The sequence below is a fragment of the Candidatus Brocadiaceae bacterium genome, assembly GCA_012728835.1.
Taxonomy (GTDB): Bacteria; Planctomycetota; Brocadiia; order SM23-32; family SM23-32; genus JAAYEJ01.
Window position 1 is genome coordinate 1 of record JAAYEJ010000077.1, and the last position, 55,527, is coordinate 55,527.

Genomic DNA, 55,527 nt, shown 5'->3' on the forward strand with positions numbered 1-55,527 from the left:
GCCGGGAACCACCCCTCGGTCGTCTTCTACTCGACCAGCCACAACGCCACCGGGTACGTGGACGACATGAACCCGGAGATGATCGACGGCGTGCACAACCCCCGCGACGCCTGGGCGGCGCAGAACGCCGAACGCGCCCTGCACGCCGAGGCGATCATCCGCCGGCTCGACCCCGGCCGGATCGTCTACCATCACCACTCGGGCAACCTCGGCTCGATGCACACCGTCAACTTCTACGCGAACTGGACGCCGATCCAGGAGATGTCCGACTGGTTCGGGCATTGGGGAACCGAGGGGGTCAAGCCGCTCTTCACGTGCGAGTACAGCACGCCGTTCCTCTGGGACTGGTCGATGTACCGCGGCTGGTACAGGGGCAAGCGAGAGTACGGAAGCGCGCCGGTGCCCTGGGAGTTCTGCCTGGCCGAATGGAACGCGCAGTTCGACGACGGCGCCGCCTACGACATCACCCCCGAAGAGAAGCAGAACCTGCGCTGGGAGGCCGAGCAGTTCGGGGCGGGCCGCATCTGGCACCGCTGGGACTACCCGCACAAGCTCGGGGCGATCGTGTTCGACTCCCGCTACCCCATCATCGCCGCCTACATCTCCGAGAACTGGCCCGCCTTCCGCACCTGGGGCGTGTCCGCCAACTCCCCCTGGGAGTACGGCGCCTACTGGCGGCCCCGCAGGGGCCTGCGCCGCGCACGCCGCGAGCTGCCCGTGGACTGGGACAGCCTGCAGCGCCCCGGGCTGAGCCCGGACTACGTCCACGAGCGCTACGAGCAGATGAACACGGCGTTCGAGCCGCCCGACTGGGTGCCCACCCCGGCCGCCGACGCCGTGTGCCGCTACAACATGCCGCTGCTCGCCTGCATCGCCGGGCCCCGGGACGCCTTCACAACACGGGGCCACAACGTCCTCCCCGGCGAGGCGTTCAAGAAGCAGCTCATCGTCATCAACAACTCCCGCGAAACGGTCACGGCCGAGTGCCGCTGGTCGTTCGGGAAGGACTCCGGCCGCGCGACGATCACCCTGCCCACCGGCGAGCAGGAGCGCATTCCCCTGTCCCTGACCGTGCCCCGCACGGCCGCGCCCGGCCGGCGCGAGCTGACCGCCGCCGTCCGCTTCAGCACCGGCGAGACGCAGACCGACTCCTTCGCGGTCGACGTGATGGCGAAACCGCGCGCCGTGCGGCGCACGCGCCGGATCGCGCTGTTCGATCCCCGCGGCGAGACGGCCGCCCTCCTGCGCACCATGGGCGTGCGGTGCGACGCGGTGGAGGCGGACGCCGACGTCTCCGCATATGACCTCTGCATCATCGGCAAGAACTCCCTGACGCCGGACGGCCCGGCGCCGGACCTGGCCGCCGTGCGCTCGGGGCTCAGGGCCATCATCTTCGAGCAGGCGGGCGAGGTGCTCGAACGCCGCTTCGGCTTCCGCGTCGCCGAGTACGGCATGCGGCGCCTCTTCCGGCGCGTGCCCGACAGCCCCCTGCTGGCCGGCCTGGACGGCGTGCACCTGCGGGACTGGCGCGGCGAGGCGACGGTCCTGCCGCCCCGCCTGGACCTCGACGTCACCGAGACGGGCCACACCGTGCGGTGGTGCGACATCCCGGTGACGCGCGCATGGCGCTGCGGCAACCGCGGGAACGTCGCCTCCGCCACCATCGAGAAGCCCGCCTGCGGCGACTTCCTGCCCGTCCTCGACGGCGGCTATGCACTCCAATATGCCGCCCTGATGGAATACCGCGAGGGTGCGGGCATGGTGCTGTTCTGCCAGACCGACGTCACAGGCCGCACCGAAGGCGACCCGGCGGCCGAGACGCTCGCCCGCAACCTGATCGAGTATGCGGCCGGCTGGACGCCCTCGCCCCGGCGCACGGTCATCTACGCCGGCGACCCGGCGGGCCGCGCACACCTGGAGGCCTGCGGCCTGGCGCCGGCCGCCCCGGACGCTGAGCTTGCGGCGGACCGGGTGCTCGTCGTGGCCCCCGGCGCCGCCCGGCAGCTCGCCGGGCGGGCGGCGGCCATCGCGAAGTGGCTCAGAGCGGGCGGGCATGCCCTGGCCATCGGGCTCGACGCCCGGGAAGCCAATGCCATCCTGCGCACGAAGGTGGCCACGAGACGCGCCGAGCACATCGCCGCCTGCTTCGAGCCCTTCGGGGCGGACTCCCCCTTCGCCGGCGTCTCGCCGGCAGAGGTGCACAACCGCGACCCGCGCAGGATGCCGCTCGTCACAAAGGGCGCCGCAGTGGTCGGGGACGGCGTGCTGGCCCGCGTGCGCAGCCGGAACGTCGTCTTCTGCCAGCTCACGCCCTGGCAGTTCGACTACTCGCGCGAACGGATGAACGTCAAACGCACCTTCAGGAAGGCGTCGTGCCTGCTGGCGCGGCTGCTGGGCAATATGGGTGCCTCGGGCGCCACGCGCCTGCTCGAGCACGTCTCGACGCCGCTCGGCGCGGGCGAACGACGCTGGCTGGACGGCCTGTACCTGGACGTGCCCGAGGAGTGGGACGACCCCTACCGCTTCTTCCGGTGGTGACGGACGCGCCTCAGAACGGCAGCGTGTGCCGGGTCAGCCCGAGGTCTGCGCGCAGCGCGCGGAACTCGGCCCGGAGCGATTCGCCGAAGGGCACTCCCTTGTCCTTCCGTTCGAGCCAGGCGTCGTGTTCCTTCTCGCCCGGCGTCCAGATGCGCTCGGCGCCCGGCGCCTTGCGGCTGTGGCGTAGCGCTCGGCAGATGTCGCCCGTGGTCTGCCTGAAGGCGTCCAGGTCGGTGAACGCCTCGACGTCGACCGCCAGGAAGAAGTGTCCGAGAGGGTACGGGATGCGCTTGCCATCGGAGTCGACGCCGCTCAGCGCCTTCAGAAACGCCCCCTGCTGCAGCGCCGCCGAGAGCATCTCGACAACCATGGCATAGCCGTAGCCCTTGTAGCCGGCCGTCTCCTCACCGAGCCCGCCGAGCGGCGTAAGCGCCGCCTTGCCCTTCACAAGGTCCACCAGGATCTGTTCGGTGTCCGTGCGATAGCGGCCGTCCTCGCCGATGACCCAGCCTTCGGGCACGCGCTTGCCCGTGCGCGCGTAGACCTCGATCTTCCCGCGCTGCGTGACGGACGTCGCGCAGTCGATCACGAACGGGAACGGCTCATCGGTGGGCATGCCCCAGGTCATGGGGTTCGTGCCGAGCATGTTCTCCACGCCCCAGGTGGGCGCGATGGACGGGCGCGCGTTCGTGCCCGTCAGGCCGATCATGCCCGCTTCGATGGCCATCATCGGGTAGTAGCAGGCGGCGCCGTAGTGGGTGGAGTTGCGCACGGCCGTCATGCCCAGGCCGTATTCGCGGGCCTTGTCGATGGCCATCTGCATGGCGCGCTTCGCGATGACGTGCCCCATGCCGTTGTGGCCGTCGATCACCGCTGTGGTCGGCCCCTCGCGGACGACCTCGAACTCCGTGACCGGGCTCAGTATGCCCGCCTTGATGCGGTCGAGGTAGATGGGCTTGAACCGGCTGACGCCGTGCGAGTCGATCCCCCGCTTGTCGGCGGTTATGAGGACGTCGGCGCAGACGGCGGCATCCGCCTCGGGCACGCCCATCGCCACGAATCCATCCCGCATGAAGCCCTCGACCGCCTCGAATCCCCACCAGACGATGCCATCCATGTGGTCGTTCCTCAGAGGACGGGGCGCCCGCGCGAGCGCCCCGCCCGTTTCCAGTGCACGTGTCTACCAGCAGAAGAACCGGTACGGGAAGTCGTATTCCTCCGGCACGTCGAGGTAGAGGCCGTCCAGCCAACGCTGCTCGCCGTCCCCGACCGGCTGCGACACGTGCGAGAGCAGCGGCGTGCGGCCCGCGGCTCCCATGTTGGCCAGCAGCCGCGTGACCGTGTAGGAGGCCTTCCGGAAGGTCCGCTTGATGCTCCACTGCTCCCCGGCGGAGTAGTCGAGCTGCCAGGGCGGAAGCTGGAAGAACACGACGTTGTCCTCCAGATGCCCCAGCACACCGTTGCCGACCGGCGTCGCGCCGCCCGAGACGAGCGGAAGCTCGCGCGGATCGCGGTTGTGCACGTCCGCCGGCGAGACGCCTGCCAGCGGCGACCCCAGGGGGACCGTGTCGAAGTACGAGGCGATGTGTTCGCCCGGCGTCGTCGTGACGGCTGCGGGCAGGAACGCGCCGGCCTGCACGCCCGTCAGGCCGAGCACCAGGACGTGTCCGCCGTCCTGCACCCAGCCGCGCACGTCGGCCGCGTTCGCACCGAGTTCTTCGCCTGCGCCCGGCCCGAGCACCAGCACCTGGTCGTCCGTCAGGTCGCCGAGGAATGCCGCCGGCTCCAGGCCCGCCGCTTCCAGGTGTTTCCGCCCAGCGTCCTCACCGGCATAGACGACCGTGCGGCGTTCGGCCGGCTCCCAGGCCGAAGCGTAGCCGACGATGTTGCGTGCCAGCGCCTCGGCAGCCGGATCGCGCTCGGTGCGGCCCGTCACGTCCATCTGGCAGAACAGCACCATCCCCTGCCCCTCGCGGTACTCCAGCAGCGGCGCGTATTGCAGCGCGTAGCCGCAGTCGAGGACCGGGAGGAAATCGCCCGCCGCCGGCTTCTCGATCAGCACAGAGGCCACACTGCCCCGGTTGCCGCAACGCCAGCGCTCGGTGATCGTGATGCCGCACCACTTCGCCATCGGGGAGTGGTAGCTGTACTCGTAGGTGCCGCGCGGCGGCAGCAGGGTGGCGTCGCCGCGCCAGTTCCACAGGTTCTCGTCGGCAAGGCCCTCGAGCAGCGGATGCTCGGGCACGCGCGGGAACACCCAGCGCATGGCATCCCGCGCGATGCGGAAGCCGAAGCGCTTCTCCAGCACTTCGTCCGTCTGCTCGAAGATGACGACCCTCAGCCCGTCGCGTACGCGCGCGATGTCCGGCGCGGGGCCGTCCGGCGTCAGGGAGTCCTTCCCGATGATCAGGACGTCATAGCCGGCCGGATCGTCGCCGGCCCCGACGGCGTCAAACGCAACCCCCAGTTCAGTCAGCAGTTGCGCCGTCTCCCCCTTCGGGTCGAACACTGCGATCCGCTCGGCGGCCTCCACCGGCTGCGGCATGGGCAGCACGTCGATGGGCAGGACGTCGTCCTGCCGTTCGCCATTGCTGAACTCGACCGTCGCCCGCAGGGCGTACTGGCCCGGCGGCAGATCCGCCGGCAGATCGAACGCCAGCGGGATGCGCTCCTGCTCGCCGGTGGGCAGGGTGATCGTCCGCCGTCCGACTCGGGCCGCGGGCAGGTCGAGCGACCACTCGCATTCGGCGGTCACGGTCTCGCGGCAGTTGTTGATGATGATGAGCTGCTTCTCGAACGCCTCGCCCGGAAGGAAGTTGTGGTCCTTGGTGGTGAAAGCGCCCGGCCGCCCGGCGATGTAGGCCAGCAGCGGCATGTTGTTGCGGAGGATGGCGTCCGGGGTGTGGTTGAGGAAATCGGACGGATCGTTCGACGAGAGTCCCCAGGTGCGGAACGCACGCCAGTTGTTCGTGAAGTACATCGAGTAGACGCCTTCGCGCTCCTCGTACGGATGGTTGAAGTCGTACGGGTAGTTCCAGCGCTGCCAGAAACCGTCCCCGCGGAACCGCGCGGCCTCCCAGCGCAGGTTCCGGGCCTCTTCCTCGCTGATCCGGTAGGCGGTCGGGCCGTAGAACTGCGCGTTCCACTCAGCGAGGCTCATCTCCCACGGGACGATGGCGCTGCCGAACACGCGCGTGCCCTTGTACCAGCCACGGTACATGCTCCAGTCCCAGGGGTACGGCACGCCGTACTCGTTCAGGTGCAGGGGCTTGACGCCCTCCGTCCCCCAGTGCTCGAACCAGTCGTCCATCTCCTGGATCGGCGCGAAGTTCGCATAGAAGTTGTTCGTGTGCATGACGCCCAGGTTGCCGGCGGCGTGGTGGTAGAGGATGCGCGTGGGGTCCAGGCCGTTGACAAGCGCCTGCGCCCTCAGCGCGTTGGCTGCGTTCTGCGCTCCGCTGCCCGAGCGCCGTTCGTGGATCCCGTCGATCATGTCGGGGTCCATACTGCCCATGTATCCAACCGAGTTGTGGCTGGTGGCGTAGAAGACGACCGACGGGTGATTGCCCGCCACGTGGGTGTAGAACTCCGCGTGCTCGGCGTAGCCGTTGGTGCGCTCGGCGTCTTCGGCGTCCCAGTCATACTGGCGGAAATGCGGCTGGGTGAGCGCCATGAGCACGCCCACGTCGTCGGCAGCCCGCAGAACGCCCTCGAAGCTCACGTGGTCGCCCGGGGCGGCGCCGAATCCGCCGCACGCCCCGAAGTTGAGCCCCATGTCCTTCCTCTCCTCCAGTCGCGCCCGGCTGTCCTCGTAGTCCGATCCCGGCTGGCTGCGCGTGAACGAGAGGAAGATCCGCGTGCCGTTCAGGTAGAAGTCCCGCCCGTCAATCCAGAACTCGCGGAAGCCGAACCGCTCCGGCAGCGCCTCGTCCAGCACGTTGCCGGCGCCGTCCCGAAGCGAGAGCGTCACGTCATACTGATTCTGCGGCGTATGGATGTCCCAGAGCCTCTCGGGATGCCAGTCGCAGGTGAACGGCAGGTGCCCGTCGACGACGTCCGCCCCGCCGAACGGGTCGCTGGTGAACTCCGTGACCGCCCCGTCCGGGTCGCTGACGCGCGCATGCAGGACGTAGGTCTGCTCGGGGTCGACGTCGTCCAGGGCCGTGTTGAAGGTGACCTGCCAGTTGCGCACCGACGTCTCCACGCGCAGGCGGCGGATGCGCCCGCCGCGCGGCGCGCCCACCAGGCTCACGTCCCCGCAGAGGCCGCGGCGGTTCACCTGCCCCGGCACCTCCCGCGACCCCATGGTGTCGTTGAAGGACATCATGACGGCGCGGAGCGGCAGCGCCAGGACGAGCATGCTCAAGACGTGCGTCCCGCCGGGCCGGCACACCTCTGTCAGGTCCACCTCTCCCGAAGGCCAGCGCATGTCGGCCACCTTGCGGCCGTCCACGTAGACGCTGGCGAAGGAGTGCAGGTACTCGGTCGTCAGGGCGATGTGGCGCCCCTCCCATTCGGCCGGAACGGTCAGGTCGACCTGGTACCAGGCGGCCTTCACGTCCCGCAGGTGCTCGGCGGACCAGGCCGGGTTGCGCACGAACCCCTCCGTGCCGCCCCGCTGCCCGCGGCCCGATGGCCAGGGCGCCGGAACCGCCTGATAGCCCCAGCCGTCCGCCGGGACCGTGTCCACCGAATCCCCCGCCGGCTGCCACCGCCACAGGCCGGCCAGCGATATGCGTTCGCACGTAGGCGTCGCCTCGCGCTCGGCCTCATCCAGCGTCCACATCGCCCGACCCTCCGGTAGAACGGCCACCTGGGCTGCCGCCCGGTGCGCCGCAGTGCAGACCAGAGCCCCAAGCAAGCACACGACCAGACCGACCCTCGGTGACTTCCGATTCATGACGGCCACCTCCCCTGAACCGATCGCCCCCGGCCCCCGCCCGTCCGCCGGGCATCCTTGCCGGGGCGACCCGGCACGTCGAAGTGTACGGGAACGCGTGCGGCCGCGCAAGCCCTGCCGCAATGCCCGGCGGCACTGGCACGGCCGGCGCATCTCATGGTAGCGTGGAGTATGGAGAGCCCCGCGGGGGCCCGCGGGGCGGGGAGTCTCTTCGGAAAGGGGGCCGATGATGGTCCGCACTGCCGGTCTTGCCGTCGTCCTTGCCGTCGCCGTCACGTTCCTGTCCGGTGTGGCGTCCGCCGCCGAAACCCTGAAGCCGGGCGCCGAAGCGCCCGCCTTCGAGCTGTTCGGCGTGGACTACAGGTATCACAGTCTGGAGGGCGCCGCAGAGGCCAGAGCGCGCGTTCTGATCTTCACCTGCAACCACTGCCCCGTGGCCGTGAGCTACGAGGACACGCTGGTCGCCCTGGGCAACGAATACCAGCCGAAGGGCATCCAGTTCATCGCGATCAACACGAACCCGGCCGACATGGTGGCCGCCGACGGGTTCCCCCAGATGATCGAACGCGCCAAGGAGAAGAACCTGCCGTACCCATACCTCTACGACGAGACGCAGAAGGTGTCCAGGGCCTACGGCGCGACCGTCACGCCGCATATCTTCGTCGTCGGCCCCGAAGGCACCATCCTCTACGAGGGGGCCGCGGACAACCGCCGTCGCGAGCCGAACTACCTGGCCGACGCCCTGGACGCCATCCTGGCCGGCCGGCCGGTTCCGGACGCGTCCACGGCGGAGTTCGGCTGCACGGTGAAGTACCGCCCGGAGCCCAGGGAAGCGCAGGGGGAGTGAGCATGTATGCCGATCGACCGGGGGCGCTGGTCGTCGTGATCGGCGCCATGGTCCTCCTCTCGGCTGCAGGAGGATGTTCGCGCAGCGACGGGGATGCCGGGCAGGTCCCGACGGCCGCGCCCGAACGTCCCCGCGTGCACCGCATCGACGCGGCGGGCCTCCGCCGGGTCATCGAGGCCCACAGGGGCGACGTCGTCCTGGTGGACCTCTGGGCCACGTGGTGCGCCCCGTGCGTCGAGGCGTTCCCGGAGGTCATCCGCTGGCATGACGAGCACGCGCCCGCCGGGCTCCGGATCGTCAGCGTCAGCCTGGACTTCCCGGAGGACTACGACGGGCTGGTGGACTTCCTGGCCGAGATCCGGCCGCCCTTCCCGACCCATCATCTGGACGTGGAGGACTTCGACGCCTTCGTGAACTCCTTCGCCCCCGAGTGGAGCGGCGCCATGCCCGCCATGGTGTTCTTCGACAGGGACGGCGCCCGCCGGCATGTGCTGCAGGGCGCGGACGTGCAGGAGCGCGCCGAGGGCCTGTTGCGACAGATGCTCAACGCCGCCCCGTAGTGCGCATCGTCGCGCACCCGGGGCGTCAGAACACGAAAAGGCCCACCACGCCCGACCCGGCGATGACGGCCAGCGGGTGCACCTTGCCCTCGCACAGCGTCAGCAGCGCGAACGCCCCGGCGGCGATCGCGAACTCCATCGGGGCCGCGATGACGATCCGCCCGTACGACCAGACCGCGAACAGCAGCAGGCTGAGCACGCCGATGCGCAGCCCGCGCCGCAGGCGCAGGAAGTGGTCGTTCGGCCCGCTCCGCGTGCGCACGCTCTCCAGCAGTGTCAGCATCAGCAGGGCGGGCAGAACCACCACTGCCGTCGCCAGGAGCGCCCCGCCCAGGCCGGCGACACGGAAGCCGACGAACGTGGCGGCGTTGACGGCAATCGGCCCCGGCGTCATCTGCGCGACGGCCACGATCCGCGACATCTCCTGCTCCTGAAGGAACCCGCGGTTCTCCACCAGCTCGCGGCCCATCAGCGGCACGGTCACCAGCCCGCCCCCGTAGGCGCCGACGCCGATGATTGCGAAGCTCACTGTCAGCAGCCACAGCTTCTGCATAGGTCTACGCTCCGAACGTCAAAGCAGTTCCGCACACTCCCGCCGGGCCGTCACGACGAGGTTCCTGAGTCCCCGAACCCCGTCCGCCCGGAGCCACTGATCGAGGAACCCCTCCCGCGCCGCCATCTGCGCCAGCCCCGCGATGCAGGCCAGGTAACACTCGCGCATATCCAGCGACCCGACCAGCACGAAGACGATCCGGACCTGCGGCGCCTGCTCGGAGAAGAAGGCCCCGCCCCGGCATCGCACCAGCGCCATCTTCAGCACGTTCTGGCCGTCGACAACGACGTGCGGCAGCGCCACGGACGGACTGACCGCGGTGCTGCTGGCGGCCTCGCGATGCTTCAGCGCCGCCGCCAGCGCCGACCGCTCCGCCGGAGCCGGCCCGCCGAGTTCCTGCCCGACCAGCTCGAGCAGCTCATCGGAGGAGACCGCCCCCTTCAGGTCGAGCACCGGCGCCTTCTCCAGCAGTGCGCGCACCCGGCCGCGCAACCGGTCATGCGGGTAGTAGATGATCTCCCGCAGGTCCGCCCCGTAGTGCTCGCCGAGCAGTTCCTGCGCGGGGATGCCCTCGATGAGCTTCAGGAGCGCCAGCCCCTCCTCGGTCTCCTCACGCACCGCCATCCGCTCGCGCATCAGCAGGTAACCCAGCCCGGCGGCCACCAGGACCGCCCAGATGGGGTGCGGACCGAAGACGGCCACCGCCAGCCCCGCAGCGCCCACGAATGCGTTCTGCCACGTGCGCCGAAGCCTTCGCGCGAACGTCAGGGCGGAGAACGCAATCTGCCCCGCCACGGCGATGGCACAGCCCTTCAGGAAGGCGGCCACCGCAGGATGGTCGAAGTACGGCGCGCCGAATCGGACGATCAGCAGCATCACGAGAACCGACGGGCACACGGTGCCGGCGGCGGCCGTCGCGGCGCCGCGCATGCCCGCCAGACGCCGTCCCTCCACAAACGCCAGGTTGACGGCGATCGCGCCGGGAACGGCCGTCGCCCGCGACAGGACGTCCACGAACTCCCGATCGGTCAGCCACCGGCGCCTCAGGACCAGCTCGTGGCGCATGACGGCGGCCATGGCGAACCCGCCGCCGAAGGTCATCAGGCCGATGCGGAAGTACGTCCAGAAGAGCCTCAGGCACGACACCGAGGGCGCGTTCGCAAGGTCCTGGTTCACTGCACTCATCCGTCGTTCCGTCCACCTGCAGAGCACCGTGGGCCGCCAGGCGGGCCCATTCGCCCGACTGTAGGGCAGGAGGCCTCCGGTTTCAACGTGCGGGCGCGCGGGATCAGCGGGCCGCCGCCAGTTCGTGGAGCACGCGCTCGTGCAGGCGCCGGTCCTCTTCGCTGAAGAGCACGAAGCGGACGCAGCGCACGGACCTCAGCCTCGGCGCCGCCTCCAGCACGGTCGCGAACGCAACCCGCGCGGCGGCCTCCATCGGATAGCCGAACACCCCGGTCGAGATGGCCGGGAAGGCCACGGAGGCCAGCGTCTTCTCCTCGGCTCGCAGGAGCGCGTTCCGATAGCACGCGGCCAGAAGCCCGTCGGACGGAGTGTCGACCCCGTAGACCGGCCCCAGGCAGTGGATGACATGCGGGTTGGGCAGGTTGTGCCCGCCGGTGATCACCGCGTCGCCCGGTCGGATCGGCGCCAGCGGCCTGCACTCCGCCTCCAGGCCCGGGCCGGCCGCGCGGTGGATCGCCCCGGCCACGCCGCCGCCCGGCCGCAACTGTGCGTTGGCGGCGTTCACGATCGCATCCACGTCCGGCTGACGCGTGATGTCGCCCCGCACACACTCGATGGTCACGCCATGGACCTCGCGTATGGACATTGCCCGGTCTTCGCCTCCACAAAGGGAATCAGCACGTCCGCACCCGCGGGATGGGGTCGATCCCGTCCTGCTCGATGCCGCCGATCCGCTCGCGCAGCACATCGTTCGCCGGCATGACCCGCTCCAGTCTACCGCCCGTGGCGCTGCCGTGCCCACTGCAGCGGACAGCCCCCACGGGGGTCTCCCTGCACACGGCCCGCACGGCCCGCACGGCCCGACATTGGACCGCCGCGCCCCACAAGCGGTAGAATCGGCCGCTCGGCACACCGGCAACACTGCAGACAAGGGGTCGCACATGGCCGTATTCACAGTCACCGGCGGCGCAGGCTTCATCGGCTCCAACATCGTTCGGCGCCTCGTGGCCGACGGGCACGTGGTCCGCGTGGTCGACGACCTGAGCACCGGCCGCCGCGAGAACCTGGACGGGCTGGAGGGCCGCATCGCCGTGCACGAGGGCTCCATCCTGGATCCCGCGCTGCTTGCGGGGGCCTGCACGGGCGCCGACTGCGTGATCCACCAGGCCGCGCTGGCCAGCGTGGTGGGGTCGGTCCGGGACCCCGTCGCCACGAACGCAGTCAACGTCGACGGCACGCTGAACGTGCTCGTGGCCGCGCGCGACGCCGGCGTCCGGCGGGTCGTGTATGCCTCCAGCAGCGCGGTCTACGGCGACACGCCCCCCCTGCCGAAGGACGAGACCATGGCGCCCTGTCCCCAGAGCCCCTACGCCGTCAGCAAGCTGGCCGGCGAGCACTACTGCCGCGCCTTCACGCACGTGTACGGACTGGAGACGGTCTCGCTGCGCTACTTCAACGTCTACGGCCCCCGGCAGGATCCGTCCAGCCAGTACGCGGCCGTCATCCCGATCTTCATCCGCCGCCTCCTGGCGGGCGAGCCGGTGACCGTCTATGGCGACGGCGAGCAGTCGCGCGACTTCGTGTTCGTCGAGGATGTTGCGGCCGCCAACCTTGCGGCCGCGCAGGCCCCGGATGCGGCCGGGGCCGTGGTCAACATCGGCTCGGGCGAGCGCCGCACGCTCAACGACCTGATCGCCGTCCTCCACGATCTGACCGGCGAGCACACGCCGCCCCGCTACACCGCCGCGCAGCCGGGCGACGTGAAGCACTCCCAGGCCGACATCTCGCTGGCCCGTCGGATCATCGGCTACGAACCGCAGGTCGACTTCGCCGAGGGCATCCGCCGTACCTGCGAGTGGTACGGGAGCCGACGGAGCGGCTGAACCGCCGGCATCGAGCGCGCCTACCAGACGAAGAACCGATAGGGATCGTCCAGCTCCACCGGCGTGTCCATGTAGAGGGCGTCCAGCCACCGCGTCTCATCGCTCCGCACCGGCTCTGCGAAGCGCTCCGGCAGCGGCGTCCGACCGCGCACGCCCATGTTCGCCAGCACCCGGTTCACCAGGTAGCTCGCCCGCCGATAGGTCATCTTCCGGTTGAACTGCTCCTCGTAGTCGAACTGCCAGGGCACCAACTGGCAGAAGACGACGCCCGGCGCCAGGCCGAGCACGCCGTTGCCGACCGGGGTGGCCCCTGCGGTGACGAGGCTCAGCTCGCGCGGATCGCGGTTGTGCACGTCGGCCGGCCCCACGCCCGCCAGCGGCGAACCCAGAGGGGCCGCCGGGAGGACGGCGTTGATGTGTTCGGCCTGCCGCATCGCCACGCGCCCGGGCAACACGGCGTTCGCCTCGGCTTCGGTGAGCCCGACGGCCAGCACGCGCCCGCCCTCGCCGAGCCACGCGGCGATCTCGGCCCGGTGCGGCGCCAGTGGCCCCGCGGCGCCCGGGCCGATGGCCAGCACACGGTCCGCCGCCGGGCGGCCGCCTTCATAGTCCGCCGGGCTCAGGCCCGCCGCCTTCAGGTGCGCCCTGCCGGCCTGGTCGCCGGCGTAGAGCAGGCCGCGCGGCGCATCGGGCCGCCACCCGTCCGCATAGGCCAGCAGGTTGCGCACCAGCCGCCCGGCAGCCGGGTCGTCCTCGGTGCGGCCGGTCACGTCCATCTGGCAGAAGACCACCAGACCGTTGCCCTCGCGCCACTCCAGCAAGGGGCTGTACTGCAGCCCGAAGGCCCCGTCGACGATGGGCAGGAAGTCGCCGCAGGCGGGCTTCTCGATCAGGACCGATGCCACGCTGCCGCGCCGGCTCGACCGCCATCCGCGCGTGACGTCCAGGCCGCACCACTTCGTGAGGGGATACTGCCAGCGAACGAACTCGTACTCCAGGACCGGCGGGACGCTCGTCGCCTGGCCCCGCCAGTCGCGCAGATTGGCCGTCGCGAGGCCCGCCAGCACGGGGTGGTCCGGCACGCGCGGGAACACCCGCCGGAGCCCGTACTCCTGCACGCGAAAGCCCAGGCGCCTCTCCAGGACGTCCCGCGTCTGCTCGAACACGATCGCCCGGAGCCCGCCGCGCACGGGCGCCAGGTCGGGCGCCGGGCCGTCGGCCGTCAGGGCGTGCCTGCCGATGACCAGCAGGTCGAAGCCGGCCAGGTCGGCCCCGGCGTCGATGGCCGTGGCTTCGATCCCGAGGGACCGGAGCAGCGCGGCCGTCTCCCCCTTCGGGTCGAACAGCGCGACGCGGCCCCTGCACTCGAGCGCCGGCGCGGGCGCCAACACGTGCACGGCGAAGGCGTCGTCCTGCACCTCGCCCGTGTCGAACCGCGTGCGCATGGTCAGTGCATACTCGCCGGCCGGCAAGGCGTCCGGCAGCGCGATCTCGAGCGGAATGCGTGCCTGTTCGCCCGTCTCGACCGTCGCCTGCGCGGCGCCGCTCACCGGCGTCGGTGCGGCCAGGGTCCACGAGCAGTCCGCCGTGACCGTGCGCCGCGAGTTGTTGATGACGATGATCTGCTTGCGCACCGTCTCGCCGGGCAGCACGTTGTGGTCCTTGCCGGTGAACTCGCCCGGTCGGCCGGCGATGTAAGCGAGCAGCGGGCGGTTGTTGCGCAGGAACGCCTCGCCGGTCGCGGCCGGCTGCCAGTCCTCCCGGGCATAGGCCATCTCGAAGGACTCCTGGCGCCGGTCCACCAGGTCCGGGCTGAAGCCCGGCCGCTGCAGCGCGTCCCAGTCGGTCGGGAACTCCACGGCCCGGCGGTCCACCCCGTCCCGGAGCTTGAACAGGTTGTTGTGCGTCCAGATGTTGAAGGCCGTCACGCCCCAGGTGCGGTAGGCGCGCCAGTTGTCGGTGATGTAGGCCGCCCCGACGTCGGCCACATTCGGTATGCCGAGCGGGGACGCGGTGATCGGCGACGGGTAGTCCCAGCGCTTGAAGGGGCGGTTCTCCCGCCAGCGTCCCGCCTCGTAGCGCAGGTTGCGCCGCTCGGTCTCGGTCAGGTCGAACGCGGCATCGCCTCGGAACTGCGCGCCCCACTCGGCCGTGCAGAACTGCCAGAGCAGGCTGTCGTTTCCGTAGACCCAGCGCCCCTCCATCTTGCCGTTCGGATAGCCCCGGTGCATCGTCCAGCTCAATTCGCACGGAGCACCGTACTCCGTCAGTATCAGCGGCATCACGCCGGCGTTCGCCCAGTGCTCGAACCAGTCCGACCGCTCCTGGATGGGCACGAAGTTGATGTAGTGGTTCAGGGTGTGCATCTGCCCCAGGGTGCCCGCCGAATGGTGGTAGATGGGCCGGGTCGTGTCGAACCGCTGCACGACGGCCTCGGAGCGGAGGCCGATCAGGGCCCGCTCGTCGTCGCGGGGGCCCTTCTCGCCCATGCGGTCGTGCAGCCCGTCCATGTGGTGCGGGTTCACGCTGTCGGCATAACCCATGGTGTTGGCGTTCATGGCATACATGACCACGGACGGATGGTTCTGCGCCATGCGCACGTAGAACTCAGCCTGCTCGGCGAAGCCGTTCGTCTCCTCCGCGTCGGGCGCGTCCCATGGGAAGTCCATGGCGTGAGGCAAAAAGAGCGCCATCAGCATCCCCACGTCGTCGGCCGCCCGGAATATCTCCTCCAGACCCACGTGCACGCCCGGATGGCAGTTGTAGTTGTGCGTGTAGACCAGGTTCACGCCCACGTCCTTGAGGCGCCGGAAGGTCTCGCAGGCGCCCTCGTAGGTCGCGCCCGCCACGCCGGTCTTACCCGCCCGGTGGCTCTCCAGCGGCAGCACGAAGCACTGGATGCGGGAGCCGTTCAGGCGCAAGTCCCGCCCGTCCACCCGCAACTCGCGGAAGCCGAAGCGCACGGGCAGGAAGGCGTCAAGAACCCCGCCCGCGCCGTCCACAAGCGAGACCTCCGCAATGCACACGTTCTGCGGCGTGTGCGTGTCCCACAGCCGATCGGGACGCCAGGGCGCGCCGAACCGGAAGCGCCCTCCGGCCAGGGCGTCCGCCCCGAACGCCGGGCCCTCGACCTCCCGCACGGTCTCCCCGTCCTGCTTGAACACGGCGCGCAGGCCGTACTCACGGCCGGCCTCCAGGCCCTCCAGGGCGACGTCCAGCGACACGGTCCCGTCGCGCACCGAGGTGTCCACCTTGACGTCGGTGATGCGCGCGCCCGCCGGCGTGGCGGTCAGGAACACGTCACCGCACAGGCCGCGCCCGTCGACGGTCCCCTTCACCTCGCTCGACTGATTCGTCTGGCTGAACACGGTGACGACGTCCTTCAGCGGCACCGCCGCCACGAAGAGCGTCAGGACGTGGCTCGCGCCGGGCCGGCAGGCGGAGGTGATGTCCACCTCGCCCCAGGGGAAGCGGATCTCGCCCAGCCGCCGGCCGTCCACGTAGACGGCGGCGAACGAGTTCAAGTAGGCCGTGGAGACCGCGATACGCCGACCCGCCCAGTCCTGCGGGATGCCGATCGTGCGCTGGTGCCAGGCCTGGTTGACCTCCGACAGGCGGCGGTCCGCCCAGCTCGGGTGCGGGTAGAGCCGCTGGTTGTCGGACCGGTCGCCGCGCGGCCACGGCCCCGGCACCTTGATGTGGCCCCAGCCGCCGTCCGGCAGGGGCTCGTCCGCGCTGCGCGCCGGCCGGAACCTCCAGAGCCCGTTGATGCAGACGCGTTCCCGCGTCGTCGTCGCCTCCCGATGGGCCTTCGCGAGGTCCCAGACCGCACGCACGCCGGGCGGCAGAGGCGCGGCGGCATCCTCCGCGCCCCGGCCCGGGGACGCCGCACAGACCCACAGGCCCAGAAGAACCACCGTCCCGACGACCCGTCCCGCGACGCCACCGCGCACCATGCCGACGCCCTCCCTTCCCAGCTCTGTGCGGCCCGGCTGCCGCCGGCCCGAGCCTCTGCGGATGTTACCCGTCCGCCGCCCCACATGCCAGAGCAGGACCGAACCCGCCGCGTCACTCCGAGCCACTGCACAAGTGCCGCGGTGCCGGATGGTTGACGCAGGTCGTCAGAATCGCCATAATGCGGTCGTATCGTGCTCTGGGTGAGGCACAGACGATGGCAGCTACCAGGACGGCATGGCCCGACGTGAACCAGCATCTCGCTGCGGACCTGCGCGACGATCTGTACGTGCAGGACGAACTTCGTCAGGCCGATCCCTCCGATCCGCTCTACGTATCCGGGGGACAGGGGGCCCGCAACGCGCTCAGGATGTGGCTGCAGTATGACCCGCTCGACGTATGGATCGAGGCACAGGATGAGGACGCGCGGAGACTGCTGCGGCTTCTGCCGGCCGATCGCGACCTGCACGTGAAGGTCGCCTCGCCCTTCGGCCTCCAGATCGTTCAGGAAGAACTGCGCGGCACCGTCAGCGTGGGGCAGGTGTTCTGTTTCGTTGACCGGGCCAGGTTCAGGCCTTCGCTGGTCCATAGAACGATGCCGCTCTCCCGGAACGACGAGAAGGCCCTCGCGGAGTACCCCGAGCAGTGGCCCACCGACTGGGATCGCGAGCTGGAGGGGGTCGACGCAGGTTCCGATTGCATGTTCGGCTGCTGGGAAGACGGGCAGCTCGTGGGCTACGCCACGGCGTACTCGTACGACGGAGTCGGCCAAATCACCGCCGACGTCCGGCCCGAATGGCGGGGCAAGGGCTACGGCCGGAGCCTGCTCTCATCCGCCATCGAGGATCGCCTGCAACGCGACCGTTGCGTGCTTTGCTCCTGCTGCATGGAGAACATCGCGCACCTGCGGACCGCCGTCGCCCTCGGCTTCGCGCCGCTCCGTCAGACCTTCTACTTCCACGGACGACGCAGAGGCTGACGGCACCTCGCGGCCGACCATTAGTAACGCTCCCTTGACTAACGCCGCGCACAAGGTAAGATATCCTTACCAGGGAACCGCGTTGTCCAAGGGGGCTTGACCATGGCCCGGTCCGTCGGGACGTACCGCCAGATCCGCGTCGGCGGGGAGAACGTGCGCGCCTTCGTCCCCTACCCGCTCCCGCCCGAGAATCCGCCGCTGCGCATGGAGGGGCCGCTCGAGGCCCGGCACACGGCCGCCCTGGCCGCTCTGAGCCGCCTGAACGTCGCCGGCGCCATGGTGCCCAGCCCGGAGTGGTTCCTCTACGGCTTCGTGCGCAAGGAGGCCGTCATCTCCTCGCAGATAGAGGGCACCCAGGCCACGCTCATGGACGCCCTGACCTACGAGGCCACCCACGAGGCGGAACGCCCCGCCGAGGTCGCCGAGGTCTGCAACTACGTCGATGCCCTGGCCCACGCCCGCAGGGAACTGGCCCGGGCGAACGCGGTCCGGCTGGACACGCGCCTGCTCTGCGCCGCCCATGCGCGGCTGATGCGCGGCGCCCGGGGGCTCGCCGCGCGGCCCGGCAGCGTGCGAACCGCCCAGAACTGGGTGGGCGGCGCCACGCCGGCCCTCGCGAGCTTCGTCCCGCCGCCGCCCGAGCACGTGCCCGCCGCCCTCGCCCGGCTGGAGCGCTGGATCCACGCCGACGACCCGCTGCCGCCGCTCGTGCGCACCGGGCTGGCGCACGTGCAGTTCGAGACGATTCATCCGTTCCTCGACGGCAACGGCCGGATCGGCCGGCTCCTGATCGCGCTCCTGATGGAGCACTGGGGCCTGCTCTCGCTGCCGTTGCTCTACCTGAGCCTCGGCTTCCGGCGCCGCCGGCAGGAGTACTACGCGCGCCTCGCAGCCGTGCGGACCCACGGCGACTGGGAGGGCTGGACCGCGTTCTACCTGGAATGCGTGCGCGAGGCCGCCGACGACGGCCTGGATGCCGCCCAGAGGCTGTTCACCGTCATCGGCCGCGACCGCCGGACGCTCCTCGGCCGCCCGGACGCAACGGTCACCGCCCTGCGCCTCTGCGACCGCCTGCCGGAGCACCCCATCGTCACCCTCGCGGCGGCGACCCAACTGCTGGACACCACCAAGCCGACGGCCGCCAAGGCCATCGAGGTGCTCCGCCGCGCGGGCATCCTGCGCGAGACCACAGGCCGCCGGCGCAACCGCGCCTATGCCTACGACGCCTACCTGAAGGTGCTGTCCGAAGACACCGCCACCGGGCCGCACCACCCAACCAGCGGGTAAGCGTCGGGCGTCCTCGCCCGGGGGGCGGGGCCGGTGCGTGCGCGGACGGGCCGCCTCCCCGATGGGCGGCCGTTCAGCCCGCGGCAAGGTCGTGGAGTTCCTGCAGGCAGCGCACGCGGAACTCCCCCTCCTTGAGCGCCCGGATGGCCTCGGCGGCCGCCTGCGCCGCCGCAATGGTGGTGAGCAGCGGCAGGCCGTAGGTCACCGCCGCCGCGCGGATCGTCACCTCGTCCGCGCGGGGGATCGGGCCGCTGGGGGTGTTGACGAGCAACTGCACCTCGCCGCTCCTGATACGGTCCAGGATGCCGGGGCGGCGCTGCTCCGCCAGCTTGGGCACCACCTCCGCGGGCACGCCGGCCGCCTCCAGCCGGGCCGCGGTGCCCTCCGTGGCCAGCACCGCCAGCCCCGCCGAACGCAGAAGGCGTGCGACCGGGACGATGCGGTCCTTGTCGGCGTCCTTCACGCTGATGAAGACGTTTCCCGCATGCGGCAGCGGCTGGCCGGCGGCCATCTGCGACTTGGCGAACGCCAGGGGGAAGGACGTGTCGATGCCCATGACCTCGCCGGTCGACTTCATCTCGGGGCCCAGGATCGGGTCCACGGACGGGAACCGCGCGAAGGGCAGGACCGACTCCTTGACCGAGCGGCAGCGCGGCCGGGGGTCGGCCGTCACGCCCAGCTCGCGCAGGGTACGCCCGGCCATGACCTGCGTGGCGATGCGCGCAAGGGGCATGCCCGTCGCCTTCGAGACGAACGGCACCGTACGGGAGGCCCGGGGGTTGATCTCCAGGATGTGGACGATCCCTTTGCAGACGGCGTACTGCACGTTCATCAGGCCCACGACGTTGAGTTCGAGCGCGAGCCGGCGCGTCTGGTCCTTGATCTCGGCGACGATCCCGTCCGGCAGCGAGTGCGGGGGCAGCACCATGGCGCTGTCGCCGCTGTGGATGCCGGCGGCCTCGATGTGCTCCATGACGCCGGCCACGATCACGTCCGTGCCGTCCGCCACGGCGTCCACGTCGACCTCCGTGGCGTCGTCCAGGAACTTGTCGATCAGCACGGGGTGCCCGGGCGCCGCCGCCAGGGCGTCGGCCACGATCTTCTCGAGCTGCTCCTCCGCCCACGCGATGACCATGGCCCGCCCGCCCAGGACGTAGGACGGCCGCACGAGCACGGGGTAGCCGAGCCGGCGCGCGACGGCCAGCGCCTCCTCGTAGCCGGCCGCCATGTCGCTGGGCGGCTGGCGGAGGCCCAGTTTCCGGACCAGTTCCCGGAAGAGTTCCCGATCCTCCGCCCGGTCGATGGCCTCGTGCGATGTGCCCAGGATCCGCACGCCGGCCCGCGCCAGCGGAACGGCCAGGTTCAACGGCGTCTGACCGCCGAGCTGAACGATGACGCCCTGCGGCCGCTCGCGATCGACGATGTTCAGCAGGTCTTCCAGCGTCAGCGGCTCGAAGTAGAGGCGCGTGGCCGTGTCGTAGTCGGTGGAGACCGTCTCGGGGTTCGAGTTGACCATGACGGCGTCGTAGCCCAGGTCCCGCAGGGCCAGGGCGGCGTGGACGCAGCAGTAGTCGAACTCGATGCCCTGGCCGATGCGGTTGGGGCCGCCGCCGATGATCAGGACGGCCGGCCGGTCGCCGGGGCGGCTCTCGTCCTCGTCCTCGTAGGTCGAGTAGAAGTACGGCGTGCGGGCCTCGAACTCGGCGGCACAGGTATCCACCAGCTTGTAGACGGCCGCGAGGCCGTCGTCGAGCCGCCGGGCGCGCACGGCGGCCTCCTCGGAGTGAGTCAGCTCGGCGATGCGGCGGTCCGAGAACCCGTTGCGCTTGGCGCTCCGCAGCAGGGCGCGGTCCAGGCCGCCGACGGACCCGCATTCGGCCAGTTCACGCTCCTGGTCGACGATCCGGCGGACCTGGTGCAGGAACCACGGGTCGATCTGCGTCCGTTCCGCCGCCTCCTCGACGCCCATCCCCGCCCGGAAGGCATGGGCCAGGCAGAGGAGCCGCTTCGGGTTCGGGCGGACGAGTAAAGCGCGCAGTTGCTCGGGGTCGCTCGGGACCTCTCCGTCCGCGTGCAGGCCGGCCGCCCCTGTCTCCAGGGAGCGCAGCCCCTTCTGCAGGGCCTCGGTGAAGGTGCGGCCGATCGCCATCGCCTCGCCGACGCTCTTCATGGAGATGTGCAGGGTGTCGTCGGCCCCGGGGAACTTCTCGAACGCGAACCGCGGGATCTTCACGACGCAGTAGTCGATGCTCGGCTCGAAGCAGGCGGGCGTCTCGCGCGTGATGTCGTTGGGAATCTCGTCCAGCGTGTACCCGACGGCCAGTTTCGCGGCCAGCCGGGCGATCGGGAACCCGGTGGCCTTGCTGGCCAGCGCGGACGAACGCGAGACGCGGGGGTTCATCTCGATCGCCACCATGCGGCCGGTGCGGGGGTCGACGGCGAACTGCACGTTCGCGCCGCCGGTCTCGACTCCCACCTTGCGGATGATGGCGATGGCGGCGTTGCGCATCTCCTGATACTGGCGGTCGGTCAGGGTCTGGGCGGGGGCGACGGTGATCGAGTCGCCCGTGTGCACGCCCATCGGGTCGACGTTCTCGATCGAGCAGATGATGACCGCGTTGTCCCGGCGGTCGCGCATCACCTCCAGTTCGAACTCCTTCCAGCCGATGACGGACTCCTCGATGAGGACCTCCCCCACCATGCTGGCTTCGAGCCCGAACTCGGCGGCGCGTTTGAACTCCTCGTGGTTGTAGGCGATGCCGCCGCCGGTGCCGCCCAGCGTGAAGCTGGGCCGGACGACCAGCGGGAAGCCGATCCCGGCGGCCGCCTCCTGCGCCTCGGCCAGGCTGTAGACCGCCCGGCTCCGCGGCAGATCGATGCCGATCTCCTGCAGCGCGGTGCGGAACAGGTCGCGGTCCTCGGCCCGCTTGATCGCGTCGTAGTCCGCCCCGATCATCTCCACGCCGAACTCCTGCAGCACGCCGGCCTCCCATGCCTGCACGGCCGTGTTCAGCGCCGTCTGCCCGCCGAGCGTCGCCAGCAGCGCATCCGGCCGCTCCCGCTCGATGATGGCCCGGAGGGCCTGCACCGTGACGGGCTCGACGTAGGTGCGGTCGGCCACCGAGGGGTCGGTCATGATCGTGGCCGGGTTGGAGTTCAGCAGGACGATCTCGTAGCCCTCTTCGCGGATCGCCTTGCAGGCCTGCGTGCCCGAGTAGTCGAACTCGCACGCCTGCCCGATGACGATCGGGCCGGAGCCGATGATGAGTATCTTGCGGATGTCCGTTCGCTTCGGCATGGCGTTCCCGGCCGGCGGCCCGGCTACTCCCATTCGATCGTGCTGGGCGGCTTGGAGCTGACGTCGTACACGACGCGGTTGACGCCACGCACCTCGTTGATGATCCGCGTCGAGACGCGTTCGAGAACGTCATAGGGCACGCGCACCCAGTCCGACGTCATCCCGTCCAGGCTGCTGACCACGCGCAGCGCGACGACGTTCGCGTAGGTGCGTTCGTCGCCCATCACGCCCACCGTCTTCACCGGCAGCAGCACGGCGAAGGACTGCCAGACGTCCCCGTGGCCCGGCCAGCGCTCCAGTTCCTCCTGCACGCGCAGGTCGGCCTCGCGCAGTATCCGCAGGGCCTCCGGCGTGACCTCGCCCAGGACGCGCACCGCCAGGCCCGGCCCCGGGAACGGCTGCCGCGTGAGCACGGAGTCCGGCAGCCCGAGTTCGCGCCCCAGCAGGCGGACCTCGTCCTTGAACAGCTCGCGCAGCGGCTCGATCAGCTCGAAACCCAGCTCGGCCGGCAGGCCGCCGACGTTGTGGTGGCTCTTGATCGTCGCCGACAGGCCCCCGGACGCCGAGCAGCTCTCGATGACGTCCGGATACAGCGTCCCCTGGGCCAGGAAGCGAACCGGGCCGAGGCGGGCGGCCTCCCTCCGGAAGACGCGTATGAACCGGTCCCCGATGAGCTTGCGCTTCTCCTCGGGAGCCGTCACCCCCCGGAGGGCCTCCAGGAACTCGGCCGCCGCGTCCACCCGGCGGAAGTTGACCGGATGCTCCTCCCGGAAGAACCGGGAGATGGCATCGGCCTCCCCCTCGCGCAGCAGCCCGTTGTCGACGAACACGCAGACACAGCGCTCGCCCACGGCGCGGTCGAGCAGCGCGGCCACGACGGTGGAGTCCACCCCGCCGGAGAGCGCACAAAGCACGCGGTCGCCGCCGACCTGCCGCCGGATCGCGCCCACCGCTTCCTCGACGAACCCGGCCATCGTCCAGCCCCCGGTGCATCCGGCCACGCCGAACAGGAAGGCCCGAAACACCTCCGCGCCCTGCGGCGTGTGGACGACCTCCGGATGGAACTGGACGCCGAAGAGCCCGCGCGCCGGGTCCGCCATGGCGGCGATCCGGCAACTGTCGGTATGCGCGAGCGCACGGAAGCCGGCCGGCAGCGCGATCACCTGGTCGCCGTGGCTGGCCCAGACGTCCATGGCGGGCGGGCAGCCGGCCAGGTGCCCCTCGGCGGCGTCCACGCAGAGCCTCACGGGGCCGTATTCACAGGATGCCGCCCTCTGCACGCCGCCGCCCAGCAGCTTCGCCAGCAGTTGCATGCCGTAGCAGATGCCCAGCACCGGCACGCCCAGATCGAGCACGGTCTCGTCCAGGGACGGCGCCCCAACGTCCAGCACCGACGCGGGACCGCCCGACAGGATGACCGCCTGCGGGGCGCGCGCCGCCAGATCGGCGCCGGAGACCGAGTGGGGCAGTATCTCGCAGTAGACGCCCAGGCTGCGCACGCGGCGGGCGATCAGTTGCGTATACTGCGAGCCGAAGTCGATGATGGCGACGGCCTCACGCATGGGCGGCGCGGTTGCGTTCACTGCGCATCATCTCCTCGAATCGGCCGAACAGGTAGCGTGCATCGTGCGGACCGGCGGACGCCTCCGGGTGGTACTGCACGGAGGCGACCGGCAGGGAGCGGTGCCGCAGCCCGGCCGCCGTCATGTCGTTCAGGTTCAGGTGCGTGACCTCCACCTCGGCGTCGTCGAACGAGTCGGCCTCCAGGTTGAAGCCGTGGTTCTGACAGGTGATGCAGACCCGGCCGGTGGCCAGTTCCCGGACGGGGTGGTTGGCGCCGCGGTGGCCGAACTTGAGCTTGCGCATGACGCCGCCGAGTGCCAGGCCGATGAACTCGTGTCCCAGGCAGATGCCGAACAGCGGCGTGCGGCCGATGAGTTCGCGGGTCGTCCGGACGGCGTACGGGACGCCCTCCGGGTCGCCGGGGCCGTTGGACAGCAGCACGCCGTCCGGCCGCAGCGCCAGGACCTCTGCGGCCGTGGTGCGGGCGGGGACGACGGTGACCTTCATCCCCATGGCCGCCAGGCAGCGCAGGATGCTGCGCTTGACGCCGAAGTCCAGGACGACCGCGTGCAGGGCGTCCCCTCCGGGGTCGGCGTAGACGTAGGGCTCGGGGCACGTGACGTTGCGCACGAGGTCCACCCCGACCAGTCCCCGGCCGGCCCGCGCCCGTTCCACGAGCGCCTCGGGCGGGTGATCGTCGCCGGCCGCGATGACGGCCCGCATGGCGCCCCGGTCCCGCACGTGGCGGGTCAGGGCACGGGTGTCGACCTCGGTCACCGCGACCACGCCGTTCGCGGCCAGGTAGTCGGCCAGCGGCCATCGGGAGGCGAAGTTGGACGGGAACGGGCAGTACTGGCGCACCACGAAGCCCTCGACCTGCGGCCGGTCGGACTCGACGTCCTGCTCGTTGGTGCCATAGTTACCGATCAGGGGGTAGGTCATGGCGACGATCTGGCCGTTGTAGGACGGATCGGTCAGGACCTCCTGGTAGCCGGTCATGGTGGTGTTGAAGACGATCTCGCCCTCGCGCACACCGCCGGCGCCGAAGGCAACGCCCTCGAACACCCGCCCGTCTTCCAGCGCCAGCACGCCCTTCATCGACAGGCGCCCCCCGGATTGCGCGACGGCCCGGCGCACGCGGTGCGGCGGGCCGGCCGCCCGGCCGGGGCGGCGCCGGGCGGGCCGACACGCCATGCGGTCCGTTCGTCAGAGGATCGGCAGGTACTTCTGCTGCTCGAACCGGCTCACGTGGCTGCGGTAGCTGTCCCACTCGAGCTTCTTGTTGGCGATGAACTTCTCGAAGATGTGATCGCCCAGGGCCTGGCGGACCAGCTCGCTCTTCTCCGTCTCGGCGACGGCCTCGTCCAGGCTGCCGGGCAGCGACGAGATGCCGTTGGCGGTCCGGTCCTTCGGGGCCATCTCGAAGATGTCGTCCTCCACGGCGGGGGCCAGTTCGTAGCCCTCACGGATGCCCTTGAGCCCGGCGGCCAGCATGACCGAGAAGGCCAGGTAGGGATTGCAGGCGGGGTCGGGACAGCGGAACTCGGCCCGCATGGCCTGGGCCTTGCCCACCTTATACGTGGGCACCCGCACGAGCGCGGAGCGGTTCCGACGCGCCCAGGAGACGTAGACGGGCGCCTCGTAGCCGGGGACCAGCCGCTTGTAGCTGTTGACCCACTGCGCCACGACCGAGCAGATCTCGCGCGCGTGCTTCAGCAGCCCGGCGATGTAGGCGCGGGCGACTGACGAGAGGTTGTACTCGTCGGACGCGTCGAAGAACGCGTTCTCGCCGTCCTTGAACAGGGACTGATGCACGTGCATCCCGCTGCCGTTCTCACCGAACAGCGGCTTCGGCATGAAGGTGGCGTAGACGCCGTGCTTCATCGCCACCTCCTTGACGACGAGGCGGTAGGTCATCGACGCATCGGCCATCCGGAGGGCGTCGTCGTAGTGCAGGTCGATCTCGTGCTGGCTGGGGGCCACCTCGTGGTGGCTGCACTCGACCACGATGCCGAGCTGTTCGAGCATGTGGACGGTGCTCATGCGCAGCCCGCTGGCCACGTCCAGGGGGGTCAGGTCGAAGTAGCCGCCGGCGTCGAGCAGCTCCATGCCCACGGCGTCCTTGAAGTAGAAGTACTCCAGCTCGGGGCCCACCAGGAAGGAGTAGCCCATGTCGGCCGCCTCCTTCAGGTTGCGCTTCAGTGCGGCGCGCGGGTCGCCGGGGTAGGAGGTGCCGTCCGGGTTCAGCACATCGCAGAACATGCGGGCGACGCCGCTGCCTTCGTCGGTGCGCCACGGCAGCACCATGAACGTGGAGGGATCGGGCATCGCGATCACGTCGCTCTCTTCGATGCGCGCGAACCCCTCGATGGACGACCCGTCGAAGCCCTTGCCTTCCTCCAGGGCCCCCTCGAGTTCCTCGGCCGTGATGGCCACGCTCTTGAGCATGCCGAGCACGTCCGTGAACCACAGGCGGACGAAGCGCACCTTGTGGTCCCGTACCGCCTTCAGAACGTCATCCTTGGTCTTCACATCCATCGTCGTCGGCCTCCTTGAGCCGTATGCACGGTTCTCCTGGTTCGTCCGGCTGCGAGTCATGGCTGGGTGAGTGAGTATTCTGCGGGCTCAGAAGGCCCGCTGCCTCTGCAGGGCATGCTTGCCCATGCCCTGCTCGGGCGGGACGGGGTACTCGCCCGTGAAGCAGGCACGGCAGTAACCGGCCCCGTCGCCACCGACGGCCGCCATCATACCGTCGATGGTCTGGTAGCCAAGCGAATCGACCCCGATGAACTCCGCGATCTCCTCGGGGGAGCGCGACGCGGCGATCAGTTCGTCGGCGCTCTGGAAGTCGATCCCGTAGTGGCACGGGAAGCGGATCGGGGGCGCGCTGATGCGCAGGTGGATCTCCCGGGCGCCGGCCTCGCGCAACGACGCCATCCGTGCCTTGCTGGTCGTCCCGCGCACGATCGAGTCGTCCACGACGACCACCCGCCGGCCCCGGACGACCTCGCGGACGGCGTTGAGCTTGATCTTCACGCCGTTGACGCGCGCGGCCGTCGAGGGGGCGATGAACGTGCGCCCCACGTAGTGGTTGCGCACGAACCCCACGCCGAGCGGGATGCCGGAACGCTGCGAGTATCCGAACGCCGCCGAGTTGCCCGAGTCCGGCACGGCGAACACGACGTCGCCGTCCGCCGGCGCGCTCTCGGCCAGGTTCTCGCCCAGCCGCACGCGCACGGCATGGACGTTCCGGCCGAACACCGTGCTGTCGGGCCGCGCAAAGTAGATGTGCTCGAACACGCATTGCGCGCGGCAGTGCCCTTCGGCGAACCGGCGGGAGCGCACGCCCGCGCCGTCGATCGTCACGATCTCGCCGGGCTCCACGTCCCGAACGAACTTCGCGCCCAGCAGGTCGAACGCGCACGTCTCGCTGGCCACCACGTGCCCGCCGTCGAGCGTGCCCAGGGACAGCGGCCGGAAGCCGAACGGGTCCCGCACGGCCACCAGCGCGTCGACCGTCATCATCACCAGCGAATACGCGCCGTGCACGCGCCGGCAGGCCGCCGCCATCGGGTCCTCGCAGCCCCGCTGGGCGGGGTCGGCCAGCAGATGCGCGAACACCTCGCTGTCGGTCGACGTCTGGAAGATCGACCCCCGCGCCTCGTACTGGCCGCGCAGGCTGCGCGCGTTCGTCAGGTTCCCGTTGTGGGCAATGGCCATCAGGCCGTCGCAGTACTCGATCACCAGCGGCTGGATGTTCTGTACGCGCAGGTCGCCGGTGGTGGAGTAGCGCACGTGCCCGACCGCGACGTGGCCGGGCAGCCGGCCCGGCGTCTCCGGCCGGATCGCCTCGCTCAGCAGGCCGAGCCCCTTGGCGCTCCGGATCTCGCGGCCGTCGGAGGCGACCACGCCGGCCGACTCCTGCCCGCGGTGCTGCAGCGCATACAGACCCAGGTAGGCGCTGCGCGCCGCCGCCGGCACGCCGTACAGGCCGACGACGCCGCACTCCTCGCGCGGCCCCGTCCGTCCGGTCTGGGTCATCGTGGTCCGCATGTGAACGCCTTCCCGCCCCGCCTTCAAGGATAGCCGATGTCCCCTTGGATGCAAAGTGCGTGCCATGGCGCGCCGGCCCGGCGTCCGCCGCCCGCGTCCGCCCGGCTGGTGCTGCCAGCCCGTAGAAGAAGTGTCGAACAGCCGCCCACCCCCACCGCCTCCGCATGTTCAGCCGCACACCAGATGCTCAACTGTTGACCGCTTCGGAAGCGCGTTGTAGAATGCGGGCGGTGCCGGCGACCGCCGGCGCCCAGCAACGGTCACGCGCAGGCGGGGGCCTCTGATGCACCCTCGGACGTTCAGCACGGGAATCGACTACCTGGATGCCCTTCTGGGCGGCCTGAAGGCCGGCGACAACGTTGTGTGGGAGGCCGATTCGGGCGCGCCGGTCGAGTTCTTCACCCGGAGCTTCCTGAAGACGGCCGCGCAGACGGACCACGGCGTCCTGTTCGTCAGCTTCACGCACTCGCCGCAGTCGGTGATCAACCGGTACGTGACCGAGGAGTTGCGGCCCCGCCTCCACCTGCTGGACGCCTTCACGTCGGGTTTCGGCAAGGACAACGAGTTTTTCGCCGACTTCTACCGTTCCCCCGAGGCGGGCGCCGCCGTCTCGCACGTGCCGCGGCCGGCGGACACCGAGGGGGTCAGCAACGTCATCGACCGCCTGACCGACAGCACGGGCGAGGGGACCTGGTACGTCTTCGACAGCCTGACGGCGATGTTCAACCTGTGGGGGGAGGAGGCCTTTCTGAAGTTCTTCGGCTACCTCTGCCCCAAGCTCTACGACCTGGGCAGCATCGCCTACTGGATCGCCGAGAAGCAGGCCCACTCCCCCGCCTTCCTGGCCCGGCTGATGCACATCACGCAGGTCGTGCTGGAGATCGGCACCGGCGAGGAAGGCATCGGGCTGACCATCCGCAAGGCCGAGGACCGCCCGGCCAGCCCGGTCGGTGTGCCCCACTACTTCCTGTCCGTCGACGGCCACCCCGAATCGCTCCGGACCCGCCGCGAGGCCCTGGAGATGCGCCTGCTGCGCGAGATCAGCCTCGCCCTCGGCAGCAGCCTGGACCTGAACGTCGTCTTCGACGGCATCATGCAGATCCTGGCCGCAGGGCTGGACATGCACCGGGGCACACTGGTGCTCGAGGATGCCGCCAGCAGCACGTTTCGCATCGCGGCCGCCCACGGCCTGAGCGACGCCGAGATGGCCAAGGGCGTCTATCGCCTCGGGGAAGGCATCACGGGGACGGTCATCCAGGACGGACGCGCCGTGGTCGTGCCGGACATCCGCCACGACCCGCGATTCCTGGACCGCACGGGCGCGCGCGGCAAGCTCCGCACCGGCCCGCCCGTCTCGTTCGTCTGCGTGCCGCTGAGCATCGGCCAGGAGGTCATCGGTGCCCTGAGCATCGACCGCGAGTTCATCGACACCGAGACGCTGTCCAAGGACGAACGCCTCCTCCAGATCGTCGGCTCCATGATCGCCCAGGCCATCAAGATCCACCGCATGGTGGGCGTCGACAAGGAGGAACTCCTGAAGTCGGACGGCCCGCCGGCCCCCGAATCCCGCTACGCCGTCGGCAGCATCGTGGCCGCCTCGCCCAAGATGCGCGAAGCCCTCTCACTGACCCGCGTCGTCGCCCGCAGCAACTCGACCGTCCTGATCCAGGGCGAGACGGGCACCGGAAAGGAGCTGATCGCCCACATCATCCACAACAACAGCCCGCGCCGGGACAAGCCCTTCGTGGCCGTCAACTGCGGCGCCCTGCCCGACACGCTGCTGGAATCGGAGCTGTTCGGGCACGTGCGCGGTTCGTTCACCGGCGCCGTGCGCGACCGCGCGGGCCGCTTCGCCCTGGCCGACGGGGGCACGATCTTCCTGGACGAAGTGGCCAGCATGAGCAATCAGCTCCAGGTCCGCCTCCTGCGCGTGCTGCAGGAGAAGACGTTCGAGCCCGTCGGCTCCTCCGAGGCCGTCAAGGTCAACGTGCGCGTCGTCGGCGCCACCAACGTCGACCTGGCACAGAAGGTCGACGACGGCGAGTTCCGCGAGGACCTCTACTACCGCCTGAACGTCGTCCCCATCCACCTGCCCCCCCTGCGCGAACGCCGCGAGGACATCCCGCGCCTCACCGAGCACTTCATGGACGTCTTCAGCCGCCAGAACGACAAGCAGGTCAACCGCATGTCCCGCGAAGCCCTCGACCTGCTGATGTCCTACGACTGGCCCGGCAACGTGCGCGAACTCGAGAACTGCATGGAGCGCGCCATCGTCCTGTGCCAGACGGGCACCATCGGCGCCGACCTCCTCCCGGACGCCCTGCGCACCTCGCGCCGCCGCCCCCGCCCCATGGCCACCACCGACCCGCGAGAGGCCCTCCGCCCCCTGATCGCCCACCTCCGCCACACCACCGCCGGCAACGTCCTGGGCGCCGCCATCGAGTTCGTTGAGGAGGCCGTCGTGCGCGCCGTCCTCCAGGCCAACGAGGGCGTGCAGACCCGCGCCGCCCGCGAACTCGGCATCAGCCGCAACACCCTGCGCGACCGCATCCGCGCCTACCGCATCTGACACCCACGCAGGGCGGCCCGATTGTGGTCACCCACTGACCGTGCGCACGTGCTGACCACCTCCGGGCCGCCTCCGGGCCGCCTCCGGGCGCCTCCTCCCGCGCCCGAACCGCCTCTTTCGCACACTCTGCCGCACCGACGCGGTGTGGCACGCCACTTGCATCCCCGCCCCTTTGAACCCCACGCGGGGCGTGCCTGCCTTGCTAACCCCTTATTGACAAAGGGCCTACACCACGATGACACTGATGAGACCCAACGCGTCCGGTGCCCTGCAGGGCACGAACCGCAGCCGCAGCGTGACGCCCAGCAGCGGCATCTGCTCGACGTGCGTCGACGGATGCCGGGGGAACTGCGAGCTGTTTCAGGCATCCTTCCGGGGGCGGGAGCTGCTCTATCCCCGCCCGTTCGGGCAGGTGACCGCCGCCGCCGAGAAGGACTACCCGGTCGACTACTCGCACCTGAACATCCAGGGCTACGCCTCCGGCGCCGACGGCCTCACAGGCGCCCTGCGGGCCGATTCGGACGACTGCATCTTCCCGAACGTCTCGACCGAGACGGCCTACGGCCGGCGGCACGCGGTGAGGATGTCCCTGCCGGTCTTCACCGGTGCGCTGGGCTCCACGGACGTGGCGGCGGCCAACTGGGACTCCATCGCGGCCGGAGCGGCCCTGACGGGCATGACGGTCGTCTGCGGCGAGAACGTCTGCGGCGTGGACCCGCGCCTGGAGGTCGGCGCGGACGGACGGGTGGCCGAGTCGCCCGAGATGCGCCGGCGGGTGGGCGTCTGGCGCCGCTGGCACACGGGGCGCGGCGACCTGGCCGTGCAGCTCAACGTGGAGGACACGCGGCTGGGCGTGGCCGAGTACTGCCTCGGCGAGCTGGGCGTCGAGACCATCGAGCTGAAGTGGGGGCAGGGCGCCAAGTGCATCGGCGGCGAGATCAAGGTGGATTCGCTCCAGCGCGCCCTCCAGCTCCAGTCGCGCGGCTACCTGGTCACGCCGGACCCCTCCCTGCCGCCCGTGCAGGATGCCTACCGCGACGGCGAGATCACGACCTTCGAGCGGCACAGCCGGCTCGGGTTCGTGGACGCCGAGGGCTTCCTGCGCGAGGTGGAGCGGCTGCGGGGACTCGGCGCCCGGCGGGTGACGCTCAAGACCGGCGCCTACGGCGCTCGGGAGCTGGCGATGGCCCTGCGATGGTCGTCCGACGCGGGGGTCGACCTGGTGACCGTCGACGGCGCCCCCGGCGGCACGGGCATGAGCCCGTGGCGCATGATGAACGAGTGGGGGGTGCCCACCTTCTACCTGCAGTCGCTCTGCTACCGGTTCTGCCGGCGGCTGGAGGCGCAGGGCCTGCCCGTGCCCGACGTCGCCGTCGGCGGCGGCCTCTCGGCCGAGGACCACATCTTCAAGGTGCTGGCGATGGGCGCGCCCTACGTCAAGGCCGTCTGCATGGGCCGCGCCTTCATGGTGCCGGCCTTCGTGGGGAAGAACATCGGCGAGTGGATCCGGTCCGGCGACCTGCCGAAGAACGTGTCCGCACACGGGACGTCCGTCGAGCAGATATTCTGCTGCTATGACGAACTCAAAGACCTCGTGGGCGAGGCGGTCTCGGAGCTGCCGCTCGGCGCGGTGGCCGTCTACACCCTGGCGCAGAAGCTGCGCACCGGGCTCCAGCAGTTCATGGCGGGGAGCCGCAACTTCAGCGTGCCGGCGATCGGGCGACGGGACCTGGTCGCACTGACGCGGGAGGCGGCCGAGGTCTCCGGCCTCCCCTACGTGATGGAGGCGGGGCTCGAGGAGGCGCAGGCCATCCTGGAGGGAGCCGTGCCGGCCCTGGCCCGCTGACCGGCCGGAGTTCCGCAGGGGCCACCCCGGGCGGCCCCTGTTCTTCCTCCCGGCCACACGACTACACCTGCGCCTTCCGCAGAAGCTCGATCATGGCTTCGTTCTGCCGGGCATTGGCCAGAAGCAGCGTGGTCATCGCCTGCAGGTAGCGCACCTGCCGCATCTCCATGTCCTCGCGGAACTCCGCGTCGCTCAGGTAGCCCTCGGCTTTCTCGATCAGTTCGGCCAGCTCGTTCTGTCTCGCATCAGTATCGGCCATCGGGATGCTCTTCCAGTTCCAGTGTGGATGATGAAGGGCCTACATGCCGACCGTAAGGCGTTCTCCGAGCGTATCCGGGAGGTCGGGCTCGGCCTTGATGCGTTCCATGGTGGTGCGGATGTCGTAGGGGACGCGCCGGATCTCGGTCAACTGGCTCACGATGCGGAAGCTCATGTCCTGGTCGTCGATGTAGGAGAACCGGAACCAGGCGTCCTTGAGCACCGCGAAGCTGGCCCGCCAGTTGCGGTCGCGCGGCTGTCCGACACTTCCCGGATTGACCACGCGCGGGGTCTGGATCGGGATGTGGCTGTGGCCGACGACCAGCATGCGCCCCGGCAGCCGCATGCTGGCCACCTCTCGCACCTCCCCGGGCAGCATGTACTCGTTGAGCATGTCGGCGGTCGTGCCGGGCTTTCCGTGCACCATCACCAGCCCCTCGTCGACGATCTGGAGCGGCAGGCCGCGCAGGAACTGCTTGTTGGGCTCGGTCAGCACGCGGCTGGTCCAGACCGAGGCCGCCTGGGCCGCGCTGTTCTTCTGCTCGAACATCTCGCGGCAGAGCACCTGCATCTCGCGCGGGAAGTCCGGATACACCCCGTCCAACCGGTCCAGGTTGGCGCAGACGAAGTCGTGGTTGCCCTGAACGGCCCGGATGCCGTGCTTCTGTATGAGGTCGCAGCATTCATTCGGATTGGGGCCGTACCCGACGATGTCCCCCGCACAGAAGACCAGGTCGGCGTCGGCGATCTCGCGCAGAACGGCCTTCAGAGCCGGCTCGTTGGCATGCACGTCCGAGATCACGGCAATCATGGCCGGCCACCGTCTGTCTGAGGGGCCTCTGTCACACCGGCCTCGTCACCCATCCCGCATCGACCGGCACAACATCCTATCAGACTCCGCGCGCCACGCGCAAACCAAAAGCCGGCGGCCCGTGCCGGGCCTCAGAGCGCCCGTTCGCTGTCCCGGATACGGTGGATCTCCTGGACCGGGTAGAGCCGTCCCGTGCCCATGCCCGGGCAGCGCTTGCACGCCACCTTCCAGGCGGTGGGGCTCGCCAGGAGGTCGTGCCAGAACGGGAACGAACGGCACTGCTCGGGGCGCTCCTGGTAGACGCTGCAGCCCTGCGGCGTCAGGAACACGCAGTCGCCGTTGGCCCGCTCCTTCAGGCTCACCCGCCACCAGACGCGCCGGCAGTACCGGGCCGCGAACTCACGCACGGGCATCGACAGGAACTCGGCCATCCGCTCCATCCGGCTCCGGGTCACCCACACGAACCCGGGCTCGCCCGTGCAGCAGAGGTTGCAGCGCGTGCATTCGAAGCGCAGGCCGTCCGCATACCACTCGGCCGCCTCGCCTGTGTCGGTGGGGTCCTGCGTCATCTACGGGAACTCTCCGGCTGGAAGGGCATGGAATCACACACCCTGCGGTTCAGGCCGGGCTGCGGGCCGGCTGCGGCAGGCCGCCGGGCTCCGGCCCTTCCTCGCGGTCGGTCGCGGCCGCCCGCCGCCCGGCGACGGCGGGCTTCTGTTCGGCCTCGGCCGCTCGCTCGGCCCTCAGGTCGGCCGCGGTGGCGCCGCGGAAGAGGCGGTCCACCTCGTCGCCCGTCAGGGTCTCCAGCTCGAGCAGGGCCTCGGCGATGCGCTCGAGCGCGCCCGCGTGCTCCCGGCACAGCGCCTGGGCCTTCTCGTAGCAGCCCATCAGCAGGGCGCGGATCTCCTGGTCGATGCTCTCCGCCATCCGGTCGCTATGCATCTTGCCCCGGGTGATCTCGTTGCCCAGGAAGACGTGCTGTTCGTCGTCCGAGTAGCGGATCGGCCCGAGTTCCGGGCTCATGCCCCACTGCGTGACCATCTTGCGCGCCAGGTCGGTCGCGGTGCGTATGTCGTTCTCGGCCCCGGATGAGATGTCGCCGCAGAACGCCTCCTCGGCCACGCGCCCCGCCATGCTCATCGTGATGTTGCCCAGGCACTCGCGGTAGCGCATCCCGTACCGGTCCTTCTCGGGCAGGATCATCGTCATGCCCAGGGCGATCCCGCGCGGGATGATCGTCACCTTGTGGAGCGGCTCCACGTGGCGGTCCAGCAGGGCCACCAGGGCGTGCCCGGCCTCATGGTAGGCCGTCATCTTGCGGTCTTCCTCGGTCATCACGCGGCTGCGCTTCTTCTGGCGGCCGAAGCGCACCTTGTCGCGCGCCTCCTCCAACTCCTCCATGGTCACGGCGTCGCGGCCGCGCGAGGCGGCCTGGATGGCCGCCTCGTTGACGAGCGCCTCCAGGTCGGCGCCGGTGAACCCGGGCGTTCCGCGCGCGATCTCGCCCAGGGCCACCTGCGGAGCCAGCCGCACGGCGCGCCCGTGGACCTGCAGTATCTCCTCCCGCCCGGTCAGGTCCGGCATGTCCACGACGATCTCGCGGTCGAACCGCCCGGGCCGCAGCAGCGCCGGGTCCAGCACGTCCGGCCGGTTGCTGGCCGCGATGACGATCACGCCCTCATCGCGGCTGAACCCGTCCATCTCGCTCAGGATGGCGTTCAGGGTCTGTTCGCGTTCGTCGTGGCCGCCGCCCAGCCCGGTACCCCGCTTGCGCCCCACCGCGTCGATCTCGTCCAGGAAGATGATCGACGGCTGGCTCTGGCGCGCCTTGCGGAACAGGTCACGAACGCGCGCGGCGCCCACGCCGACGAACAGCTCCACGAAGTCCGATCCGCACAGGCTCAGGAACGGCACGTCCGCCTCGCCAGCGATGGCCTTGGCCAGCAGCGTCTTGCCCGTGCCCGGCGCGCCCACCAGCAGCACGCCGCGCGGAATCCGGCCGCCCACGCGCTGGAACTTCTCAGGGTTCTTCAGGAACTCGACGATCTCCTGCACCTCCTCCTTCGCCTCGTCGACCCCGGCGACGTCGTCAAAGGTCACCAGAGGCCTCTCCTTGCGGGCGTGCGAGGTGCTGCTGCCCACGAACGGCATGATGCCGTCCCGAGGGTTCGCCACACGCATCTGCCGGTTGAACAGGTAGATCATCAGCACGAACAGCAACAGGATCGGCGCGATCTGGAGCAGCAGCATGGGCATGAAGCCCGGCGTCTTCACCTCCAGCCCGTCCTGGGGCAGCGCAGCGACCCAGTCGTCCATGTGCTCGTCGATGTAGCCCTGGGTCAGCCCCACCCAGAACGTCATCGGGGCTTCGGGCGGCGACTTGCAGACGCCGTGCACCTTCACCCCCTCGATCCGCATGCGCGCCACCTGCCCGGCCTTGAGCAGTTCGTGCAGTTCGCCCGGGGTGATCCTCCGCTCGGCCGGGCGGCTCAGGCTCTGGTAGAGCAGCAGCCCGACCAGCCCGGCGCCGATCGCCACGACCCAGATCAGCAGTTGCCGGCCGATCCGGGGACGGTTCGGGCCGTCCGTGTCCGCAGAATCACCCGGCGGCACCGGCCGGCGACGCTTGTGTTCATCGTCCAGAGACATCGGCCATCCCGTCTGGTTCAGACCGCTTCGGAGACACTCCCCAAACCCATGCTACCATGGCTCCTGCATCTGGTCCACGACCCGCATGGCCAGCTCCTCGAACAGCAGCCGGTTGGCGCCCTCGCCGGTCATCCACGCCACCCGCACGGAATCGCTCACCGACTGCGGCGGCACGATGTCGGCCCCCGTCAGGCGGTCGACCCAGCGAAAGCGCACGACGCCCGTGACGCGGGAGATCAGGACGACGTCGTCCTCGGACTTGATGTGCGTGGCCAGGTCCAGGCTGACCAGCTCGCCGCTCAGGACGCTGTCCGCGCGGCCGGGGCCGGCGAAGACCAGCGGGGTGCGCAGCTTGATCTCGTCCTCGATGGCCCGCGTCAGGTCCACCTCGTAGCCGCGCCAGAACGTTCGGTTGTCGAAGACGCGCAGGTGCACCGTGCGGATGTCCGGACGGAACAGCGGACGCGCCGTGTAGCCGCGACAGCCCCCGACGGCAGCGGCGGCCGCCACGAGGGCCAGGAGCCCGCAGCATCGCGGGACGATCGCTCGGTTGCAGCATCTGCTCACGGGTAGGTTCTCCTCAAGGCCCGGTTTCGGTCGCAACGCCCGGCAGCGCCAGCTCCTGCACGGTGCCCCGCAGGGGCGCCTCGAGCCCGGCCCGGATCCTCTGCAGTTCGACCTCGGCCCATCCGGCCTCGGGCGACTCCGGGAACTCCCGCAGGAGGCGCTCCAGGTAGACCACGGCGGCCCAGGGCTTCCTCTCGGCGTCGATGTAGAATCGGGCGACCTGCCAGACGAACGACGCGCGTGCGGCCTGCACGTCGGCCACGCGCTCGCGGGCCTCGGGCGCGTGCAGGTCGCTCGGATAGGTCCGGGCGAAGTCCTCGAACTGCTTCTCCGCGTTCTCCATACGCTCCAGCCCGAGGCCGAGCCACTGCGCCATCCGCCACTCGCACTCGGCCGCGCGGAACCACGCGTAGGTGTTGTGCTCGCTGCGCGGGAACTCCGTGATCAGCTCCAGGTAGAAGGCCTCGGCGTCCAGGTAGCGCCGCGCCCGGAAGAACGCGTCCGCCTTCTCGCACAGGATCGTCGCCGCCTCGTCGGCATCCCGGGCCGTGACCACCAGGCGGTCATAGAGCGTGCCGGCCGCATCCGGCTCCTCAACGGCCAGCACGCGCGCCGCCGTCCGCTGGTATCCGCGCGTGCGCGCGGCGAACGGGCTGTCCGGAAACTCCTCGGCGACCCGCTCCAGCTCATCGAACGCCTCGCGCGGCCGGCCGGTCGCCAGCAGCCCGCGGGCGATCGCAAATCGCGCCTCGGCCGCCCATTCCGCATCGGGCTCGGCCGCCAGCAAAAGCCGCAGCTCCTCCGTCCCGCTCGACCACTGCCCCCGGCCGATCAGGGCCAGGGCGTGCAGCCGCCGCGCCTCCGCGTCCTGGCGGGGCAGGTCCTCCAGGCTCATCTCGCCGGTCTCCGGCATCCACATCTCGGCGGCCATCGCGGACCCCACGGCCGCCGCGGCAGCCAGCGCCATCGCCAGGCCCACCATCCGTCGGAATGCCCAGGCCATCCCGTCACCTTTCGCTGCGGACACAGACCGATCCTACGGGATTCTATCAGAAGACGGGGCCCCGGTGCACACGTCTTCCAGCGCCCGGCCGACGGCCCGCCGCAACGGGGTCGCCCACTCCACGGCCGGCGACGCCGGATCGAACGAATCCTCCTGCGCCGTCCCGTCGGCACTGCTCCGCGCGGTCACGCGCACGCGCGCGCCGGCCGCCGCGGCGTCCGGCCGGAACACGGCCACCACCGGCTGGTCGGCGAAGTCGGCCGGACCGCACACGATGCGGGCGCCGACCCCGCCACCTGCCTCCGCCTCGACGCTCCGGAGGGCGGCCGAGCGAAGCCCGAGCAGCAGGTCGAAGACCGCCAGCTCGGCCGCCTGGGCCGGCGGGAGTGCCAGCGCCACGCCGCCGGAGGCGGCGGCGAGGTCCCGATAGCCCGGCGCCGGACGGTCGGCCCCGATCTGGAGCACCGCCAGCCGCACGCGCGATCGGTGCAGCACCTGCCGGCAGGCCGAGAGATCCCCGGGCACGTTGCGCCCCGTGACGAACACCACCAGGCTCTCGCCCGTCGCCTCGGCGCCCGAGAGCGCCTCGTGCAGGAAGTCGCCCGGGCGCGGCTCGGCGCCGTCCGCGAGCCCCCAGAGCGCCGTCAGCATGGTGTCCGCACGCTCGGGTGAATGCGGCGCCAGGCGGTTCGGCTCCAGCTTCAGGGTGCCGTCGTAGGCCAGCAGTCCGCTGAAGGTCGCCGGCGGCAGGGTGTTCAGGAGCACTTCCAGAGCGTCGTGCGCCGCGGCCGCTCCGCCCTCCCCGAACTCGCCCGCGGCGTCGAACGCCACGATGACGCTCCGCCCCTTGCGGACCCACTCGTCGCGCGGGGCGCGCGGCTGCCAGGCAGCCACGGTCACGCCCCCGGCCTCGGTCGGGAACGCCATCTGATGGACGGCCGGTCCCCGGCCGGGCTCATATTCGATGACGATCGGGAGGCCGGGGTCGACGTGCTCCCGGCGGCCGGACCACGCGGTGATGCCCGATCCCTTCGGGGCCGCCGCCAGCGTCGGACAGGCCAGCCGGCGCAGACCGGACTCGCCCGGCGCCTCGACCTGGACCGTCAGCCGCCCGATCCCGCCGCCTGTCCAGACCCACGGCAGCAGGCCGAGCGCATGGCGCTCCTCTCGCGCGCGCACCACGCAGAGCGCCGCCATCTCGTGCACCGCGCGCCCCCCGGGCTCCAGCACGATGCCCCGCGCGGGGACCTCCGCCAGCGGACTCGGCAGCAGCGCGCCGGCGGGGCGCAGCTCGCCCTGCCAGACCTCCGGGCCCTCGTTGGCCAGCGTCAGAGCGATCTCCACAAGGGCCAGCGCGCCGTGCAGGTGCGCACGCACGTCCAGCGCCACGATGGCGACCGAGGGCGGCAGGACGGGCGCGTCCGGCCGCAAGGGAACGGCGGCGAGCTGGCGCGGCGTGAGGCGGCCGCCCTCGTGGAGCGGGAACAGGTGCAGGAAATGCGCCAGCTCCGCCCCCCGGGCCGCCCGAACCGGCCCGGCCGGGCGGCCGCCGGTCAGCACCGCCACCTGGCCGGGGCGCAGTTCCACGGCCTCGTCGCCCTCCCCGGCCGTCGCCGCGCCGGCGATGCAGCCGATCTTGAGGCGCTCCAGGGACCGCGCGACCGAGAGCAGTCCCGTCGCGCAGCGCACGGTCCCCGCGCCGGACAGGACCTCCGTCACGTCCTCGCCGCCCGTGCATTCCACGTAAGCGCGGCCCACCACCAGCTCCGCCTGCTGCCCCTCGCCGAACGCAACGCGCGCCATGGGCGGAAGCGACCAGAGGGCCGCTCCGTGGCGGACCCGGGCGAGCGCGTCCGGGCCGGTTCGCACCTCCGAACAGACCGGCAGGGGTTCCCGGCCGGTCAGGGGCCGCCAGTCGTGCGTCCCGGGCACGCAGACCTGCACGCCGCCCACGGCCAGCACGACGCCCGGGCCGCCCGGATCGGCCGCGCCCGGCGAACCGAGAAGCGCAATGCCCGCCACGGCCGCCACCAGGATGCCGATGAGCGCCACGGCCGCGATGGCCGCCTTCTTCTGCCCGGGCATCTGAGGGGTCGGGTCGGCCGGCGGGCCGTCCAGTTGCATGGGACGGTCCAGGGCCTGGCGGAGGCCCTCGGACATGATCTGGTCGAGTTCGGGCGGCGGCTCGGCGGGCGGCATCGCGCGGATCGCGTCGCGCACCGCCCGGTACTCGGCCAGTCGGCGCACGCAGCCCGGACACTGGCGCAGGTGCTCGGCCAGATCGGCACCGGGATGCGCCTGGCCGCCCTGCAGGACCAGGCTCACGATCGACCGCGCGGCGTCTGGACACTTCATGGGGTCCCGGCCGCCTCCCTGCGCCGCAGCCGGGCCATCGTCCGATAGGCGCGCGCCAGACAGTGCCGCGTGCGCTCCACGCTGAAGTTGCACACGAGGGCGGCGTCCTCGACGCTCAGGCCTGCCAGCGTGGCGAGCAGAAAGGGCTGGCGCAGCGCGCGGTCTATGTCCACCACTCGGAAGAAGAGCCGTGCCCGCTCCGTCGTGCGCTCGGTCCGCTTCAGGTCGTCGAGAAGATCGGTCAGCCCGAACGTCTCCGGACGCGTCGCCGGCGTGGTGTTCTGCGTGGCCACCGCGTAGAGCCAGGTGCGGAACGAGCCGAACCCCGCGAACGCACCCCGCCAGCCCGCCAGCAGCGCCCACGTGCTGCGCAGCGCCCGTGCGGCGGCGTCCTGCTTGCCCGTGCTGAGCAGCAGGTACCAGTAGAGTTCGCGCCGGTAACGCCGTTCGAGCGCGGGAAGGGCCTCGTCCTGACCGGCGACGAACGCCGCCCACAACTGCTCGTCCGACCGCTCGTCGCGGTGCTCTCCGTCGCCCATGCCGTCCTCCGGGAAAGGCCCCATTCTACGCGCAACGCGCCGCCCCCGCCAACTCCGGGGCAGCCGGCGCCGGCCGCCCGCGCCGTGGCATCGCGGGCGGTGCGCTGGTAGAATGCCGCCATGCGAATCGGGAACGGCTACGACATCCACCGGCTGGGCGCAAACCGCATGCTCGTCCTGGGCGGCGTGCAGTTCCCCGGCGAGCCGGGGCTCATCGGCCACAGCGACGCCGACCCGGTCATGCACGCCCTGGCCGACGCAGTGCTGGGCGCCGCCGCGCTCGGCGACATCGGCGAGCACTTCCCCGATACCGACCCCGCGTGGAAGGGCGCCGACAGCGCGGGCATCCTGGCCGAGGCGCTCCGACTCGCGGCGGTCGAACGCGGCCTGCGACCGGTCAACGTCGACGTGAACGTCATCGCGGAACGCCCGCGCCTGGCGGAGCGCAAGGCGGCCATCCGCGCGCGCCTGGCGGCCGTCACCGGCCTGCCGGCCGACTGCGTGAGCGTGAAGGCGCGCACCGCCGAAGGCCTCGGCCCCGTGGGCCGTCGCGAGGCCATCGAGGTCCATGCGGTCGTCCTGATGGACACACTCTGAGGCGCCGGCCCCTCTCCTACCCGCCCCCGGCCAGTTGCCGCGACCTCTCCGTGGCGGCCGCTACGGCCTTGACGAACGCGGTGCGCACGCCGCCCGCCTCCAGCGCCCGCAGGCCCTGCTCGGTCGTGCCGCCGGGCGTGGTCACGTCCGCGCGGAGTTCGGCCGGGCTGCGGCCGACCTCGGCGGCCATGCGGCCGGCGCCCAGCACCGTCTGGGCGGCCAGGCGGCCGGCCACGTCGCGGGGCAGCCCCGCCGCCGCGCCGGCGTCCGTCAGCGCCTCGATCACCAGGTAGACGTACGCCGGGCCGCTGCCGCTCAGGCCGGTCACCGCGTCCATCTGCCCCTCGTCCACGCGCACGCACAGGCCCACCGAGCGCAGCATCTCGTCGATCAGCATCGCGTCGGCGTCCGTCGCGCCGGGGCCGACGCAGTAGGCGGCCGCGCCGGCCCGCACGAGCGCCGGCGTGTTCGGCATGATGCGCACCAGGCGCTCGGTGCCGAGCATCCCACGCAGGGCGTCCAGAGGCACGCCGGCGGCGATCGACGCCACCAGATGCCCGGGGGTGAGCGCCGCCGTGAGGTCGCGGCAGGCGTGCGGGACGATCTGCGGCTTGACGCTCAGCACGATCACGTCGCACGCACGTGCAAGTTCCGCGTTGTCCGCCAGGACGCGCGCGCCCAACCGAGCCGAGAACAGGCGGCGGCGCTCCTCGGCCGGATCGGCCACGTACAGCCGTTCCGCGGCGGCCGCGCCCGCCGCGATCATGCCGCCCACCAGGGCGTCGGCCATCTTGCCGGCCCCCACGAAGCCCACCGTCCGCTCGATCATGGTCTCCTCCCTTGCCGGATGCTCTGCGGGCGGCATTATGCCCGGAGGGCGCGCCCGTGCGCAACGCGCGCGCAGCGTGCGCGCGTTTCTCCGACGTCCACTTGCGCCGTCCGTAGGGGCCATGTACACTCGGCACGTCCTGTGTATAGAAGCCACACCATGCCCTCCGTACCGATAGCGTTCGCCGTGCTCCGGACGACCGGCCCGTCGCCGGCGGACGACCGCGTGACGGACGCGGCCGCCGTGCGCTGCGACGCGGACGGCGCCGCAGCGCCCTGGCGTGCCCCCGCCGGCGCCGGACGGGGGCGGAAGGCGGACGGGCGCCTGATCGCGGCCCTGCAGGCCCACTGCGCCGCCCTGCCGTTGGTGGTCGAGGACGCGGCCGCCTTCGCGGCGTTCCTGTCGGCACGCCAGGCGCCGCTGCCGAGCGTCCTGCTCGGCCTTTCGGACCTGGCGCGCATCGTCCACCCGACGGCCCCCGACTACTCGCTGCCCGCGCTGGCGGACTTCCTGGGGCTCGGGGCGCCGGACGCGGAGGCGGACGCGGTGGCCCGCGCGCTGCTCGTCAAGGGCGTGTGGGAGCACCTGGAGCAGGACCTCCGCCGCCTGCCGCCGGCGGCCCTGGACCTGATCTGCCGCCTCGCGGACGCCTCCGGTGCCCCGCTCGCGCGGGTGCTGCGGGCGGCCGCCGCCGAGGACGGACGCCTGGCGCTGGAGCCCGACGGCGGCCCGGAGCAGCTCCTGACCGACCACTCCGACCTGCTGCGCCGCGCACAGAAGGAGCCCGCGCGCGAGCCCACGCAGGAACCCCTGCGCACCGACGCCATCTGCCGCATGTTCTCGCGCGAGGGCCTGATCGGCCGGGGGCTTGCCGACTACGAGCCCCGCCCGGAGCAGGCGGACATGGTCTACGCCGTGTGCGAAGCGCTCAACGAGGGCGCGCATCTGCTGGTCGAAGCGGGCACCGGCACCGGCAAGTCGCTTGCCTACATGGTGCCCGCCATTGCCTGGGCGTGCACGAACGGCGACCGGGTCGTCATCTCCACGAACACCCGCAACCTGCAGGAGCAGCTCTACCGCAAGGACTTGCCGCTGCTGGGCCGGCTGTTCCCGGACCGCGTCCGGAGCGCCCTGCTGAAGGGACGCACGAACTACCTGTGCGCGCGGCGGTTCGCGCACCTGGCCCGCTCCTTCGACCGCGAGATCGCCGATCCGGCCGACTGCCTCGCCCTGGCGCCGCTGGTCGCCTGGCTGGCGGAGACCGAGACCGGAGACCTGGCCGAGTGCAACGGCTTCCAGCTCAGTCCCGCGGCGGCCTCCCTGACGTCGGCGCTCGTGACGGGGGGCGAGGAGTGCGCCGGCCGCGCCTGCCGCATGCGGAGCCGGTGCTTCGTCCAGCGCGCCCGGGCCCTGGCCCAACTGGCGGACATCCTCGTGGTCAACCATGCCCTCCTGTTCGCCGAGAGCGGGCTGGAGACCCCCGTGCTGCCGCCCTATCGGTGCGTCGTGTTCGACGAAGCCCACAACCTGGAGGACGTCGCCACCGACGCGCTCTCGGTCGTCGTCGAGCCGTACAGCGTCTACCGCGTCACCAACTTCCTCTATCGCAGCCGCCGCGACGGGAGCGGCAGCGGCCTGCTGGCGACGGCGATGTACGAGGTCGGCCGCATGCGCGACCGCCCCGGAGCCGTGGCCCCGGGCGCGGCGCGCGAACTCTGCACGAACGCCATGGCCGCGGTCACCGAGGTGACCGACGCGGCGCGCCAGTTCTTCGAGACGATCGGCGAGCCGTTCGCCGAGGTGCCGCCGTCCGTCGAGCGCATCCTGCTGGCCGAGTGCCGCCCGTCCCTGGGCTCCGGCAGCGAGGCGTGGCAGGCCGGCGCACGGCTTCAGGAGACCGTTCGGTCGCTCGGTGGGCAACTGGAGGAGCTTGCGAAGGCGTTCGAGGGCGCCGAGCGCGAGGCCGCCGCAGGCGGCGAGCTGGCCACCGACCTGCGCGCCCAGACCGTGCGCCTGCAGGAGGTCTGCGCCGCCATCGAACTCGTTCTGGCGCAGGAGGACGAGGCATTCGTCTACTGGCTCGAACGGACGCGGCGGGACCGCGGCGACCAGTGCTCCCTGCACGCCGCGCCGCTGCGCGTGGCGCAGTACTTCCGCGACGCCTTCCTGCGCGACAAGCGCACGGTCGTGTTCACCTCGGCCACGCTTCAGGTGGACGGCAGCTTCGACTACATGATCGAGCGCCTGGGTGCGGAGAACACCCCGGCCGAACGGCTGCGGTGTCTCGCCCTGGGCTCTTCGTTCGACTACGAGCGGCAGGCCCTGGTGGGGGTGACCGCCTTCCTGCCGGACCCCGGCGGGCAGCGCAACAGCCAATACGACGTCGAACTGGCCGCGTTCCTCACCGAACTGCTCGAATGCACGCAGGGCCGCGCCATGGTCCTGTTCACGTCCTACTCGCTCCTGAGCTTCGTCTACGACGCCGTCAGGGGGCCGCTGCAGCGGCTGGGCATCACCGTGCTCGCGCAGGGCCATAGCGGCAGCCGCGAGGCGATCACGGGGCTGTTCCGCACGCGCCCGCGCTGCGTGCTGCTGGGCACACGGAGCTTCTGGGAGGGCGTGGACATCTCGGGAGAAGCCCTGAGCTGCCTGGTGCTGACCAAGCTGCCCTTCCACGTCTTCACCGACCCGCTCGTGCGCGGGCGCACCGACTACCTGCGGGCGCTGGGCCGCGACCCGTTCCGGCACTACACGCTCCCGGAGGCCGTGATCGACTTCCGCCAAGGGTTCGGACGGCTGATCCGCACGCGCACCGATGCCGGCGTCGTCATCGTGACCGATCGGCGGCTGACCACCAAGGGCTACGGCCGGAGCTTCCTGCGCAGCCTGCCGACCCGGCACCGGGTCTTCGACACCCCGCAGGACGCCCTGGAGGAGGTGCGGCGGTTCTTCGCCCGCGTCCGGGACAACGGCTCATGATGCGCCCAGAACCGTTCGGTAGACCTGGATGACTTCCTGCGCCTGCCGCGAGGTCGAGAACAGGTCGCACATGCGCTGCCGGGCCGCAGCCCCCCAGGCACGACGCCGCTCGCCGTCGGCCGCCATCTCCAGGATCGCCTCGGCCAGTTGCCCCGGCGTATCGTCCACGACGATCCCCGTCCGGCCGTCCAGCACGATGTCGGGCAGCACGCCGCGCCCGGCCACCACCAGCGGCTTGCCCATCGCCGCCATCTCCATGGCCGCCCGGCAGGAGCCGTCCGACCCCGGCATCAGCATCATGCCGGCGTCGAAGGTCGCCAGCACGTCGGCGTAGTCGTCGCTCCGGTAGCCCAACGGCAGGACCGTCCCGCCCAGGCCCGTCGCCAGCACCGGGCGGTCCAGGAGTTCCTCCCTGTGCGTGCCGCGGCCGCAGACGGCGATCCGGACGCACGGGTTCCTGCGCGCCACCGTCTGCGCCGCCCGCAAGAGCACGTCGAAGCGCCGGTGCCGCTGCACGCGCGCCACCAGCCCGATCACCACGTCGCCCTCGCCGAAGCCCAGCCGCGCGCGCAGTCCGTCGGGCGGATCGGCGGGCTGGAAGGCCCGCACGTCGATGGCGCCCCGCACCGCGCTCACCGTGCCGGGCGCGCGCCGCAGGCGCTCCAGCGCCTGCGCAACGTGCCGCTCGCTGAGCACGATCAGGTGGTCCAGGTTCCGGGGCCCGTAGAAGCGTCGCTCCAACAGCCCGCCGGCGTACTGGCGCGCCCCGTGATCGGTCCGCACCGTCGGGATGGTGCGCCGGGACCCGGCCAGGACCCCGATGAACTGATCCCACCCGCCGTGGAAGTGGATGATCCCGTAGTCGGCATCCGCCGCCTCGCGCAGCCGTCGGCGGGCGCGGAGCGCCTCCCGGAGGCTCCAGGCCCCGTGCGGCCGGAACACCTCCAGGCAACGGACCCCGGCCTCCCCGGCGCGCTGGGCCACGAGGTTCGGCACCCCGGGCGGCGCCGCCATACAGGCCAGGTCCGAGACCCAGCCGCGCTCGGACAGGTCCGCACAGAGCCGGACCACCGGCCCGGACGGGCCCGTCCACTTGTAGTCTGCCAGACAGTGCAGGACTCTCGGGTACACCCCGCTCACACCTCTTGTCGGCCGGAGCGCCCATGATAGTCGCGCACGGCGCGGAAATCCAATCGAGCCCGCGGCCCGGCGGCGGAAATGCTCCGAAACGCTTGCACTGCGCCCGCCTTTGGGGTAACATTGGCTGCTTGAGCGCGAAGGTGGCGGAATTGGCAGACGCGCTAGACTTAGGATCTAGTCCGCCTTGAGCGGATTGGGGGTTCGAATCCCCCCCTTCGCACCAATTCCACCACGGACGTTCTGCAGCGGAGCGGGTGTAGCTCAGCGGTAGAGCACCAGCTTGCCATGCTGGGTGTCGAGGGTTCGAATCCCTTCACCCGCTCCATCCCCCGTCCCGACGAACCCCTCCTCGCCCACCGCCCGTCCGTACGCCGCCCGCACCGGCGCCCGTGTGCACGCACGTCTGCGGCCGGGGACGGCCGCGCTGCCCGGTGTTGTTCGGAGGGCCGGGCATGGCAGGCGCGGGCACGACGGAGCGTGCCCCTCCAACGGCGGGGTCGCGTCCGTGCAAGTGGAGGGCCGCGCTCCGTCGCGGCCGGGGATGGCAGGCGGCCGGCCATTGCAGGAGCGGGCACGACGGAGCGTGCCCCTCCAACGGCGTGAACCGTTCGTGCAAGTGGAGGGCCGCGCTCCGTCGCGGCCGGGGGTCGGTGGAGGGCCGCGCTCCGTCGCGGCCGGGGATGGCAGGCGGCCCGTCATTGCGAGAGCGGGCACGACGGAGCGTGCCCCTCCAACGGCATCCCTGCCGGCCCCGGCGGCTATGGCTCCAGCCGGACGCTCTGTGCGATGCGTCCGGCAGCGCCCGCCGGGCCGACCAGGTAGAGCGGCGTCGGGGACACGGTGACCGTCGGCCCCGAGACGGACCGCCCCATCAGGTCCAGGCATTCGGCCCCGTCGGGAATGGAGACCCGCGCCGTGCCCGCCGCGTCCCACAGGACGCAGACCGCCTGAACGCCGGTCTCGAACCCCAGGGAGAACCGATCCTCGCCCACGTCCCCGGAGGCCGCGAACCGCGCGTTCGGCCCCATCAGGTCCGTGAAGACCGCCAGCGCCGGGAAGACGCGCGCCGGGGCGCCGCCGTACTTGAAGAACATGCAGTTGTAGTTGGGCTGGTTCACGCGCCCGCCCACGCCGGCGTGCACGATGATCTTCTCCACCCCGCGCGCCATCATCACGGCGAAGAGGCGGATCGTGTACTCGGCGCACTGGCGCTCGTCGGCCAGCAGCCGCTGCCCCGCCCACCCGGTTCCCGGCAGCACCGGCTGGGCCGGCGGGTCGTCGTCGCCGTAGTAGGAGAACTCCGTGACCCACATCGGCTTGCGGCCGCCGTGTCGGTCCATCCGTTCCAGCAGTTCATCCGTCTGGCCGATGAAGCTCTCCGGCGGCACCCGGCCCGGGTAGAGGTGCAGGCCGAAGATGTCGACGTGCTCCAGGCAGCCCGCCTCGATCACCTCGCGGGTCAGGTGGCGCGGAGAACTGCCGATCCCGCCGATCACCCGGCACTCCGGGTCGGCGCGGCGCATCGCGGCGGCCGCCTTCGCCAGCAGGTCCACGTAGTCGGCCGGTGTATACCCGCCCGAGGCGGGCAGCGAGTAGTGCGTGTAGATCGGCTCGTTCAGGAACTCCCACACGCGGATGCGGCCGCCGTAGTGCTCGACGGCCCTTCCCACGAACTCCGCGAGCCGCTCGGGGTCCTTCGGCGCCCAGGCCAGCCCGCCCGGCGCCCTCCCCGACACCTCCGCATCCGGCGGAACGGACGTGTTCCATACGGTCGAAGGATACGGCGGCAGAAGGGCCGTCACGTTCACCCCTTCCCGGATGACCCGGTCGACCTGCACGTCGCCGATCTCCCATCGGTATTCGCCCTGCCGCGGCTCCAGGTCGTGCCACTTCAGCGTCCAGTCCCTGTGCCACGTGCACCCGGCCTTCCTCGCCAGCCGGATCAGGTATGCGTCCGGGAAGGCGTGGTTCAGCCCCAGAGCCGTATCATCCCACCGCGGCTCGGGCACGAACGCCAGGCGCAGATCCTGAGACCACGAGCGGCCGGCCGCGCTGAACTCGGCCGTCAGGCGGTAGTAGCCTCTCCAATCGGCCGGCAGCTCGACGTCCCGCTCGGCGCCCGAGGACGGCGGCACGTCCAGGCGGACGTCCGGCAGCTCGATCGCCTCGTCGAAGAAGTCCGCAGCCCGCAGGCGGACGGCGACCGCCCCGGCCTCTTCCGTATGGTTGCACGCGCGCAGCCTGATCGAGGCGGGCGTCGCGGCCGTGAAGATGCCGGCCGGGCTGTTGGGCTCAATCCCGGCCTCCAGGGGCGCGTACGGCTCAAAGGCTGTCGCCACCTCCCCCCGCTCGAGCTGGACGGCGTCGATGTCCACGGCCACCGGCGAGTCATCGACCAGGTCGGGGCCGACAAAAACGTAGACGTAGCGCGTCTCCGGGCGGAACGTGAACGAGTAGCGCCGCCAATCGGTCGAGAGCCGGACGGTCTCCCGCAGGTCGCGGGCACGGACCCGCGAGGCGCCCTCCGGCTCCTCCGCGCGCACGCCCAGGGCGGCCTGGGCGCCGTCCGCGCTTGCGCGCATCCGGCACGAAAGGGTGTACGCCTCGCCGGGCTCCACGGGAATCCAGCCCACGTTGGCCGCCTGCATCATCCGGATGCGCCGCGCCACGGGCTCGTAGTAGTCCCAGTACAGCATCGGCCCGTCCGGCCCGCCCAGCGGCACACGCAGGAAGCGCCGGCCGTGCGCCGCGCCGTCGGATTCGATCCGGCCCTGGAGGCGGTCCAGGTTCCCCCAGGCGATCGGGCGTCCGACGGCCCCCCAGCCGACCAGCCCCAGCTCAAAGGAGCCGTTCGGCACCATGTTCCTGCCGGCCGCCGGCGGGACCGTCTGTGTGAAGGCCACCTCGTCCACCGTGAACTCCACGATGCGCACGTCGTCCAGGTACAGCGTGCCCGCCTCGTGGAACCAGAACTGGAGCCGGCTGGTCTCGCCCACCGACGCCGTCGCGCGGAACGGCACCCGCACCTCCTGCCACTGTGTCGTCAGCGGCACGCCGACGCTCAGCCCGGCCGGCTGCCAGTCGGCGGTATCCGTCAGCGCCACGGTGACGCTGCGGTCCTTCATCCCCTCCGCGCGCATGCGGCAGGAGAACTCGTAGAGCCGGCCGCGCTCCACGTGCACTCGGCCCACCTGGGCCACCATGGCGTGGTGGGAGCCGCCCGAACCCTCGCAGCGCGTGCACTCGAGCCGGCCGTGCGTGTTGCCGTCGTCATGGACCACGGTCAGCTCCTGATCGACGCCGCCCGGGTCGCCCGCCGCCTGCCAGTACAGGGGCCGCCCGTCCTCGACCTGCGCAAAGTCCCCGTTCGACACCCGATTGTCCATCATCATCTCCTGCGCGTTCCCGGGCCCGGCCAGCAGGGCCGCCCCGATCCACAGCATTCCGATCACCGACCGCGTCCCTGCGTTCATCGTTCGTCCTTCGCACTTCTCTGCTTGTGCAGATGGTCCGTCAGCTCGCTGGGCCGCATCCACGCGACGCGCTCTTCGTGGAACTCCCGGATGCGCGCCACCACCAGGCGGAACGCGTCCCAGCCGACTCCATCGGCAGGGTTCAGGCCCTGCCAGTGCGCATGGAAGAGGCAGTATGGCGCCCCCTTCCGGATGTACTCGGCGATGCGGCCGCCCTGCCCGTCCGCCGTGATGTAGTAGTCCGGATCGACGTGCGCAGGGCTGTTCTCCCAGCGGCCCAACCTGTCCTCGCCGATCACGGGCATGTCGTAGACGCCGAACTCGCCCTCGGCGGCCATGCATTCGGCAAGGCCGCGCCTGTGGACGAAGCACGGCACGGTCGGGCCGCGGAAGCCCCCGCGCCGGGCCACGTTCAGCAGCGCCCGCCAGCAGTTCGCGCTCAGGTTCGTCGCCCCCTGCCTTCGCAGTTCGGCATAGCGCGCCGCCGCCTCCGGACCGCCGCCGCCGGGCCACGTCAGGCCGGTGAAGCGCACGCCGATCTTCGCGCCCTCGGCAATGATGTCCTCGAAGTACTCCTCGTATTCCGCCGCCGGCACCTCCGGTTCGTGCATCCAGAGCCCTTCGTAGGGGGCGTCCGGCGGGATGGTGCGTGTGCGGAAGTCATAGCGGCGGCCGTGGGTCATTACCTCCATGTGGGAGTCGATGCCACATGCACAGGCCCGCTGCAGTTGCTCGATGTAGATCCGCTCGGCATCCGACCTCGGCTCGCTGAGCACGCGGCCGCCGGAACCGAGCGCCAGGATCACGCTGGATTCTCCGGCGATAGCCTCCGCACGGACGTAGTCCAGGAAATCGCCGAACGCACTGGGCGGCGCCCGCCAGGGGCTCGTGTCGTCACAGAAGAAAGACAGGATCGTCGTCTTCATCCTCTCCTCCCGGTCGCCCGGTTCGGCATCCGCCGCAGGCTCAGCGGCGCGTGCCGTCCGCATCGGCTTCGAGAGTGGGAGCAGCAGGGCTGCCGCACCGACACACCGCTTCAGGAAGCTCCGTCTCTCCATGTGCGCACCCCTCCTTGAACCCAGAATGCGTGTGGCTGCCTCGCCGCGCCGGGGATGTCGGGCATCTGTCCGCACCGGTTCGAGAAGCGGAACGGCCGCCCATGATCGCACGCCCGCCACGCGCGCGCAACCTCCGCGCCGGATGCCCGACCGCCCGTGCCGCTTGGCAGGCCCCCGGCGGGCCCTGTACAATGGGCCGGCGCAGACACTCCGTTCCCCCTCTGGCGCCGGAGCCGCCCCGTTGTCCGACACACGTTTCGACATCATCGTCGTGGGCGCCGGCCACGCCGGCTGCGAGGCCGCGCTCGCGGCTGCCCGCATGGGCGCGCGCACGCTGCTGCTGACGATGAGCCTGGACACCGTCGGCCTGATGAGCTGCAACCCCGCCATCGGCGGGCTGGCCAAGGGACAGCTTGTCCGCGAGATCGACGCCCTCGGCGGCGAGATGGCCCGCGTGACCGACGCCACGGCCATCCAGTTCCGGATGCTGAACACCGCCAAGGGCCCGGCGATGCACTCGCCGCGCGCGCAGGTCGACCGCAGCGCCTACCGCCGGCTCATGAAACGCCGGATCGAGCAGCAGGAGAACCTGCACCTGCGCCAGGACATGGTGAGCGGCGTCCTGACCGAGTCCGGCGCCGTCCGGGGCGTCCGGACGGCCGACGGGCACGTCGAGTCCGCACGGGCGGTGGTCCTGACGGCGGGCACCTTCCTGTCCGGCACGCTCCACCTGGGCCGTTCGATCACGCCCGGCGGGCGCATGGGCGAGCCGGCGGCCGTCGGGCTCTCGCAGAGCCTGCGCTCCCTCGGCCTCGAACTGCGCCGCCTCAAGACCGACACCCCCCCGCGCGTGAACGCCCGCACGGTCGACCTCCACCGCCTCGAACCCGTGGCGGGCGACGCGCGTCCCGTCCCATTCAGCAGCTCCACCGAGCGCCTCGACCGCCCGCAGGCCCTCTGCTACGCCGCCGCGACCAATCGCCGCACCCATGACCTGATACGCGGCAGCATCCACCGGGCCCCGCTTTACGACGGCCAGATCACCGCGACCGGCCCGCGCTACTGCCCGTCGATCGAGATCAAGGTCCTCCGCTTCCCGGAGCGCGACACCCACCAGCTCTACCTCGAGCCCGAGGGGCTCGACACACTCGAACTCTACTGCAACGGCCTGTTCACCAGCCTGCCGCGCGACGTGCAGGAGGCGATGGTCCACAGCATCGAGGGCATGGAGCGCGCGCAGATCACGCGCTACGGCTACGCGGTCGAATACGACTGGCTCCCGCCGACGCAGCTTCGTCCGAGCCTCGAGGTCAAGCAGGTCGACGGGCTCTTTCTCGCCGGCCAGATCAACGGCACCAGCGGCTACGAAGAGGCCGCCGCGCAGGGGCTCGTCGCCGGCATCAACGCCGCCCGCAAGCTCCGGGACCGGCCCGCCCTCGTCCTCGGACGCGACGAAGCCTACATCGGCGTGCTCATCGACGACCTGGTCACCAAGGGGACCGAAGAGCCCTACCGCATGTTCACCTCGCTGGCCGAATACCGCCTGCTGTTGCGCCAGGACAACGCCGACCGCCGCCTCGGGCGCTACGCCCGCGAAAACGGGCTGATGGCCAACGCGCGATGGACGGACCTCGTCCGGAAGGAGGAACAGATCGCCGCCGCCCTCGCCTACCTGAGTGCCACGCGGCGCGACGGCGTGCCGCTGGCACAACTGCTTCGCCGGCCGGAGGTCACGCTGGACGATCTGCGCGGCGCCGACCCGGAGCTGGCCCGGATGACCGCCCGGCCGGACGTGCGGCAGCAGGTGGAGATCGAGGCCAAGTACGCCGGCTACATGAAGCGGCAGAGGGAGCAGGTGGAGCGCTTCCGCCGCAATGAGGACCGGCGCATCCCCGCGTCCGTGGACTACGACAGGGTCCCTGAACTGCGCTTCGAGGCCCGCGAGAAGCTCGCCCGCATCCGCCCCGCCTCGCTCGGCCAGGCGTCGCGCATCGCCGGCATCTCGCCCGCCGACCTCACCACCCTGATGATCTGGCTCGAGACCCGGCGCCCCCGCACCGCGCCGCCGCAAGCCGCCCCCTCCGAGGAGCCGACCCCATGACGCTGCCCCCCGGCAAGCTCGAACCCCGTCTCCTCGCCGAACTCCTCTCGGCCATCCCCGCGCGCGACGAACGCGTCGTGATCCGCCCCGCCGTCGGCCGCGACGTCTGCGCCATCGACATGGGCAACGGCCGCTGCCTCGTGGCCAAGACGGACCCCGTCACGTTCGCCACCGACCGGATTGGCTGGTACGTCGTGCACGTCAACGCCAACGACCTGGCCACCGTCGGCGCGCGCCCGCGCTGGTTCCTCGTCACCGCGCTCCTGCCCGAAGGCCGGACCGATGACGGCCTCGTGCGGCGCCTCTGGAGCGAACTGACCGATGCGCTCGAGACGATCGGCTGCGAACTCTGCGGCGGACACACCGAGATCACCGTCGGCCTGGACCGCCCCATCCTCGTCGGCTGCATGCTCGGCGAAGTGCCTGCGGATCGGCTGGTCGACAAGGCAAACGTGCGCCCCGGCGACCGCCTGCTGCTCACCAAGGGCGTGCCCATCGAGGGAACGGCCATCATGGCCCGCGAACGCGCCGCAGAACTCGGGCAACACTTCCCCGCCGAGGACATCCGCCGCGCGGCCGCCTTCCTGGACGCCCCCGGCATCGGCGTCGTGCCGGAAGCCCTCGCCGCCTGCGACGCCGGTGAGGTGCACGCCATGCACGACCCCACCGAGGGAGGCGTCCTGACCGGCCTGTGGGAACTCGCCCAGGCCGCCGGCTGCGGCCTCCGGGTCGATGAGGATCGCATCCCCGTGCTCGAACCCGGCGGCGCCTTCTGCCGGCACTTCGGGCTCGACCCGCTCGGTACCATCGCCAGCGGCGCGCTGCTGATCTGCGCTCCGCCCGCCGATGCGGAGCGCATCGCCGCGGCCGTTCGCGCACTTGGCGTCGCCTGCACCGACGTCGGCGAGGTCCGCCCGACCGCCGAGGGCGCCGTCCTGCTCCGCGCCGGCCGGCCCGTCCCCTTCCCCATCTACCCCCAGGACGAGATCACGAAGCTCTTCGCCTCCGCCCCGTAGGGCGCCCGGCCCCGCCCGGCGGGCAGGATTGCGCCGGCACGGACGACTGCGGTATCATGCTCGCGCCCACACACCCCCCGCGGAGACATGCGGTGAACTGCCCACGAGACCTGCTTGCCACTGTGATCGTGCTCCTGGTTGCCGCCGGATGCGGCGACGACGGAGCGGCCCAAATCGAGACCGCACGCCTCGCGGCCGAACTGGACGCCGCCCGGGCCGAGCGCGCCACCCTGACGCACGACATCGACGCCCTCCGACACGAGCTACAGACGGTCCGCGACGACCGCGCCCTCCTCGAAGCCCGGCGCGACGCCTTTCAGAAGCGCATCGCCGAACTGGAGGCCGCCGCACAGGCCGCGCCCCCGCCCCCGGAGCCCGCCGCGCCGCCCGCCGACGACCGCCCGCTCCTCGACGCCCGCCGGCAGATGGAGGCCCTCGCCGCCGTCCTGTTCGCACGCGAGCACTACGACGTCGCCCGCCTCGTCGCCCTGACCGCCATCGAACTCGGATCCGATCGCCCCGAGATGCACTTCCACATCGCCTACGGCAGCGCCGACGCCGGCGAGGACGATGCGGCCGCGCAGGCATACGCGGCCGCCGTCGACGCCCTGGAGGGCCGCCCCGACGCGGACCTCGAGCTGCTCGCGAAGTGCCTCAACAACCGCGCCGCCGCCCTGACGCGACTCGGACGAACGGACGAGGCGGAGGCCCTCTACCTGCGCATCCTCGCCCTGGATGCCGACGACTCGGCCGCGCACTTCAACCTCGGGCTCCTCTACTCCGCCCGGCCCGAGCGGGCTGCCGACGCCGCCCGCCACCTCCAGCAGCACATCGTCCACGGAGGCACCCGTGCGACCACGGCCGGGGAACTCATCCTGAAGCTGCAGCAGGCTCAGGACGACGCGGACTGAGCCGCGCCGTCCCCCAAGACGCCTTCCAGCCACGCACAGGTGCCCTCGATCGCCTCGCGCTTCCACGCCAGGGAGTAGAAATTATGGTTGGCGCCGACGACCGTGTGGAAGCCGGCCGGGATGCCCTGCCCCGCGAAGAACGCGCGGAACGCCGCCTCGGCTCCCGGCGCCTCCGGGTCGCGCCCGCCGTACACGAAGAACACCCGCCCCCTGTAGCGCCCCAGCGCGCCCAGAACGTCCCGGCGCGACCTCTGCCGGTCCCGTTCGGAGCCCTCCCCCTTGCGGTAGTGCCCGAACAACGTCCGCCGCACGCCCCCCACGTGCACGCCGCCCCGCAGCAGTTGCCACCATGTGGAAAGGCGTAACGCCTTGGCCGCATAGACCTTAAGGAAATGCCCCGTCCGCTTCACATCCTGACGCCCGTCCCGCTGCTCCTGGAACGGGTACGTGCTCCAGGCCGCGACACCGGCCACCTCGCCGCTCAGGGCCGCCGTCGCCAGGGCCACGTTGCCCCCGGAGCACATCCCCAGCAACGCGACCGGCGCGCCCGGCGGCAGCCCCTCGCGAAGCGCGGCCACGGCGGCCGACGCGTCGGCGATCATGCCGTCCAGATCGACCGCCATCGGGTCCCCCTCGCTCTCGCCCCGCCCCCCCAGGTCGAAGCGCAACGTCGCGAACCCGCGCCGCACCAGCTCGCGGGCGGCGTCCACCAGGATGCGGTGCGGCCCCATCCGGCAGCCCCCCCAGCCGTGGACCAGCACCACCCCCGCGCGGGCCTCCGCCGGGGCCTCCAGCACCCCGAACAGCCTGCGTCCTTCGGACACGATCGTGAGCGGCCTCAGCGCCATGCCGTCCTTCCCGAGCCTGTGGGCGAACCGGGAGCACAGTATAGCGTCAGCGGCCGGCACAGCCAAGGGGCCGGCCGAATGCCTCCCGACTGCGCGCGCATCACGCCGCCGCCCCCGACATCCGTCTGCAAAACCGCACCGGAACTTGACGCCGGCTCCGGGGCCAGATACAATGGAGGGCATCAGACGCGGGGTGGAGCAGTCAGGAAGCTCGTCAGGCTCATAACCTGAAGGTCGCGGGTTCGAATCCCGCCCCCGCTACCATGATTAAAGAAGACCTGCGACGCGAGTCGCAGGTCTTTTCATTTTCCCCTTCTGCGCAGGCAGCGCGCTGGGCAAGTGCAAGGCGGAGCCTTCGAAGGACCGGCAAGGCGCCGC

General features: G+C 71.2%; 38 protein-coding genes and 3 tRNA genes. 16 read left to right on the forward strand and 25 right to left on the reverse strand.

Annotated features, from left to right (window positions below; translation table 11 throughout):
* Positions 1-2,538: hypothetical protein (locus GXY85_12395; protein NLW51622.1), on the forward strand; the 2,538-nt coding region annotated here is incomplete at its 5' end.
* 10 nt (positions 2,539-2,548) lie between these two features.
* Here GXY85_12395 and GXY85_12400 read toward each other — a convergent pair.
* Both GXY85_12400 and GXY85_12405 read right to left on the reverse strand, forming a co-directional pair.
* On the reverse strand, positions 2,549-3,655 hold the full coding sequence (locus GXY85_12400) for an Ldh family oxidoreductase (GenBank protein NLW51623.1): 1,107 nt from the start codon (positions 3,653-3,655) through the stop codon (positions 2,549-2,551).
* 63 nt (positions 3,656-3,718) lie between these two features.
* The gene (locus GXY85_12405; protein ID NLW51624.1) at positions 3,719-7,324 is read right to left on the reverse strand and encodes a hypothetical protein; all 3,606 of its coding nucleotides are present in this window, start codon (positions 7,322-7,324) and stop codon (positions 3,719-3,721) included.
* Positions 7,325-7,664: 340 nt separating this feature from the next.
* Here GXY85_12405 and GXY85_12410 point away from each other — a divergent pair, with 340 nt between their 5' ends.
* Together GXY85_12410 and GXY85_12415 are read left to right on the forward strand one after the other, a co-directional pair.
* On the forward strand, positions 7,665-8,285 hold the full coding sequence (locus tag GXY85_12410) for a thioredoxin family protein (GenBank protein NLW51625.1): 621 nt from the start codon (positions 7,665-7,667) through the stop codon (positions 8,283-8,285).
* A gap of 2 nt (positions 8,286-8,287) precedes the next feature.
* Positions 8,288-8,845, forward strand: coding sequence for a TlpA family protein disulfide reductase (locus GXY85_12415; protein ID NLW51626.1), 558 nt, complete (start codon positions 8,288-8,290; stop codon positions 8,843-8,845).
* Positions 8,846-8,870: 25 nt separating this feature from the next.
* Here the strand turns inward: GXY85_12415 and GXY85_12420 are convergent, their stop codons facing one another.
* The 4 genes from GXY85_12420 to GXY85_12435 form a co-directional block, all read right to left on the reverse strand.
* The gene (locus GXY85_12420) at positions 8,871-9,398 is read right to left on the reverse strand and encodes a chromate transporter (GenBank protein ID NLW51627.1); all 528 of its coding nucleotides are present in this window, start codon (positions 9,396-9,398) and stop codon (positions 8,871-8,873) included.
* Between the two features lie 18 nt (positions 9,399-9,416).
* Positions 9,417-10,583, reverse strand: a complete 1,167-nt coding sequence (locus GXY85_12425) for a PTS transporter subunit EIIA (GenBank protein NLW51628.1) — start codon at positions 10,581-10,583, stop codon at positions 9,417-9,419.
* 103 nt (positions 10,584-10,686) lie between these two features.
* Positions 10,687-11,229 (reverse strand): macro domain-containing protein, encoded by a 543-nt coding sequence (locus GXY85_12430; GenBank protein ID NLW51629.1) that lies wholly within the window; start codon positions 11,227-11,229, stop codon positions 10,687-10,689.
* Positions 11,230-11,257: 28 nt separating this feature from the next.
* On the reverse strand, positions 11,258-11,404 hold the full coding sequence (locus tag GXY85_12435; GenBank protein ID NLW51630.1) for a hypothetical protein: 147 nt from the start codon (positions 11,402-11,404) through the stop codon (positions 11,258-11,260).
* A gap of 120 nt (positions 11,405-11,524) precedes the next feature.
* Between GXY85_12435 and GXY85_12440 the strand changes: the two genes are divergently transcribed.
* A complete protein-coding gene (locus GXY85_12440; GenBank protein ID NLW51631.1) occupies positions 11,525-12,466 on the forward strand; it encodes an SDR family oxidoreductase in 942 nt (313 codons plus the stop codon).
* Between the two features lie 20 nt (positions 12,467-12,486).
* On the opposite strand, the gene GXY85_12445 is transcribed toward GXY85_12440, so the two are convergent.
* Complete coding sequence (locus tag GXY85_12445; protein ID NLW51632.1) at positions 12,487-16,422, reverse strand: hypothetical protein; 3,936 nt, start codon at positions 16,420-16,422, stop codon at positions 12,487-12,489.
* A 215-nt stretch (positions 16,423-16,637) separates the two neighbouring features.
* Here GXY85_12445 and GXY85_12450 point away from each other — a divergent pair, with 215 nt between their 5' ends.
* Together GXY85_12450 and GXY85_12455 are read left to right on the forward strand one after the other, a co-directional pair.
* Positions 16,638-17,399: a GNAT family N-acetyltransferase gene (locus GXY85_12450; protein ID NLW51633.1), complete on the forward strand. Its 762-nt coding sequence runs from the start codon at positions 16,638-16,640 to the stop codon at positions 17,397-17,399.
* Positions 17,400-17,501: 102 nt separating this feature from the next.
* Positions 17,502-18,686 carry a Fic family protein gene (locus GXY85_12455; GenBank protein ID NLW51634.1) on the forward strand — a complete coding sequence of 395 codons (1,185 nt, stop codon included), beginning with the start codon at positions 17,502-17,504 and terminating at the stop codon, positions 18,684-18,686.
* Positions 18,687-18,759: 73 nt separating this feature from the next.
* Here the strand turns inward: GXY85_12455 and carB are convergent, their stop codons facing one another.
* The 5 genes from carB to GXY85_12480 form a co-directional block, all read right to left on the reverse strand.
* Positions 18,760-21,984, reverse strand: a complete 3,225-nt coding sequence (gene carB, locus GXY85_12460) for a carbamoyl-phosphate synthase large subunit (protein NLW51635.1) — start codon at positions 21,982-21,984, stop codon at positions 18,760-18,762.
* A 23-nt stretch (positions 21,985-22,007) separates the two neighbouring features.
* On the reverse strand, positions 22,008-23,546 hold the full coding sequence (gene guaA / locus GXY85_12465) for a glutamine-hydrolyzing GMP synthase (GenBank protein ID NLW51636.1): 1,539 nt from the start codon (positions 23,544-23,546) through the stop codon (positions 22,008-22,010).
* Positions 23,539-24,645 carry a glutamine-hydrolyzing carbamoyl-phosphate synthase small subunit gene (carA, locus tag GXY85_12470; GenBank protein ID NLW51637.1) on the reverse strand — a complete coding sequence of 369 codons (1,107 nt, stop codon included), beginning with the start codon at positions 24,643-24,645 and terminating at the stop codon, positions 23,539-23,541. Before carA ends, guaA begins: the two co-directional genes overlap by 8 nt.
* Positions 24,646-24,753: 108 nt before the next feature.
* Positions 24,754-26,085 (reverse strand): glutamine synthetase, encoded by a 1,332-nt coding sequence (locus GXY85_12475; GenBank protein ID NLW51638.1) that lies wholly within the window; start codon positions 26,083-26,085, stop codon positions 24,754-24,756.
* A gap of 87 nt (positions 26,086-26,172) precedes the next feature.
* Positions 26,173-27,588 carry an amidophosphoribosyltransferase gene (locus GXY85_12480; GenBank protein ID NLW51639.1) on the reverse strand — a complete coding sequence of 472 codons (1,416 nt, stop codon included), beginning with the start codon at positions 27,586-27,588 and terminating at the stop codon, positions 26,173-26,175.
* Positions 27,589-27,883: 295 nt separating this feature from the next.
* Between GXY85_12480 and GXY85_12485 the strand changes: the two genes are divergently transcribed.
* Positions 27,884-30,169, forward strand: coding sequence for a sigma 54-interacting transcriptional regulator (locus GXY85_12485; protein ID NLW51640.1), 2,286 nt, complete (start codon positions 27,884-27,886; stop codon positions 30,167-30,169).
* Between the two features lie 235 nt (positions 30,170-30,404).
* Entirely contained in the window at positions 30,405-32,015 is a 1,611-nt protein-coding gene (locus GXY85_12490) for an FMN-binding glutamate synthase family protein (GenBank protein ID NLW51641.1), read from the forward strand.
* A gap of 61 nt (positions 32,016-32,076) precedes the next feature.
* Here the strand turns inward: GXY85_12490 and GXY85_12495 are convergent, their stop codons facing one another.
* The 8 genes from GXY85_12495 to GXY85_12530 all read right to left on the reverse strand — a co-directional run bounded on the left by GXY85_12495 (position 32,077) and on the right by GXY85_12530 (position 40,197).
* Complete coding sequence (locus GXY85_12495; GenBank protein ID NLW51642.1) at positions 32,077-32,274, reverse strand: hypothetical protein; 198 nt, start codon at positions 32,272-32,274, stop codon at positions 32,077-32,079.
* Between the two features lie 39 nt (positions 32,275-32,313).
* Positions 32,314-33,084 (reverse strand): metallophosphoesterase family protein, encoded by a 771-nt coding sequence (locus GXY85_12500; protein ID NLW51643.1) that lies wholly within the window; start codon positions 33,082-33,084, stop codon positions 32,314-32,316.
* A gap of 131 nt (positions 33,085-33,215) precedes the next feature.
* Positions 33,216-33,653: a YkgJ family cysteine cluster protein gene (locus GXY85_12505; GenBank protein NLW51644.1), complete on the reverse strand. Its 438-nt coding sequence runs from the start codon at positions 33,651-33,653 to the stop codon at positions 33,216-33,218.
* Between the two features lie 49 nt (positions 33,654-33,702).
* The gene (hflB, locus tag GXY85_12510) at positions 33,703-35,733 is read right to left on the reverse strand and encodes an ATP-dependent zinc metalloprotease FtsH (GenBank protein ID NLW51645.1); all 2,031 of its coding nucleotides are present in this window, start codon (positions 35,731-35,733) and stop codon (positions 33,703-33,705) included.
* 51 nt (positions 35,734-35,784) lie between these two features.
* The gene (locus GXY85_12515; GenBank protein NLW51646.1) at positions 35,785-36,300 is read right to left on the reverse strand and encodes an LptE family protein; all 516 of its coding nucleotides are present in this window, start codon (positions 36,298-36,300) and stop codon (positions 35,785-35,787) included.
* 13 nt (positions 36,301-36,313) lie between these two features.
* Positions 36,314-37,303 carry an outer membrane protein assembly factor BamD gene (bamD, locus tag GXY85_12520; protein NLW51647.1) on the reverse strand — a complete coding sequence of 330 codons (990 nt, stop codon included), beginning with the start codon at positions 37,301-37,303 and terminating at the stop codon, positions 36,314-36,316.
* Positions 37,304-37,336: 33 nt separating this feature from the next.
* On the reverse strand, positions 37,337-39,658 hold the full coding sequence (locus GXY85_12525) for a hypothetical protein (protein NLW51648.1): 2,322 nt from the start codon (positions 39,656-39,658) through the stop codon (positions 37,337-37,339).
* The gene (locus GXY85_12530) at positions 39,655-40,197 is read right to left on the reverse strand and encodes a hypothetical protein (protein NLW51649.1); all 543 of its coding nucleotides are present in this window, start codon (positions 40,195-40,197) and stop codon (positions 39,655-39,657) included. Before GXY85_12530 ends, GXY85_12525 begins: the two co-directional genes overlap by 4 nt.
* Before the next feature lie 120 nt (positions 40,198-40,317).
* Here GXY85_12530 and GXY85_12535 point away from each other — a divergent pair, with 120 nt between their 5' ends.
* The gene (locus GXY85_12535) at positions 40,318-40,794 is read left to right on the forward strand and encodes a 2-C-methyl-D-erythritol 2,4-cyclodiphosphate synthase (protein NLW51650.1); all 477 of its coding nucleotides are present in this window, start codon (positions 40,318-40,320) and stop codon (positions 40,792-40,794) included.
* Positions 40,795-40,810: 16 nt separating this feature from the next.
* Here GXY85_12535 and GXY85_12540 read toward each other — a convergent pair whose 3' ends face one another.
* Positions 40,811-41,623 carry a pyrroline-5-carboxylate reductase gene (locus tag GXY85_12540; GenBank protein NLW51651.1) on the reverse strand — a complete coding sequence of 271 codons (813 nt, stop codon included), beginning with the start codon at positions 41,621-41,623 and terminating at the stop codon, positions 40,811-40,813.
* Positions 41,624-41,782: 159 nt separating this feature from the next.
* Here GXY85_12540 and GXY85_12545 point away from each other — a divergent pair, with 159 nt between their 5' ends.
* On the forward strand, positions 41,783-44,602 hold the full coding sequence (locus GXY85_12545; GenBank protein ID NLW51652.1) for a DEAD/DEAH box helicase: 2,820 nt from the start codon (positions 41,783-41,785) through the stop codon (positions 44,600-44,602).
* Here the strand turns inward: GXY85_12545 and GXY85_12550 are convergent.
* On the reverse strand, positions 44,597-45,733 hold the full coding sequence (locus GXY85_12550) for a glycosyltransferase family 4 protein (GenBank protein NLW51653.1): 1,137 nt from the start codon (positions 45,731-45,733) through the stop codon (positions 44,597-44,599). The two genes, GXY85_12545 and GXY85_12550, sit on opposite strands and share 6 nt — an antisense overlap.
* A gap of 143 nt (positions 45,734-45,876) precedes the next feature.
* On the opposite strand from GXY85_12550, the gene GXY85_12555 reads away from it, so the two are divergent.
* Together GXY85_12555 and GXY85_12560 are read left to right on the forward strand one after the other, a co-directional pair.
* Positions 45,877-45,965 (forward strand) — tRNA-Leu (locus GXY85_12555).
* 27 nt (positions 45,966-45,992) lie between these two features.
* Positions 45,993-46,067: transfer RNA gene (locus GXY85_12560), tRNA-Gly, on the forward strand.
* Between the two features lie 433 nt (positions 46,068-46,500).
* On the opposite strand, the gene GXY85_12565 is transcribed toward GXY85_12560, so the two are convergent.
* Positions 46,501-49,215, reverse strand: a complete 2,715-nt coding sequence (locus tag GXY85_12565) for a hypothetical protein (protein ID NLW51654.1) — start codon at positions 49,213-49,215, stop codon at positions 46,501-46,503.
* The gene (locus GXY85_12570) at positions 49,212-50,273 is read right to left on the reverse strand and encodes a hypothetical protein (protein NLW51655.1); all 1,062 of its coding nucleotides are present in this window, start codon (positions 50,271-50,273) and stop codon (positions 49,212-49,214) included. Before GXY85_12570 ends, GXY85_12565 begins: the two co-directional genes overlap by 4 nt.
* A 142-nt stretch (positions 50,274-50,415) precedes the next feature.
* On the opposite strand from GXY85_12570, the gene mnmG reads away from it, so the two are divergent.
* The 3 genes from mnmG to GXY85_12585 all read left to right on the forward strand — a co-directional run bounded on the left by mnmG (position 50,416) and on the right by GXY85_12585 (position 54,301).
* Positions 50,416-52,374: a tRNA uridine-5-carboxymethylaminomethyl(34) synthesis enzyme MnmG gene (mnmG, locus tag GXY85_12575; protein ID NLW51656.1), complete on the forward strand. Its 1,959-nt coding sequence runs from the start codon at positions 50,416-50,418 to the stop codon at positions 52,372-52,374.
* The gene (locus tag GXY85_12580) at positions 52,371-53,390 is read left to right on the forward strand and encodes a hydrogenase expression/formation protein (GenBank protein NLW51657.1); all 1,020 of its coding nucleotides are present in this window, start codon (positions 52,371-52,373) and stop codon (positions 53,388-53,390) included. The genes mnmG and GXY85_12580 overlap by 4 nt, the downstream gene beginning before the upstream one ends.
* A 92-nt stretch (positions 53,391-53,482) precedes the next feature.
* Positions 53,483-54,301 carry a hypothetical protein gene (locus tag GXY85_12585; GenBank protein ID NLW51658.1) on the forward strand — a complete coding sequence of 273 codons (819 nt, stop codon included), beginning with the start codon at positions 53,483-53,485 and terminating at the stop codon, positions 54,299-54,301.
* Here the strand turns inward: GXY85_12585 and GXY85_12590 are convergent.
* Complete coding sequence (locus GXY85_12590) at positions 54,283-55,149, reverse strand: alpha/beta fold hydrolase (protein NLW51659.1); 867 nt, start codon at positions 55,147-55,149, stop codon at positions 54,283-54,285. The genes GXY85_12585 and GXY85_12590 overlap by 19 nt on opposite strands.
* Before the next feature lie 187 nt (positions 55,150-55,336).
* On the opposite strand from GXY85_12590, the gene GXY85_12595 reads away from it, so the two are divergent.
* Positions 55,337-55,413 (forward strand) — tRNA-Met (locus GXY85_12595).
* The last annotated feature ends 114 nt before the right edge of the window (positions 55,414-55,527 follow it).

Bases quoted from the DNA above. Each gene is read 5' to 3' on its own strand.
- GXY85_12400 (NLW51623.1), bottom strand. From the start codon at position 3,655: ATGGATGGCATCGTCTGGTGGGGATTCGAGGCGGTCGAGGGCTTCATG.
- GXY85_12405 (NLW51624.1), bottom strand. From the start codon at position 7,324: ATGTGGACGCTGGATGAGGCCGAGCGCGAGGCGACGCCTACGTGCGAA.
- GXY85_12410 (NLW51625.1), top strand. From the start codon at position 7,665: ATGATGGTCCGCACTGCCGGTCTTGCCGTCGTCCTTGCCGTCGCCGTC.
- GXY85_12415 (NLW51626.1), top strand. From the start codon at position 8,288: ATGTATGCCGATCGACCGGGGGCGCTGGTCGTCGTGATCGGCGCCATG.
- GXY85_12420 (NLW51627.1), bottom strand. From the start codon at position 9,398: ATGCAGAAGCTGTGGCTGCTGACAGTGAGCTTCGCAATCATCGGCGTC.
- GXY85_12425 (NLW51628.1), bottom strand. From the start codon at position 10,583: ATGAGTGCAGTGAACCAGGACCTTGCGAACGCGCCCTCGGTGTCGTGC.
- GXY85_12430 (NLW51629.1), bottom strand. From the start codon at position 11,229: ATGTCCATACGCGAGGTCCATGGCGTGACCATCGAGTGTGTGCGGGGC.
- GXY85_12440 (NLW51631.1), top strand. From the start codon at position 11,525: ATGGCCGTATTCACAGTCACCGGCGGCGCAGGCTTCATCGGCTCCAAC.
- GXY85_12445 (NLW51632.1), bottom strand. From the start codon at position 16,422: ATGGTGCGCGGTGGCGTCGCGGGACGGGTCGTCGGGACGGTGGTTCTT.
- GXY85_12450 (NLW51633.1), top strand. From the start codon at position 16,638: ATGGCAGCTACCAGGACGGCATGGCCCGACGTGAACCAGCATCTCGCT.
- GXY85_12455 (NLW51634.1), top strand. From the start codon at position 17,502: ATGGCCCGGTCCGTCGGGACGTACCGCCAGATCCGCGTCGGCGGGGAG.
- carB (NLW51635.1), bottom strand. From the start codon at position 21,984: ATGCCGAAGCGAACGGACATCCGCAAGATACTCATCATCGGCTCCGGC.
- guaA (NLW51636.1), bottom strand. From the start codon at position 23,546: ATGCGTGAGGCCGTCGCCATCATCGACTTCGGCTCGCAGTATACGCAA.
- carA (NLW51637.1), bottom strand. From the start codon at position 24,645: ATGAAGGGCGTGCTGGCGCTGGAAGACGGGCGGGTGTTCGAGGGCGTT.
- GXY85_12475 (NLW51638.1), bottom strand. From the start codon at position 26,085: ATGGATGTGAAGACCAAGGATGACGTTCTGAAGGCGGTACGGGACCAC.
- GXY85_12480 (NLW51639.1), bottom strand. From the start codon at position 27,588: ATGACCCAGACCGGACGGACGGGGCCGCGCGAGGAGTGCGGCGTCGTC.
- GXY85_12485 (NLW51640.1), top strand. From the start codon at position 27,884: ATGCACCCTCGGACGTTCAGCACGGGAATCGACTACCTGGATGCCCTT.
- GXY85_12490 (NLW51641.1), top strand. From the start codon at position 30,405: ATGACACTGATGAGACCCAACGCGTCCGGTGCCCTGCAGGGCACGAAC.
- GXY85_12495 (NLW51642.1), bottom strand. From the start codon at position 32,274: ATGGCCGATACTGATGCGAGACAGAACGAGCTGGCCGAACTGATCGAG.
- GXY85_12500 (NLW51643.1), bottom strand. From the start codon at position 33,084: ATGATTGCCGTGATCTCGGACGTGCATGCCAACGAGCCGGCTCTGAAG.
- GXY85_12505 (NLW51644.1), bottom strand. From the start codon at position 33,653: ATGACGCAGGACCCCACCGACACAGGCGAGGCGGCCGAGTGGTATGCG.
- hflB (NLW51645.1), bottom strand. From the start codon at position 35,733: ATGTCTCTGGACGATGAACACAAGCGTCGCCGGCCGGTGCCGCCGGGT.
- bamD (NLW51647.1), bottom strand. From the start codon at position 37,303: ATGGCCTGGGCATTCCGACGGATGGTGGGCCTGGCGATGGCGCTGGCT.
- GXY85_12525 (NLW51648.1), bottom strand. From the start codon at position 39,658: ATGAAGTGTCCAGACGCCGCGCGGTCGATCGTGAGCCTGGTCCTGCAG.
- GXY85_12530 (NLW51649.1), bottom strand. From the start codon at position 40,197: ATGGGCGACGGAGAGCACCGCGACGAGCGGTCGGACGAGCAGTTGTGG.
- GXY85_12535 (NLW51650.1), top strand. From the start codon at position 40,318: ATGCGAATCGGGAACGGCTACGACATCCACCGGCTGGGCGCAAACCGC.
- GXY85_12540 (NLW51651.1), bottom strand. From the start codon at position 41,623: ATGATCGAGCGGACGGTGGGCTTCGTGGGGGCCGGCAAGATGGCCGAC.
- GXY85_12545 (NLW51652.1), top strand. From the start codon at position 41,783: ATGCCCTCCGTACCGATAGCGTTCGCCGTGCTCCGGACGACCGGCCCG.
- GXY85_12565 (NLW51654.1), bottom strand. From the start codon at position 49,215: ATGAACGCAGGGACGCGGTCGGTGATCGGAATGCTGTGGATCGGGGCG.
- GXY85_12570 (NLW51655.1), bottom strand. From the start codon at position 50,273: ATGGAGAGACGGAGCTTCCTGAAGCGGTGTGTCGGTGCGGCAGCCCTG.
- mnmG (NLW51656.1), top strand. From the start codon at position 50,416: ATGCCCGACCGCCCGTGCCGCTTGGCAGGCCCCCGGCGGGCCCTGTAC.
- GXY85_12580 (NLW51657.1), top strand. From the start codon at position 52,371: ATGACGCTGCCCCCCGGCAAGCTCGAACCCCGTCTCCTCGCCGAACTC.
- GXY85_12590 (NLW51659.1), bottom strand. From the start codon at position 55,149: ATGGCGCTGAGGCCGCTCACGATCGTGTCCGAAGGACGCAGGCTGTTC.